Consider the following 51983-nt stretch of genomic DNA (forward strand, 5'->3'; position numbering starts at 1 on the left):
GCGTTCGCCGGGTTCTTCCGCCGGGTCAAGTCCGGCGAGACGCCCGGCTACCCGCGCTTTCGGGGGGTGAACTGGTTCGACACGGTGGACTTCCCCAAGGACGGGGACGGCTGCCGCTGGGATTCCACCCCGCACGATCCGGTGACCCGCGTCCGGTTCCAGGGCGTCGGGCACGTCAAGGTCAACCAGCACCGCCCGGTGGCCGGCAAGGTCAAGACCGTGTCCGTCAAGCGCGAGGGCAAGCGCTGGTACGTGATCCTGACCGCCCAACAGGGCGAGCCCGAGCCGCTGCCCGCGACCGGCTCCGTGGTCGGCATCGACATGGGCATAGCCAACTTCCTCGCCGACTCGGGCGGCGAGTTCGTTCCCAACCCGCGCCACGGGCGGAAGGCCGCCGCGAAGCTCGAAGCCGCTCAGCAGGCCCTCAGCCGGTTCAAGTGGCGCAGCAACCGCCGCCGCAAGGCCGTCGCCAAGGTCGTCGACCTGCACCGCAAGGTGCGCCGCCAGCGACTCGACCACGACCACAAGACCGCCCTCGGTCTGGTCCGCGCGCACGATTTCATCGCGCACGAAGACCTCAGGATCCGCAGCATGGTCAAGGCTCCCGTGCCGAAGCCCGACCCCGGCCGGCCGGGTGTGTTCCTGCCGAACGGTGCGGCGGCCAAGGCCGGGCTGAACAAGTCGATCAACGATGCCGGTTGGGGGGTGTTCCTCACGATCCTCGCCGGCAAGGCTGAAAGCGCCGGCCGGGAAGTGATCGCCGTGGACCCCCGCAACACCTCCCGCACCTGCCCCGAATGCGGGCACATCGCGGCGGAGAACCGGCCCACACAGGACACCTTCCACTGTGTGGCCTGCGGCCACCGCGCCCACGCCGACACGGTGGGAGCCACCAACGTTCTACGGGCAGGGCTTGTCCGTCGCAACGCCCGGAAGGGTTAGCGAGAAGCCCCCGGCTTCAGCCGGGGGAGGAGTCACCTCTTCCTCCTCCATCTGCGTCTGCGCCGCGCCCCTCACGGCGCGGCACGCCTCCTCGGCCGGCAGGGCGAACACCAGGACCTCGGCCCGCAGACCCCGCTGCCCCACGAACCGGCTCGCCCGGCCCGTCTCCCGGAACCCCGCCCGCCGCAGCATCCGCGCCGACGCGGTGTTGCGCACGTCGCACTCGGCCGTCACCCGCCGCACGCCCCGCGCCCGCAGGTGCGCGGCGACGGCGCCCATCGCCTCGCCGGCGTAGCCGCGGCGCTGGTGCTCGGGCGCCACCGTGATCCCCAGCAGCGCCCACAGGCCGCCGCCGCGGGCCGCCACCGTCCCCACCGCCAGGTCGCCGATCAGCCCCGGGCGCTCCCGCAGCTCGATCGCCCACTGGAAGAACCCGGGCCCCTGCGGCGACTCCGTCCGGTAGCCCGCCACGATCGCCGCCGCCTGCGCCGGGTCGATCGGTGAGCGCCAGCTCTGGAAGCGGGCCACCTCGGGGTCGCTGCGGTAGCGCGCCAGCGCGGGCGCGTCGTCGAGGCGAAAGCGCCTCAGCCGCAGCCGGTCGGTCAGGATCACGGCACCTCCCCGTTCCGGTGGACGCCCGGCCGCTCCGGCCGACACCCGCAGTCCACCAGCCGCCCGTCAACGAGGAGTCAATGCCCGGTCGACGGGCCCCGGCCGCGGGTGCACGGCCCGGGCAGGCGCACCCGGCGCGAGTACACCGGCACGGCGCCGGCGGCCGCACCGGGCTGCGCGAAGCACTCGAGGAGCAAGTCGCCGCGCACGTCGTCGAGTTCGCCGGGCGCCTGCGCCAGCAGCGCATCCGCCCACCCGTCGAGGGACGCCTCCCTCAGCGCGGCGTCCGGAACCCGGGCGAACTCCCCGGGACCCACCGCCGCCCACCCGGGCCCGCCGTCCGCCCGGAACCGCAGCCGCCACCAGTACGCCTGCCAGTACGGCCGCCTCACCGGGACCCGTCCGCCTCCTGCGCCAGGACGCCCTGGGCCAGCACGCCCTGGCCCAGGACACCCTGGGCCAGCACGCCCTGCGCCAGCGGCGCGAACACCAGGCCCCAGTTGCCCGGCAGATGACGTATCGCCGCCGTCAGATGGAAACGCACCACCGCCCACTCGTCGGGCCGCGCCTGCGCGCCGAACTCCCGCACCGCCTCCAGGCAGTCGTCGACGAGCTCCGCCAACTCGTCGTCGTCCCCGTCGTCGTCCCCGCCGGCGAACCCGAGCCCGTCCAGCGCCTCCTGCACCTCCGGCGGCGCCGCCCCGAACCAGTCGTCCCACCCGGTCACCGCGCCCAGCAGGTACAGCAGGTAGCCCCCGGCCTCCGGCAGAGCGCCGCCCAACCGCGCCGAGACGACGTCCCGCTGGGCGTCGTCGCAGCCCAGCTCCGTGTGCCCGGCCGCAGCGGCCACCAGGCCCGCCCAGTGGGCCTCGTCGTGCCGGCCGCTGGTCTGGCGCATGTGCGCGCTCGCGAAGGCGGCCATCGCCCCGGCGTCGTCGAACAGCGGGGAGAGCACCAGGTCGCTGCGGTAGTCGAAGCCGAAGTAGTAGCGGCGCCCGTCCAGCGTGAGCGACTCGATGCCGCCCACGTGACCGACCCGGCCGTCCAGCGGAGCACACTGCGCGAAGAGTTCCCGTTCCATGGCGGGGACCATAGCGCCCGCCGCCGACACCGCTTCTAGACTGGCCAGATGACGGGGAACGAGGGCTTCGGCGGCACGGCGGGACGGCTTGCGGAGCACGCGCACGACCTCCACGCCGCCGACCGCTTCGCGATCGCCGGCATCCCCGTCCCCGAGGACCTCGCCCCGGCGGACCCCGCCGCCGGCACCTGGGTGCCCCACCTCGCCCAGCACGCCCTCGCCCTGCCACCGGCCGCGAGGGGCGAACTGCGCCGCCACCTCGCCGCGCTCCCGCAGCAGGAGCCGGTGCGCCCGCTGCCCGAACCGCGCGCCTACGAGCAGTACCCGCCCGGCCCCGGCGCCGTCCTCATGCGCCGGGCCCGCAACCGCAACCTCAACTGGCTCAACCTGGCCAAGACCCTGTACGTCGTCACCGGCCGCTGCTGGTCCGCCGTCACCTACGGCGGCGTCGGGCGCGGCACCGTGGCGCTCACCCCCGACCTGCTGGCCGACTTCGCCGCCGTGATCGACATCCCCGCCGACCGCCTGGCGGCGCTCACCGGCCTCGAACCGCCCGCCCCCGCGCCGCGAACGGCCACCGCCGGCATCGCCGAACTCCTGTGGGACGCCCGCCGCCTCACCGCAACCCAGCTGCGCCGGGCCACCGACCACGCGCGCGCCCTGCACCGCCCGTAGCCGCCGTAGCCGCCGGGGGCGTCAGGGCCGCGCCGCCCAGTGCTCCTGGGCCTGTGCCCGCACCGCCGCCAGCGCGCGCTCCCGGTCCACCGGCGGCGGCGCGAACCGCCCGCCGCAGGCCCGGACGTGCTCCTCGAAGCGGTCGCGCCAGAACTCCACCGTCCAGCCCGGCCACCGCCCCGCCATCTCGTACGCCTGCGCGCACGCACCCAGCGTCCACCACCCGACCCGGCGCCGCGCCGGATCGACGTGGATCCCGGCCTCGGCCCGTACCCGGCACACCCCGTGGTCCGGGCCGAGCGCCACGCGCTCCAGCAGCGCCGGGCCCTCCCGCACGGGATGGTCGCCGCCGCCCGCCACCAGGTGGCAGCGCTGCGAACCGACCGTCACCACCGCCACCATCGGCTCCGGCTCAGCCAATTCCGCGTCGTCCGCGTCGACCAGGAAACCCGGCGACACCCGCCGCTCCCGGTCCCGGACGGCCTCCGGGTCCAGCCCCAGGTACGTCCGCAGGTCCGCCGGACCGTCGAAGGCCCACCGCACCTCCCACCCCGCCCACGCCTCGCGCAGCAGCTCTAGGGCCGCCGCCCGGTGGAGCATCGTGGTGCTCGGCCCCTCCCACGCGAACACCAGCAGCACCCGCCGCCGGTGGTCGACGAGCGCCGCGCCCTGGCACAGCACGTCGTCCGGCCACCAGTCACCGGGCTGGAGGCCGGGCAGCAGCGCGAGCGCCCGCCCGGGCCCGGCGAGCAGCGCGAGGTCGAGCCCCACCGCCCCGAACCGGGACAGGTAGAGCTCGTGCTCGCCGCTCTCACGGACGACGACGATGGTGCAACGGTCGGCCATCCGCCCAGCCTGGCGCGACGGAGCAGCGCGGCGCCACCGGATTCGCGGTCGCGAGGAGCGGGAAACCGGCCCGCCCGACCGCCTGCTCCGGCGGGTGCACACCCCGATCCGCCAGGACGTGCGGCAGAGTGAGGGAGCGTCCGCACGACACCCGCACCGGAGGACACCGCCGTGCTCTCGACCGACTTTGCCCTCGGCGCACCGAACTGGGTCGACCTCGGCACCCCCGACGTCGAGGCCGCCGCCGCCTTCTACCGCGCCCTGTTCGGCTGGGAGTTCGAGCCGGCCGGGCCGCAGGCCGGCGGGTACGGATTCTTCGTCCTCGACGGCAGGACCGTCGCCGCCGCCGGCCCGCCGACCGAGGAAGGCGCCACCCCCGCCTGGACGCTCTACTTCGGCACATCCGACGCCGACGCCGCCGCCAAGGCCGTCGAAACCGCCGCAGGCACCGTCCGCGTCCCCCCGACGGACGTCTTCGACGCCGGGCGCATGGCCCACTTCACCGACCCCACCGGTGCGGACTTCGCCGTCTGGCAGCCGCGCGCCACCCGGGGCCTGGACACCGTCGCCGCACCCGGCGCCCTGTGCTGGACCGAGCTGTACACCACCGACGCCACCGCCGCCCGCGACTTCTACCGCACCGTGTTCGCCTGGACCTTCCGGGACGTGCCCATGGGCCCCGGCCTGTCCTACGCGACGTTCTCCCCGGCGGGCGACGGACCGCACGGAGAGCAGGGCGGCATCTTCCAGCTGCTGCAGGACAACCTCGACGCCGGCTCGGCCTCCGAGTGGCATCCCTACTTCGCCGTCACCGACTGCGACATCGCCTTCGCCACCGCCACCGGACACGGCGCCACCACCCTCATCCCGCCGATGGACGCCCCGGGCGTGGGCCGCCTGGCCATGCTCACCGACCCGGCCGGCGCCGTTTTCGCCCTGCTCACCCCCCGCGCCGGGGCCGACGGCCTGAGCCCGGGCCCGCCCGCCCCCGCGGCGTTCTCCCGCACCTGCTGCGCCTGTTCGAAGAGGGCGTCGGTGCAGTCGGCCAGTACACCGCCCAGGAGCAGTTCGGGGGCGTAGAAGGTGTCCGCCCGGGCCGTCACCTCGCGGACGGACAGGTCGATCTGGGGGATGCCGGAGCTGCGGATGGCGTCGACGGAGCTCGCCCAGACGATGCGGCGCAGCCCGGCCCAGATCATCGCGCCGGTGCACATCGGGCAGGGCTCGCCGGTGGTGTAGAGGGTGGCGGCGGCCCAGCCGTCGTTGCCGTGCCGGGCGACGTAGTCGGCGATGGCGGCGGTCTCGCCGTGCAGGAGCGGGCTGGAGGCCTTGGCGTTGACGCCGCGCGCCAGGACCTCGCCGGTGTCGGTGGCGACGATGACCGCGCCGAAGGGGTACGCGGGGTTGGTGCGGGCGAGGTCGACGGCCAGCCACATGAACCGCTCGTGCTCGCCGTCGCCGCCCGCGGCACGCGGCGGGGCGGCGGCCGGGAGCGCGGTGCCGGCCAGCGCCTGCAGGATCCGGCGTCGGGCGACGTCCATACGGCCCCTCCTCGTTGGCGGCGTCCCACGCTAGCGGGAACCGGTGCGGGGCGTGGGAAGTCGGCCGATCCGACGTCCCACGCCGTGTGGCCGATGCCTTCAACTTCCGTGGCGGCGAAGTGCGGTGATGGTGTGTCCGGCGATCGCCTCGGGGGTGCCGGTGGCGTCGACCGTGACGAGGAGGCCCTGGGCGGCGTAGTGCCGGGTGAGGGGCTGCGCCCTCTCCTCGTGCTGGGTGAAGCGGGCGCGGACCTTCGTCTCCTCGTCGTCGTCGCGCTGGTAGAGCTCGCTGCCGCAGGCGGGGCAGATGCCGTCGCCGGGCGGGGGGTTGTTCGGCGGCTCGTACGTGTGGGACGCATCGGTGCGGCACAGGCGGCGGTCGGTGTACGGGCGGATGTGGCGTTCCAGTTCCTCCTCGGGCAGGCGCAGGTGCACGACGGCGTCGAGGGGCGTGCCGCGCCGGTGGAGCAGTTCGTCCAGGGCCCGTGCCTGGGTGGTGTTGAGCGGGTGGTTGGTGAGGACGAAGCCTGAAGGGGAGGCCTGGTGCAGGTGGTCCGCGACGATCGCGCTGCTGATCTCGTCCGGGATCCGCTCGCCGGATTTCATGAACTCGTAGGCCCGGCGGCCCAGTTCGGTGCGCTCGCGGAGGTGGGCGCGGATGAGGTCGCCGAAGCCGATGCGGGGCACCGCGAGGGCGCCGGCCAGTGATGCGCCCGGGGATTCCCGCGGCCACGCCGGTGGTTCCAGGAGGACGATTCGCATCGGTCGATCTTGTCAGGCTGCCGCCGTGGAGCGGGAGGGCGGAGTGGGAAGTCGGCCGGGCCGACTTCCCACTCGGGTGCGTTATGCCGTGCCGAGGTGGCGGCTCAGGAAGAGGGCCGGGTCCTCGAAGGCGGGGACGTCGCCGTGGCCGCCGGGGTTGGCGTGCAGGGTCTTCTCCTTGGAGGCGAAGGCGTCGAACAGGCCCAGGGCCAGCTCGCGCGGGACCTCGGCGTCGTCCCACTGGAGCAGGAACTCCACCGGGACGGTGACCTGCCGGGCCGCCGCCAGCAGTCCCTCGTGCGGGATGAACCCGCCGCCGAAGATCGCGGCCCGGATCCTCGGCTCGGCGGCCGCCAGCGGGATGCCGATCGCCGTGCCGAGGGTGATGCCTCCGCCGTAGCCGATCGGTGCGTCGGGGCCGATCTCGGGCAGCCGCTGGAGGGCGTCGAGCGTGGCCCGCCATTCCGGGACGGCGAGTTCGGCGAGGTGGGTGCCGTAGGCGGCGACGATCGGGCCCAGCGGCTCGCCGTCCTGGCGGGCCCGGATCATGTCGGCCCGGGCCCGGTCGTCGACGGCCGTGCGGGGACGCTCCCCGTGACCGGGCGCGTCGATGGCCACGACCGTGTACCCGCAGGTCCGCACGAGGTGCCGGGCGCGGTCGGCCTGGGCCGGGGTCTTCTTGTGCAGTCCGCCGCCGTGGCCCATCAGGACCAGCGGCGCCTGCCGGCAGCCGGCTTCGGGCGACCACAGGACGCCGGGGACCTCACCGAGGAGGAAGTCGCGCTCGCGGACACCGGCGGAGGCGGTGTCGGAAATGAAGTGGAGAGAGGACATAGGAATCACCTTCCGGGACATGCGTCGTTCTCGGCGCTCCCGGCGAAAGACCTATGCCGTGACGGGGAGAGGGAGCACCCACGTGGTTACTGCGTTCACGGGGCCCACCTCCTGACGTGCGGTCACGGTTACGGGAGGGGATGCTAGCAGTCCCCACGGGGCTGCGCGCAACCGTTCCTATTCAGTGAGCAGGAGTGGGTCTTGGACCCACGGTTGATCACTGCGCGCATCCCGAACGGTGTTGGATGCCCGGCTGGTCGCCCGCGTTCTCGTTGTCCCCGTCCGGCTGCGTGCATCGTGTGCACGGTCCGTGGCGGGGTGGCGGGTTTCCTCACGCCTCCGGATGCCCGAGGGGGCCTGGACGGTCCGATGCCCGCGACGATCACTCCGGTCGTCGTGGGGCGGTGCCGTCCGTCGCCGGATCGGGAGTCCGAGGGCGCGTCGCCCGATCGCGATGCTCGCGGCATCGTGCCGGGTGGTTGTGCGGGTGGGCGTGGCGAGTGGCTCCTGCCAGTGCTGCGCGCCCCACCGGGAGGTGTAGGCGGGGTCCACGGCGACGATGACCAGGTCCAGCTCGGCGGCTATGGAGACGAGCCGGGCACGGAGTCTGCCGGTGGGAATGCCCGAGATGAGCTGCCGGAACCGCTTCCTGCGGCCGTGCTTCTCGCGGGTGGTCTCGGCGGTGAAGTCCAGGTTCTCCAGGCCGATCGCCGTGACACCACAGCGCTTCGCCCAGTGGAGGAGCTGCGTGATGGCATGCCGGATCTGAGTGTCGCGGTGGGTGGCCGTGCCCGTCAGGTCGTAGGGGAACCGCTGGGGCTCGCCGACCGGGTTGCCGTGGACATCGAGTCGCCAGCACGCGAAGTGGTCGGCGTTGGTGTCCACGCCGGCCATCCCGGCCGCGCGGGCCGCGGACAGCGGCATGGTCTTCACGACGGGCCGGGTCCAGGAGGCGTCCAGATACCAGCGCCCCCGGGACACGTCCAGGTGGATGCGGTACGCCACCGCCCGGTTGGCCTCGATGCGGTCGGCCCACTCCTGCCCCTGGTGCGGGAATGTCACCTTCGCGGCCAGGACGTACCGGCCGTGCTTTGCGTTCGCCAGGCCGGCGAGCGGGGCGGGCAGCTTGATCGACACCTCGCCGTCCGGGGTGACGCGGATCGTCTCGTTGCCGAACCGCTTGCCGGACTCGCCATCGGCGGCGAGGAACCACCGCGCGCTCTCCCACTTCTCCCGCCACCGGGCCTCGGTCAGATTCGCGGCAGCGAGGTTGTGCCGGGTGCCCAGCAGCTTCCGGCCGCCGCGCACCACACGCACGATGCCGTTGTCGCGGTCGGCGGCGACAGCCGCGCGTCGCTCCTCAAGAACGTACAGACGCCGGGCCTTGACGAACCACTCGTGCCTGGAACGGTATCCGCCGGGCTGCCGCCTGCCACCCTTCTCCCCGATCGGCAGGGACAGGCGGTGGGAGACCGTCCTGATCCCGGCGTCCAGGGAGTCCAGATACGCGGCCTGCCCGCGGCGCGACAGCGCCCACTGGTCGTGTGTGGCCTTGGTGATCGAGCCCGCCCAGCGGGACGACGACGCACCGGTCAGATCCCGCTTTCGGGCCGCCCACGTGGTCGCCGAGTGATCCAGGCCGTCGGCGCACCGGGCCTTGAGATCCCGGGACGCCAGCGAACCGAGGTGCCCGCCGACCAGCCGCAGCACCCTCTCGTCCTCGGGGGTCAGGCCCTTGAGACGGTCACGGACCGTCACACCCGACGGGCCAAGGGAAACGAACGGCGCGTCGATCCGCCGCAGCGGCTTCCCCGGCCCAGTCACGCCAACCCCCTCTCCGTCAGCGCCACCACCCTCACACACGCCACTGACAGTCGCCTCATCCGCCCAACAAGCCATGATCGAAAACAAACTCACGGACACCCATGCGCACGAAAACGACCTCGACCCCCAGCAGTTCACAACCCCTTTTCCTTCCCACGGGATGTCCCCGTGAGCACGCACTGCGAGCCGGTCTTCACCTGCTTCTTGGGGGACGACACCCCCGAACCGGCCCTGGACACCCTGCGCCGGCACCCGCGGCACCCGCGGCGCCGGCGGCACACGGCTGAGACGAACGGGCGGCCGCCGTCAGCCCAGGACGGCCAGCACGTCCCGCTCGCTCCAGTGCCCGGCCGCGCCCGGGCGGGTGGCGAGGTAGGCGGCGCAGCGGCGGGCGCTCCAGCCGTGGGACTGTGCGAGTCCGGCGGCCAGGGTGCGCAGGTAGGGCGCGGTGGGCGGGTTGAGGCGGGCGGCGGCGAGGCCGCCGGGGGCGGTGAAGGTGAGCAGGGGCAGGCCGTCGAGCGTGCCCGCGCGCAGCAGGGTCTCGTAGCGGCCGGGGCCCGTGCGGTCGCGGCCGTGGGTGAGGACGCGGGTGAGGTCGAGGTCGGTTCCGGGGGAGCGGTGCATCTCCTGCGCGGCGACGTCGCCGAACTGGCCGTCCGACAGCAGGTACGCGCGGCAGGGGACGCGGCCCTCGGCGTCCGGGTCGTAGAAGGAGACGCCGCCGCCCCAGGTCGGGGAGTGCCAGGCGAAGTACATCGTCCCGGGCAGGGTCACCGCGGCGTCGCGCCGCGGCGGGCGCGGGTCGCGGCATCCGGGGTAGTGGCGTGCGCCGCCCTCGGGGCGCCCGCCGGCGAGGTAGCAGGCCATGCGGGCGGCGTCCAGGTTCGACCCGTACGCCGCGTACCAGACCAGGCTCACGGACGACGACGCTAGCAAGGGCGGCCGGGAGAAGCGGGGAGGCGGGGAGGTCCGGGGGAGTGCGAGGGGCGGGGGAGGTCCGGGGACGCCCGGTGGGGAGTTCGGGGGGATGTCCGGGAGATCGTCCTGGGCCGGTCCACGGCGTCCCCGGCACCTCCTACGTCGAATGCGTGTACGTCCTGTCGCCGGCCCCCGCGCTTCCCTCACCAATCCCTCACCCGGGCCCCGGGGGCCGCCCCCGGTGCGTTCCCGAAGAGTCCGCCCAGGTCAACGCCGCCGTCACGGTGTGTCGTCCGGGTGAACGGTTCGCACACCCCCGCGGAGGCGGCGCCCCCGCCGCAGCCGGTAGCGTTCCGGTCGCATGGCGTTCATCACTCCCATCCCTCCCGTCACGGCGCCGTCCTCCCGCAGCCGCTACCCTTCACCAGCGAAAACACCCCATAAAGACCGAAATCACATTCGAATCGTTCCCCTGCCGTCCCGTGCGGCACAGATCGTGAGAATTTCCTTTGACCACGCTCCATCTGCATCCGCAGGACTCCCCACCGAGTCATGGTGAAAGAACGTGCTTCCACGGGCGTCACCCCGAGTGACGCCCGTGCGCGTTCGCACCCGCCCACCCCGCGGGTGACGCCGCACCCGAGCCAACAGACCTGACCCAGGAACCGGAGCCGAGGAAACCACCCCCCATGGACGCACGCCAGGACACGGCCGGCCCAGGCACGCTGCACCGCCCCCACCCCGGGTACGCGGCCGCCTGGCCGGTGGCCCAGCCCGCCCACCCGCGCAGCCTGCTCGACATCATCGCCGCCACCGCGGACGCCCACCCCCACGCGCCCGCCCTGGACACCGGCACCCGGGTGCTCGACTACCGCACCCTCCTGCAGGAGGTCGACGCCCTCGCCGGCACCCTGGCCGGCCACGGCATCGGATGCGGCGACCGCGTCGGCGTGCGCATCCCCTCCGGCACCGCCGACCTGTACGTCGCCGTCCTCGCCGTCCTGCGCTGCGGCGCCGCCTACGTGCCGGTGGACGCCGACGACCCCGACGAGCGCGCCGCCATGATCTGGCAGGACGCCCAGGTGTGCGCCGTCATCGGCGCCGGCCACCAGCTGAGCGCCGGCCCCCAGGCCCGCCCGTCGGGCCGCCCCGCCTGGCCCTCGCCCGCCGACGACGCCTGGATCATCTTCACCTCCGGCACCACCGGCCGCCCCAAGGGCGTCGCCGTCACCCACCGCAGCGCCGCCGCCTTCGTCGACGCCGAGGCCCGCCTGTTCCTCCAGCAGCGGCCGCTGGCCCCCGGCGACCGCGTCCTGGCCGGCCTGTCGGTGGCCTTCGACGCCTCCTGCGAGGAGATGTGGATCGCCTGGCGCCACGGCGCCTGCCTGGTGCCCGCCCCCCGCTCCCTCGTCAAGGCCGGCACCGACCTCGGCCCCTGGCTCGTCGAGCGCCGCATCACCGCCGTCTCCACCGTCCCCACCCTGCTCGCCCTGTGGCCCCAGGAGTGCCTGGACGCGGTGCGCCTGATCATCGTCGGCGGCGAGGCCTGCCCCGCCGAACTCGTCGAGCGCCTGGCCACCCCCGGACGCGAGTTCTGGAACACCTACGGCCCCACCGAGACCACCGTCGTCGCCACCGCCGCCCGCATGCTGCCCGGCCAGCCCGTGCGCATCGGCGCCCCCCTGGACGGCTGGGAGATCGCCGTCGTCGACCAGAACGGCCACCCCGTGCCCTGGTACGAGACCGGCGAACTGCTCATCACCGGCGTCGGCACCGCCCGCTACCTCGACCCCGCCAAGGACGCCGAGAAGTTCAGCCCCCACCCCGTCTTCGCCTCCCCGCGCGTCTACCGCAGCGGCGACCTCGTGCGCAACGACCCCGAAGGCCTCGTCTTCGTCGGCCGCGCCGACGACCAGGTCAAGCTCGGCGGCCGGCGCATCGAACTCGGCGAGATCGACGCCGCCCTCCAGGCCCTGCCCGACGTGCGCGCCGCGGCCGCCGCCGTCCGCAAGACCCCCGCGGGCGCCGACCTGCTGGTCGGCTACCTCGTCGCCCGCCCCGGCACCCACCCCGACCTCGCCGCCGCCCGCCAGCTGCTGCTGGAGCGCCTGCCCGCCCCGCTCGTGCCGGTCCTCGCCCTCGTCGAGTCCCTGCCCACCAAGACCTCAGGCAAGGTCGACCGCAACGCCCTGCCCTGGCCGCTGGCCACCACCGGCCGCCAGGACGCCGCGGCCGCCGGCCCCCTGGAGGGCACCGCCGGCTGGCTCGCCGGCCACTGGGAGGCCCTGCTCGGCATGGCCCCCGGCGCCGGCGACGACTTCTTCGCCCTCGGCGGCTCCAGCCTCACCGCCGCCCGCCTCGTCTCCGAACTGCGCACCCGCTACCCCGGCGTGTCCGTCGCCGACCTCTACGCCCACCCCGGCCTGAGCGCGATGGCCGCCCACCTCGACTCCCTCGCACCGCCGCACACCGGCGCCCGCACCCCCGAGGCCCCCGCGCCCCGCCGGCGCGACGTGCGCCGCACCCCCGCCAGCGCCGGCCTGTGGCAGACCATCGCCCTGTTCGGCCTCTTCACCCTCGCCGGCCTGCGCTGGGTCCTGGTCCTCACCGCCCTCGACAACCTCACCGGCGCCCACCTGCCCTGGGCCCCCCACTCCTCCTGGTGGCCCGTCCTCGCCGGCCTCCTCCTCTTCTACAGCGCCCCCGGCCGCACCCTGCTCGCCGCCGCGAGCGCCCGCGTCATCACCGCCGGCATCCGCCCCGGCAGCCACCCCCGCGGCGGCCACGTCCACCTGCGCCTGTGGCTCGCCGAACGCACCGTCGCCCTCTTCGGCGTCGGCGCCCTGCCCGGCACCCCCTGGGCCGCCCGCTACGCGCGCGCCCTGGGCTGCCGCGTCGGCAAGGACGTCCACCTGCACACCCTGCCCCCCGTCACCGGCCTCGCCCGCATCGGCACCGGCGCCGTCCTCGAATCCGAGGCCGACATCGCCGGCTGGTGGCTGGACGGCGACATCCTCCACCTCGGCCACGTCGAGATCGGCGAAGGCGCCCGCGTCGCCACCCGCTCCACCCTCATGCCCGGCGCCCGCGTCGGCGCCGGCGCCGACATCGCCCCCGGCTCCTGCGTCACCGGCACCGTCCCCGCCCGCGAACACTGGCACGGCTCCCCGGCCCGCCCCGCCCCCGAGGCACCCGCCGGCTGGCCCGCCCACCCCGCCCCGCGCGCACGCTCGCGCGCCTGGAACCTCGCCTACGGCACCGGCCTGACCCTCTTCGGCCTCCTGCCGCTGATCGCCGCCGCCCCGGCCCTCGCGATCATCTACCCGATGATCGACGCCGACCGCACCCTGGGCCAGGCCATCCTCCAGCTCCTGCCCCTCACCATCCCCCTGACCGTCCTCACCCTCTTCTGCCACGCCACGCTCATAGTCCTGGCCGTGCGCCTGTTCTCCCGCCCCCTGCGCCCCGGCCACCACCCCGCCCACGGCAAGGTCGCCTTCTGCGCCTGGGCCGTCCACCGCCTCACCGACACCGCCCGCCGCACCCTCTTCCCCCTCTACGCCAGCCTCTTCACCCCGCTGTGGCTGCGCCTGCTCGGGGCGAAGATCGGCCGGCGCGTCGAGGCCTCCACGGTCCTGTCCCTGCCCGGCCTCATGCGCGTGGACGACGGCGCCTTCCTCGCCGACGACACCCTCGTCGCCCCCTACGAGGTCCGCGCCGGCTGGCTGCACCTGGGCCCCGCCCAGGTCGGCAAGCGCTCCTTCGTCGGCAACTCCGGCATCGTCGGCCCCGGGCGCCACCTGCCCGACAACTCCCTCGTCGGCGTCCTGTCCGACACCCCCGCCCACGCCCCCGAGGGCTCCTCCTGGCTCGGGCGCCCCGCCTTCGCGCTGCCCCGCGTCGCCGACACCGGCGGCGAGGCCCGCACCTACGACCCGCCCCGGCGCCTGATGTGGGCGCGCGCCGGCGTCGAGCTGTGCCGCCTGCTGCCGATCGTCCTGGCCGTCGTCCTCGGCGACTTCGTCCTCGCCGCCTTCCAGGAGATCCGCGACGACTACGGCGTGCCCACCGCCATCGCCACCGGCGGACTGGTCCTCGCCCTGGCCGCCGTCATCGCCTGCGCGCTGACCACCGCCGCCAAGTGGCTGCTGGTGGGCCGCTTCCGCACCGACGAGCACCCCCTGTGGTCCTCCTTCGTGTGGCGCAACGAGCTCTACGACACCTTCGTCGAGGAACTCGCCATGCCCTTCGGCGGCTCCAGCATCACCGGCACCCCCTACCTCAACCTGTGGCTGCGCAGCCTGGGCGCGCGCATCGGGCGCGGCGTGTGGTGCGAGACCCACTGGCTGCCCGAGAGCGACCTCGTCACCGTCGAGGCCGGCGCCAGCGTCAACCGCGGCACCGTCCTGCAGACCCACCTCTTCCACGACCGCGTCATGCGCCTGGGCACCGTCCACCTCGGCGCGGGCTCCACCACCGGGCCGCACTCCATCGTGCTGCTCAACTCCGCCCTGGGCGAGGGCAGCACCGTCGGCCCGGCCTCCCTGGTCATGCGCGGCGAGAACGTCCCCGGCTCCACCCGCTGGCTCGGCAACCCCGTCGCCGCCTGGAACGCCGACCCCACCCCGCCCGCCGGCCGCCGCGCCGGCCGGGGAAGGCGCCGCGCCACGGTGTGACGCGAGTCACGCGCGTGAAGCGATGAGTGCGCGGTGCGATCACGGTCCTACCCCGTGAAACGCACCGCGCACCGCTATTTGTGTGCCACCCCGGAAGGACACCGCACCATGACCGCCACCCCCGTGAAGGGCCCCGCCGCCTACTTCCCGTCGATCGAGAAGAAGTACGGCCGCCCCGTCGCCGAGTGGAAGGACCTCATCCGCACCTCCCCGCTCACCAAGCACATGGAGCTCGTGGCCTGGCTCAAGACCGAGCACGGCCTGGGCCACGGCCACGCCAACGCCCTCGTCGCCCACACCCTCGCCGAGAGCGCCGGCGCCTGAGCGGGCCTGAGCGGGCCTGGGCGGGCCCTTGAACGGCGGCGGGGCCGGGGCCGCCTCCGGCACGATCGGATGGAAGGCGGCCCCGGCCCCGGCACGGGCGGGCATCGACATTGGCGCCCGTGCGGTGGTGCCGGGACCCATTCGACAACTTCAACAGCTGTTGAAGTCAACCCCGGACACTCCGTCAGGCCCGCGCGGGCGCCAGCCGTCCCGGCATCCGCCAGCCCTCCGCCAGGCGCGAGGGCGCAAGGCGCCGCCCGTCGCCGAAGAACTCGCAGAACTTCATGATCAGCGGGTCCCAGCCGACCGGGTCCACGTAGTGGTCGCTGCCGGGCACCAGCAGCCGCTCGTCCACGTGCGCGCGCACCACCTCCACCTCGAAGGCGGTGCACCGCTCGTTGCCCGCCAGCGGCGTGGCCGCCGCCAGCCGGCACTCCAGCTGCACCGGGCACTCCGCCGCGCGCGGCGCCCGCACCAGCTCCCCGGGCAGCTCGGTCAGCCCCGCCGCCTCGAACTTGCGCGGCTCGTAGCGGTAGCCCTGCTCCCGCCGGTACTCGGAGACGACCGGATTGCCGGTCAGCAGCGCCAGCCGGTCGACGGCGTCGACCATCGCGGACGAGGGCAGGTTGAGCACGCACTCGCCCTCGCGCAGCAGGTTCGCGGACGTCTGCGCGCTGTTGCCCAGCCCCAGCAGGCACGAGTGGCCCAGCCACCACGCGGACGACATCGGCGCCAGGTTCGCGCTGCCGTCCGCGTTGCGGGAGCCGATCAGCACCACCGGGGTGCCGAAGTAGAGGACCTTGAGATCGGTGACCTTGTGCATGCCCCCGACTCTGCCGCCGCCCCGCCGCCCGCGCTGGCGGGGATCGGACACGGCGCTCGGGAGCCGCTAGAGGATGTCGCCGTGGGTGGCGACCATGCGGGCCTGGCCGTCGGTCAGGCGGTAGGACAGGCCCACCACGCCCACGCTGCCCTCGGCGACCTTCGCCGCCAGCACCTGCGAGCGCTCCAACAGCAGGTCCACGCTCTGACGGATGTGCTCGTCGACGATCGCGTCCGGGTCCTCGATGCCCGCCGCCCTGGCCGACACCACGCTCGACGTCACCCGCTCCACCACGTCGCGCACGAAACCGCCCGGCAGCCGGCCCTCGTCCACCGCGTCCAGGGCCGCCGCCACCGCGCCGCACGAGTCGTGGCCCAGCACGATCACCAGCGGGCAGTCCAGCACGCTCACCCCGTACTCGATGCTGCCCAGCACCTCGGGACCCGCCACGTGCCCCGCCGTGCGCACCACGAACAGGTCGCCCAGACCCTGGTCGAAGATGATCTCGGCCGCCAGGCGCGAGTCAGAGCAGCCGAACAGCACCGCGAACGGGCGCTGCGCCGGGGCGAGCGCGGCCCGGCGCCCGGCGTCCTGGTTGGGGTGCTCGGGGGAGCCGGCGACGAACCGGGCGTTGCCCTCCAGCAGCGTCTGCAGGGCGTGGCGGGGGCCGGATATCGGGGAGGAGATCATGCCAGCACCCTAGATCGCCCCCGCCCGCACCCGCAGGGCGGGGGGCTGCGGCGCAGGCCGGCGGCCCGGGCGGCCCGCAGGTCAGCCCGCCGGCCGGCCCGTGGAGACGACCAGGCGCACCGTCGAACCCGCCGGGACCACGGCGCCGGCGAACGGCCCCGTCGACACGACCCTCCCGGCGGGCACGTTCTCGTCCGCCACCTCCTGGACCTCCCCGCGCAGGTCGGCCTCCCGCAGCACCTCCATGGCCGCCTCCCGGGTGAAGCCCGTGAGCGCGGGGACCGTCACCGGCGGGCCCTGCCTGGTGGGCATGGGCTCGGGCGGCTTGGCGAGCGGCGAGACGAGATAGGGGATGCCGTCGGACGGGGCGGCGGGGCCCGGAAGGTAGGGGGTCGGAAAGAGCTGCTTCGGGGTTGCCGGTGCTGCCGGGGTGGCCGCGGGCGGGGACGAGGGTGGCGGCGCGGACGGGGAGGCGGCCGGGGCCTGAGCCGCCGGGCGCCCCCCGGCGCCCGGCGCAGACGGGGAGGCGAACAGCAGCCCGCCCGCCACGACACCGGCCGCCACCGCGACGGCCACCGCCCCGCCCACGGCGGTGCGCCGGCGCGCGGTGCGCCGCACGATGGCGGCGGAGTCGACGGCGGGGACGGGCACGCGGTCGGCGAAATCGGTCATGGCGGCGAGCAGCTCCGTCTCGAACTCGGGATCGGGGGGCGGCAGTCGGGTCATGGGGCACCTTCACGCGAAGTCGAGGCAACGGGCGGCGAGGAGAGGGGCGGGTCCTCCTGGCGGGGCAGGACCTCGCGCAGCCGGGCCAGCCCGCGCGCGAGTTGGGAGCGCACCGAACCCGGCGAGATGTCCAGCGCCTGCGCGATCTCCCGGTCGCCCAGGTCGTGCAGGTAGTACAGGACCACCACCGTGCGCATCCCCATCGGCAGCGTGTGCAGCGCCGCGACGAGCTCCTCGCGCAGCTCCACCGACCGGTAGGCGTCGCGCGGATCGGCCGGCTCCCGGTACCCGGACGGCGCCAGCGGCGCGGTGCGCTGGCCCGGGCGGTTCAGGCGCCGGTGGCGGTCGTTGGCCAGGTTGACCAGGATCCGCCGCACGTACGCCTCCGGCGCGTCCGAGGCGGCCACCTTCCGCCAGTGCCGGCACGCCCGCTCCAGCGTCTCCTGCACCAGGTCCTCCGCCGCGTGCGCGTCTCCCGTCAGCACGTACGCCGTGCGGAACAGCGCCCCCGACCGCTGCTCCACGAAAGCGGCGAAGCCGATCCCGGGAGCGGCCCTGCGCAGCCTCACCCGTCGCCCCCGTTCTCCGTTGGCCGTCGCCCGTTGTCCTGGCATTGCGTCATGACTGCGCCGGGGCGCGTTCTGCTGCACGGCATAGGGTGAATGTGGCGCAGCTCACATTCCTTCGGCTGTGCCGGGGACGGGGGCAACCGGCGGGCCCCGCGCGGTGTCTTCGTCCCCGACGGCGGGCGGGCGGTGACGGCCCGTCGCCCGTCCCGACGATCCGGGGGATCCGATGCGCTCGCGCTTGCTGCCGATGGTGGCCGTGTCCGCACTGCTGACGTCCTGCGGCGCCGGCACGACGGCCGGCGTGTCCGCCGCCGGGACGGCGAACTGCCGTGCCGCGGACCTGACGTGGACGCTCACCCTGCTCACCGCCGAGGGCACGACCGCGCCGGACCCGGCGAACGCCGAGCTCGCCGCCGTCAACTCCGGCACCCGGCCCTGCGCCCTGGCCGGCTACCCGAAGCTGGAGCTCCACCGGGGCAAGGGACCGCAGGCCCGGGGGAGCGGCGAGGGCCGCCCGGCCGCGGTGACGCTCGGCGCGGGCCGGGCGGCGGTGTTCGCGCTGCGCTGGCCCGGGACGGACGGCAAGGGCACCAGCGGCACCTGCACCCCGCGGGTCACCACCGCCACCGCCACGGTGGCCGCCCCGGGCGAGGCCGCCGCCGTCCGCGTCCCGGTGACGGACCGCAGCGGCAGGCCGGCCGAGGCCACCGTCTGCGGCCCGGAGGTCCGCATGAGCCCGCCCGTCACCCGGTAGGTCAGGTGGCGGCGGGCAGGTGACGGCCCGCGGCGAGGGCGGCCACCGTGCGCAGCCGCCGGTAGTAGGCGGCGCAGTACTCCTCGTTGAGCCGGGGCATGATCGCGTCGAGGTCGGCGATGCACGCCCACAGCACGGCGGCGCCGTCGCCGTCGAGGCCGCCGTTCAGCTCCTGCATGACCAGCCCGGCGACGTTCGCGTCGAGGAGGACCAGGTCCACGCCGTCGACGTCCACGCCGCGGAAGCTCTCGGGGAACGGCGTCTCCAGGTGCGCCTCCCACAGCCGGTCGAGCCGCTGCACGGGCGGCGGCGGTGCGGGGCGCAGGAGCAGGCGGACGGCGTCGAAGACGGCGCGCACCAGGGCGACGGCCCGCTCCGGGCCGACGGCGCCGCTTGTCACGGCGCCCTGCGCGAGTTGCTCGCGCAGCCGTACGGCGCGGTCGAGTTCGGCGGCGAGGCCGGGGGCCAGGAGCCCTGCGGCGGCGGCCCGTTGGACCCGGACCCGCAGCGGCTCGTCGGCGTCCGCGGGTTCGGCGAGGACGTGGTCCAGGGCGAACAGGCCGTGCGTGACGGCGACGGTCGCGAACTCGTAGCGGTGGTAGGAGTGCCGGATCAGCTCGCGGGAGGTCTCCAGCGCGCTGGCGACGTGCATCGGAGTGCCGTCGGGTACCACCAGGTCGCCGATCAGGGCCTGCATGCCCGCGTAGTCCGGGGCGGCGCCCCACGAGCGCGGGTCGGGGGCGGGGGAGGGGGCGGTCATCGGGGCAGTCTCGCCCCCGGCGGCCTGAGGTGCCACCGGATTCGCCGGGCCAAGGGAGGATGGGGACATGACGACTCGTCCGCCCGTGCCCGTGGCCGCTCGTGACGCGCTGGAGGGGCTCGCCCTCGGGGACGCGTTCGGGGAGCGGTGGTTCCCGCTGTTCCGTGCGGCCCCGCAGGCCTACCGGGACATCCGGGCGCGCCGCACGCCCGAGGAGTCGCCCTGGCACTGGACGGACGACACGGCGATGGCCCTGTCCGTCCACCGGGTCCTGACCGTGCACGGCACCGTCGACCAGGACGCCCTCGCCGCCGCCTTCGGCGCCACCTACCTCGCCGACGCTTACCGCGGCTACGGCGCCGGCATGCACCGCCTGCTGCCCGCCCTCGCCGGCGACCCGTCCTCCTGGCGCACCCGCACGCGCGAACTCTTCGACGGCCAGGGCAGCTTCGGCAACGGCGCCGCGATGCGGGTCGCGCCGCTGGGCGCGTGGTTCGCCGGCGACGCCGAGGAGGCCGCCCGGCAGGCGGCGCTGTCGGCCGAGGTCACCCACGCCCACCCCGAGGGCGTGGCCGGGGCGGTCGCGGTGGCCGTCGCCGCCTGCCTGGCCGCCGCCTCGCGCGGCGGCCCGGCCCCGGACGGCGAGGAGTTCCTGAAGCAGGTCCTGCGGCACACCCCCGCGGGCGAGGTCCGCAACACCCTGGCCCTGGCCTGCGCGGTGCGCCCCGACGCCCGGCCCTGGCGCGCCGCCGACCTGCTCGGCAACGGGCAGCGCGTCAGCGCCGCCGACACCGTCCCCTTCGCGCTGTGGTCGGCCGCCGCGCACCTCGACAGCCTCACCGACGCCCTGTGGAGCACGGCCGAGGGCCTCGGCGACGTCGACACCACCTGCGCCATCACCGCCGGCACGGTCGCCGCCCGCACCGGCCTCTCCGGCGCCGACCCGCTGTGGCTCCAGCGGCGCGAGGCGCTGCCGGGGTGGGTGGGGGAGGGTTGACGCTCGTCCGGGCACAACGGGTGGACCCGTGTGCCGGGCCGTCGGCGCAGTGGGCGCCGTGACACACCCGACGCCGCCTCGTCCCCGGCCCCGTCCTCGCCCGAACACCTCGGCCCCCGGGCGGCCGGCCGGGGCGATGCGGGGCCGGTGGCCGGCGACGGGCCGCCCGTTCCCGGTCCTGCACACCGAGCGCTTTGCCCGGGCTCTGGCCGGGACGCTCACCGATCCCGGGCTGCGCGCCCTGCCGCTGACCTGCGGCATCGACCAGCGAGCGACAGCACGGACCTCCTGGGGCGGCCGGAGGCCGTCGTCGGGCCGTGAACGCCCGGGCGGGACGGTCGGGTCCCCGGCTCCCCTGTGGCCGGGGCGGGCGGCCGTCCCGCCCGGGGTCAGTTCCCGGGCCCGTCGGAGCGGCCCAGGCGTATGTAGGTGACCAGGGCCTGGACGAGCAGGGCCAGCGCCACCGCGGGGACCACCGGCCAGGGCACCACGTGGGCCATCGCCAGGATGGTCAGGAGCAGCAGCGCGGGGAACAGCACCGGCAGCACGGAGATGACGGCGGCGCGCACCCGCACGCGCCTGGGCATGGTGCTCATGCGTCACCCCGGCGGGCGAGGTCGAGGAAGTCGGCGAGGTCGCGCCACTGGTCGGCGGGGGCGTCGCTCTGGCCGGAGACGGCGGCCGGGTCCTCGCGCCAGGCGCCGCGCACGGCGCCGGACAGGGCGCGGTCGCCGCCGGAGAACAGGGCGCCCAGTTCGTCGATGCGCCGCACGACGCGCTGGACCTCCTGGCCGGCCGGGTCGGCGCCGGCCCGGCGCAGGGCCTCGGCGCGCCGGTAGAGCTGGGGCCACTCGATGTCGAGGTAGTAGTGGGCGGCGGGGCCGAGCGCGGCGGCGTGGTCGCGCAGGGCGTCGATCTGGTCGTCGTCGAGGTGGCGGCGCAGCGCGGGTTCGGTGCCGGGGGTGCCGGCGCCGCGCATGGCCTGCAGGACGCGGATGAGGGCGGCGGTGTCGGGGGTGCGTTCGGCGGCGAGTTCGCCGTGGATGTGGGCCAGGCGCTCGCGCAGCGCGGTCAGGGAGGCGAGGGCGGCGTCGATGCCGACGAGGTGTTCGCCGACCAGGCGCAGCGGGTCGATGCCGGCGTCCAGGCAGGTGGCGACGGTCTCCAGGCCGAGGCCGAGGCGGCGCAGCGCCAGGACGAGGTAGAGGCGCACCACGTCCTGTTCGGTGTACTCGCGGTGTCCGGAGGGGGTGCGGCGGGAGGGGCTGAGGAGGCCGATGTGGTCCCAGTGGTGCAGGGTGCGCACGGTCAGCCCGCTCGCTTCGGCGAGTGGGCCGACCTTCCACGTCTGTTCGGAGGTCATGGCGTAACGATGCCTCCTGACGTCGGGTGAGGTTCAAGCCCGCGGTGCCGACAGGATTGCGCGCAGGACGGTGAGCAGGTGGGTGTCGTCGGCGGGATCCGTCGGTGCCTGCCAGGCGATGTGGCCGTCGGGGCGCACGAGGACGGTGTGGTCCAGGGGTGCGGTGCGGACGGTGACGGGCAGGCCGGCGGCGGTGGCGGCCGCGGCCTGGCGCCGGCGGGCGCCGTCCGGGTGCGGGGTGAGGAGGGTGAAGCCGGGGCCGACGAGGTCGAGCGTGGAGCGGCCGTCGGGCAGGGGGCGGTGGGGCAGGCGGGCGCCGGGGCCGCCGTCGGGGTGGGTGCGCTCGGGGTCCACGGGCGGGCGCGTCCGGCTCCCGGCGACGGCGGTGGAGCGGTAGGCGGCGGTGAGCAGCAGCTCGTCGTCGATGCGGTAGCTGGTGCGGGCGCGGGAGTTGGCGAGCGACAGCTCGGTGACGGCGAGGGCGACGGGGCGGCGTTCGTCCTGGTAGGTGTCCAGCAGCGCCCGGCCGGCCGTGCCGTCCAGGACGGCGGCGAGCTTCCAGGCGAGGTTGTCCGCGTCGCCGATGCCGGTGTTCATGCCGTGCCCGCCGGTGGGCGGCATCACGTGGGCGGCGTCGCCCGCCAGCAGGACGCGCGAGCGGCGGTAGGCGGTGGCGGTGCGGGCGTCGCAGCGCCAGGTCGTGGTGTCGCGGACGGTGACCGGCAGGTCCGCCAACCCGGCCGCGTCGCGCACCAGTCGGGCCAGGCGGTGGTGGTCCGCGCGCAGGGCGGCAACGTCGTCCTCGGCGGGGTCGTACGGGTGCTGGTAGATCCACTGCCGGTCGTTGTCGACGGCCAGGAAGCCGCCGCGGCCGGGGGCGGTGAGGAAGTAGGAGGCGCTGGCCCGGTCGGCGACCACCGGCCCCAGCGGCGCCTCGAAGCGCACGCTCAGGAAGTGGCCCAGGCCCGTGAGCCCCTCCATGGCGATCCCGGCCCCGGTGCGCACCGGGCTGGAGGCGCCGTCGCAGCCGACCAGCCACTGCGCCCGCACGGTGCGGCGCTCCCCGCTGTCGCGGTCCTCCAGGAGTGCGTCCACGCCGTCGCCGTCCTGGGTGAACGACACCAGGCGGGTGGCGAAGCGGACGGAGCCGGGGGCGAGTTGGCGGGCGCGGCGGGCCAGGATCGTCTCCAGCACGTCCTGCGGGCACAGCAGCCCGGGGGAGGGGGTGCGCTCGGCGCCCTCGCCGGCAGCGGGGGCGAGGCCGGTGCGCACGAAGTCCGGGTCGACGAGGTCGCGGCCGCGGTAGAAGTACACGTGCGAGGACGGCAGCCCGGCCCGGCGCACCTCCTCCTCCAGGCCCAGACGCCGCAGGACCTCCATCGAACGGGCCGACACGCCACGGGCCTTGGGGTGCAGCGAGGTGCCCGGACGGGCCTCGACGAGCAGGTGCTCCACGCCGTACCCGGACAGCAGCAGCGACAGGGCCAGCCCGACCGGGCCCCCGCCGACCACCAGGACGGGCGTCGTCTCGGGGATGCGCATGCGGGGCCCTCCATCTTTCGTAACGCTTAACTGGTTGTTTTGACGTTACCATCGTGACGTGGAGAACGATCAAGCGAATAACCCCGAGGCCCCCGGCGACCCCCGGGACGACCGCCCCCGCGGCCTGTACTTCCTCACCGACCTCGCCAACGCCGTCCGCGACGACCCCGACCTGCCCGCAGCCGACCTCCGGGCCCTGCTCGCCCGCCACGGCGGCCCCGAGCTCATCCGCACCGACGCCGACGCCGACGCCCGCGAACTGCGCACCGCCACCGCCCACCTGACCCGCATCCTCGACCTCGACGACCAGGACGCCGCCGCCGACGCCATCAACGCCCTCCTCGACCGCCACCCGCCCCGCCCCCGCCTCGTGCGCCTGCCCGGCCGCCCCTGGGCCCTGCACACCCAGGCACCCCCCGACGCCGGTCCCACCCACTGGCTGCTGTCCACCGGCGCCCTCGCCCTCGGCCTGTGGCTCACCGAACGCGGCCGCTGCGCCTGGGGCCGCTGCGCCGCCGACGGCTGCGGCCGCTACTTCATCGACACCGGCCGCCGCACCCCCCGCCGCTACTGCAGCCCGCGCTGCGCGACCCGGGTGCGCGTGGCCGCCCACCGCACGCGGCGCTCGGACGGCTGACGGCTGACGGCGGGCGGCCTTCGGGGGCCGGGGGCGCTGGGCGGCCGGCGGACCGTGCGTCCAACCGGCCGGTTGGACCCTTCGTATGCTGGCCCCATGGGATGGGACACCGCGAAGACCAAGAGGCTGCTGCTCGACGCCGCCGTGGACGAGTTCGCCGCACACGGCCCCGAGGGCGCGCGCATCGACCGCATCGCCGCCGCGGCCGGCGTCAACAAGGAGCGCATCTACCCCTACTTCGGCGGCAAGCGGCAGCTCTTCGACGCCGTGGTCCAGCGCGAACTGGAGCAGCTCGCCGCCGCCGTGCCGATGGCGGAGGACGACGGACACCCGGTCGACCTCCCCGAGTACGCGGGCCGCGTCTTCGACTACCACCTCGCCCACCCGCACCTGCTGCGCCTGCTGCAGTGGGAGGCCCTGTGCGGCGAGCCCGGCGCGGAGGTCGCGGGGCAGGAGCGGCGGGCCGCGTACTACGCGCAGAAGGTCGCCGCGCTCGGCGGCGCCGGCCGGTCCGGGGCGCAGCCCCGCCCCGAGGACCTGCTGTACGCCGTCGTGGCGCTGGCCGGCTGGCAGTTCGCGGCGCCGCAGCTGGCCCGGATGATCCTCGGCGGGACGGCGCAGGAGGATCCGGCGGCCCGTCGCGCCGCCGTCGTCGACCTGGTGCGCAGGCTCGTGCGCTGACTTCCGGGTCTCCCTGCCCTCGGGGGTTCTCGCCCTCGGGTGCCGTCGCCCTCGGGGGCGTCGCCTTCGGGTGTTGTCGGCGGGCCGCATTTCCAACTGGCCGGTTGGAGGTGCGGCCCTTTCGCGCTAGTCTCCAACTCGTCAGTTGGAGTTTCTTCCGGCAAGGAGCCGACCGTGACCGTCATGCCCGCGCGCCCGCACGCCGCCCTCGTCCTGATCGAGTTCCAGCGCGAGTGGCTCGACCCCGAACACGGTGCTCTCCACCGCCTCGTGGCGGACCGCGACCTGCTCGACACCGCCGTGCGCGGGGCGGCCACCGCCCTGGCCGCCGCCCGTGCGCACGGTGTCCCCGTCGTGCACGTCCCGCTCGTCCTCACGCCCGGCGCGCCGGAGCTGGCGGGCTGGACCCCGGCCCGCCTGGGGCTGCGCGCGGCGATCCCGGCGGCGGGCACCTGGATCGAGGGCGGTGCGGGCACCGGGTTCGCCGAAGGTTTCCGCCCCGGGCCCGGCGAGCCGGTCGTGCGCGGCCGGGCTGGGGCCAGCGCCTTCGCCGGCTTCTCCGATCTCGACCTGATCCTGCGCCGGCTCGGCGTCACCGACCTGTACCTGGCCGGTTTCGCCACCCACGTGTGCGTCGAGTCCACCCTGCGCGAGGCCCACGACCGCGGCTACACCGCGCACGTCGTCCACGACGCCTGCGCGGCCTTCACCCGTGCCCAGCAGGACCACGTCCGCGAGCACGTGATCCACCACTTCGGCGCCGAGACCGACGCCGCCGCCTTCGCGGACGCGTGCGCGCGCACGGGCGGCTGGTGACCGCGGGGCCCTATCCTCGGGCCGTATCCTCGACCGGAGGCCGTACGACGGGGTGGGAGCGGTAGTTGGGCAGGCAGGAGATGCGCCGCACGGTCGACGCGCCGCTGCGGCGGGCGGGCCTGGAGGTGCTGGAGGGCGGGGTGCCGCAGCCGGTCCTGCCGGTGTCCGTGGTGGGTTTCGCGCTCCACCGCGACCCCGGACCGCAAGACCTGGGCCTGGTCTGCTTCGAGAGCGACGAACCGGACCTCGTCGCGCGGGCCAACCAGGGCTGGTACGAACTGGCCCTCTCCTGCGGCCTGTTCGGCGCCGACCGCGAGTTCCTGCTCGCCCTGCCCGTCCACCGCTTCAGCGCGCGGGCCGCGTCCCGGCACCGGCGCGAGCAGTGGCGCCGCGTGCGCCTGCTGGAGCGCTGGGACCTGATGGGCGCCGGCTGCTCGGTCACCGTCGGAACGCACGAACTCGGCCACCCCCAGCGCCTGCTCGGCTTCGGGCCCGGCCTGCCCGGCTTCGCGATGCTCTCCCTCGACGGCTCCGTCACCGTGCTCGGGACGACCGAGCAGAGCGGTATCGCCTTCCACGCGGTGTCCGACCCCGGGAAGACGGAGTCCGTGCGCGGCAGGCTCCAAGCGGCGGCGAACCGGGTGTGGGACCCGCGCGAGGAGTGGTTCATGGGGGCGGTTCGGGTGGAGCGCGAGGAGGCCCGGGCCTGGCTGCTTCGTCAACAGGGCTGAGCGCGCGGGCTGTTCACCGGAGCCGGAGCGCCGCCGCACCCCCGTGGCGGCGGCGCTCCGCTGCTCCCGTCCGTCCCCGGCCGGTGCGGCATCAGGCGGTGGTGGCGAGGGCGTAGTCGGGCAGGTCGATGTCGCCGGCCTTGGCGAACTGGGCGGCCAGGATGCTGCGCATCGGCCAGCGGCCCATCATCCGCATCGAGGCGGCGCGCAGGCGGATCATCGTGGCGCTGTTGGGGGCGTAGCCGTTCATGCCGCCGGGCGGCAGTTCCTGGGAGCGGGTGACGTAGGGGCGCATCAGCTCCTCGTAGCGGGCGAACGCGGCGCGGTGGCCGGTGCCGGCGGCGCGGGCGGCGGCGAGTTCGCCGGCCAGCAGGTAGGCGCCGACCAGGGCGAGGCTGGTGCCCAGGCCCGTGAGCGGGCTGGGGCAGTAGCCGGCGTCGCCGACGAGGGCGACGCGCCCGCGGGTGTAGTGGTCGAGGTGGATCTGGCCGTAGGAGTCGAAGAAGAAGTCCTCGGCGCGGGCCATGCCCGCCAGCAGCCGGTCCACCTCCCAGCCGGCTCCCGCGAAGCGCTCGGCGAGCAGGCGCTGCTGGGCGGCGGTGTCGCGCCGGTCCAGGCCCAGCGGCGCGGAACGGAAGCCGAGCGAGGCCTTGATCTCGCCGGGCAGCCGGCCGGGGCGGGCGCCGGCGACCAGGCCGCCGGGCGCGTTGTACATGAGGAACCAGCCGTCGAGGTCGATCTCGTCGCGGACGGTGAACCAGGCGTTGTAGCCGCCGAGCGGCCTGAAGTGGCCGTCGTCGCCGCCGAAGGCCAGGCGGCGCACCGTCGAGTGCAGCCCGTCGGCGCCGACGACCAGGGCGAAGCGGCGCGGCGCGGCCTTCTCGAAGGTGACGGTGACGCCGTCCGCGTCCTCCGCGAGGGCGGTGACGGTGTCGTCGAAGAGGTACTCCACCTCGTGGGCGGTGGAGCGGTACAGCAGGTCGGCGAGGTCGCCGCGCAGGATCTCGATCTCGGCGACGATGCCCTCGCCCTCGAACAGCTCGACCGGCATCCGGGCCGTCAGCCGCCCCCTGCGGTCGACGAGTCCGAGCCCGCGCTGGTCGACGTTGAGCGCGCGGGCCTGCTCCATGAGCCCCATCCGCTCGATGACGGTGCGCCCCGCGCCGCGCAGGTCCACGTTCTGCCCGCCGGGGCGCGGGGCGGGCGCGCGCTCGACGATGACCGGGTTGAAGCCGCCCCGGCGCAGCCAGTGGGCGAGGACGGGCCCGGCGATCCCGCCGCCGGAGATGAGGACGTCGTTGGTGCTGCTGCCGTCGGTGTGCGCGGGGTGCGTGGTGTGCGCGGTGGTGTTCTCCATGCCCCGAATGTACGGCGTACGCAACGCACTCAACAAGCCCTATCTGCGGGGTTTCCGGCGGCACCGCACTAGTGCACTAGGGCGGTCGGGCGGGCCCGCGAGGCGGCGGCGCAGGCCGCGCGGGGTGGGTGGTGCACTAGTGCGCTCGGCGGGCGGCGCGGAAATTTTTTTGCTACGGGTCACAGGCCCGGGTGGCCGACCAGTTCCAGGCTGCGGCGCCACAGTTCGGCGCGGGCCGCCGGGTCGTAGGCCTGTGCGTTGGCCCGGGTCTCGCGGGTGCGGTCGAAGTAGCGGCCGGTGACGCCCGCCAGCGCCGGACCGGTCACCAGGCGGTGGACGGCGGCCACGCCCTCCTCCAGGCTGTCGACCGAGTAGCCCATCTCCTCCAGCACCATTTTGGTGGGCATGAACGTCCCCGGGGTGCAGGCTGTTGACCGTCACCTCGCCGGCCGGCACGCGCGCCGCGAGCTCGAACCCGCAGGTGATCTGAACTCTTGGGTGCCAACCCCTGCTTTGGCTGGGGGCGGCCCATTTTTGGGCTCGGAGTCGCGAAGCGGCGCAGGTCTCTGCGTTGTCAGTGACGTGCGCTAGGTTGATCGCGGCTGTTGAAGGGGGGTGTTCCTCGTGTTGTCCGGGCGACGGTACCGTCTTGAACTCGATTCGGGGCAGGCTGAGTTGTGCGAGACATTCGGTGATGTCTGCCGTTCGGTGTGGAACACCGCTTTGGAGCAGCGCAGGGAGTACCGGCGGCGTGGGGCGTGGATGGACTACGTTCCGCAGGCTGCCGAGCTGGCGGAGGCGAAGCGGGAGTTCCCGTGGCTGACGGAGGCGCCTTCGCACGTGTTGCAGCAGACGTTGAGGGATCTGGACCGGGCGTGCCGGGAACACGGCACGTTCCGGGTGCGGTGGCGCTCCAAGGCCCGTTGGCGGCCGTCGTTCCGGTTCCCGGTGGGGAATCGGATCACGGTGGAGCGGACCGGCCGCAAATGGGGTCGGGCGAAGCTGCCGAAGCTCGGATGGGTCCGCTTCCGATGGTCCCGCCCGCTCGGCGGCCAGATCCGCTCGGCGACCGTTACCCGGCAAGGGCGGCACTGGTTCGTGTCGTTCCTGGTGGAGGACGGCAATCAGACCCCTGAGCGGCACGCGATGCCGAACGCCGCCGTGGGCGTGGACCGCGGCGTCAAATTCGCCGTGGCAACCAGCACAGGCGACTTCCACGACCGGCCGTATGTGACGCTGGGCGAGGCGAAGCGGCTGCGCCGCATGCAGCAACAGCTTGCCCGATGCACGCGCGGCAGCAACCGGCGCAAGGCGGTAGTGGCGAAGATCAACGCGATCACCGTCCGCGTCCGCAACCGGCGTGCGGACTTCTGTGCGCAGGCCGCCAACAAGCTGGCCACCCACAACGCGGTCGTGGTGCTGGAAGACCTCCGTGTAAAGAACATGACCGCCTCCGCCGCAGGAACAATTGAGCAGCCCGGCCGAGGCGTCCGTGCCAAGGCTGGACTGAACCGGGCCATCCTCGACAAGGGCTGGCACCTGCTCGAACTCGCGCTGCGCAATGCGGCGCGTACCACTGGCACTGCTGTGGTGCTGGTCAATCCCGCGTACACGTCGCAGACCTGCCACGCCTGCAAGCACGTGGACCCGAAGAACCGCGAGAGCCAAGCGGCCTTCGAGTGCACCGCCTGCGGACACCGGGACCACGCCGACGTGAACGCCGCGAAGAACATCCTCAACGCCGCAGGGCATGCGGTGTCAGGGCGTGGAGACCTCGGCACCAGCCGGTCCGTGAAACGCCAACCACCGGCCGCGCGCACCCGCGCGGAGGCAAAGCCCCCGCGCGGCACACGCGGCCGGAATCCCCGTGCCTTAGGGCGGGGAGGAAGTCAACTGGGCGAGTTTGCTCCGGCAGTACGCCCCCATCCCGTCGTAGTCGCACTCCAGCATCAGGTCGCGAAGTCCACCGGCTGCTTCCCGGGCGAGGCCACATGCACGACCCGCGCCGGCGCGCGGCGGCGGCAGGAGTTCGAGCTCCCTGGCGATGAGTGAGCGACCTTGCGGCCCCTGCCCCGCGACCCCCGCGATCGTGGTCGACGTCGGCTGCGCCGGCGAGGACGCCCGGTTGGAGGTCGTCCCAGGGCACGTGGACGCGGCCCGCGCCCTGGGCATGGCCGCCTTCGTCCACACGGGCACCGCGCAGACCCACGCCCGGATCGGGGAGTTCGCTGTCGGTCCCGGTTCGTAGCATGAGCCGCATGTCGGACGCCTTCACCGTGCTGTGGACCCACTACACCTGCGACGAGCTGCGCAAGGCCGGCCTTGCGGGCCGGCGGCCCCCGGCCGCCTTCAGTGGCGCCCACTCCTCCCTGCCCGCCTGGTCGGGCGCCCGCGCCGGGGACGAGGTGTACGCGGTGCACGTGCGGCAGCGGGAGGTGTTCGTGGTCAGCCGCATGCGGATCGTCGACCGTGAACGGCGCGACTGCTGCGGCCCCGCCCCGCAGGCCTGGGGCGAGCGCTCCCACCCCGGCCACCACGACTGGTGGGCGCTCGGCGCCGGCGGCTGCGGCGCCGAGGTCGTCCACGTCGACGCGACGCCCGTGCGCTTCGACCTCCCCGTCCCCGGCGACCTCCTGCCCCGCCTCACCTGGCGCAACCAGCGCGGCCGCACCCGGGGCCTGAAGTACGTCGTCGACGGCCGCCTGGAGCGCGCCGTCAGCCTCCAGGGCTTCTACCGCCTGACGCCCGAATCGGCCGCCGATCTCGCGGAGTTGGCCGACAGCGCGTGAACGCCCGCGTGCCCGGCACGGAGGTCCCTGCCGGGCACGCGCGTGGTGCGTGGGGTCAGCTGAAGGACACCTCGTAGACGCCGACGGAGCGGGGGGTGAAGTGGGCGACGCCGGTGAGGCCCTCGTACCGGAGGGTGCCGCCGGTGACGATGCCGTCGAAGTCCTTGAGGTCGGCCCCCGGCTTCGGGACGGGGATGACCGCGTCGAGGGCGATCTGGGCGCCGTCGCTGAACTTGAAGACGCTCGTGCACAGCACCTGGTCCGCGCTCGTGCCGGTCGCGTCCTTGTCGCAGTTGGCGTAGGCGGTGCCGATGTTCCTGCCATCGACGTCCTTCATCGAGGCCCTGCCGCCGAAGGCGTTGCCGAGCCCCTGGGCGGCGCCGCCGAGGTCGGCGGTTCCCGTACTGTCGAGGGTCATGTCCGGCACCTGCACCGCCCTGGTCGCGCGGTGGGCGCCGGCCTGGGGCTGGCTGTCCGCCATGGCGGGCATGCTCAGGGCGGCGGTCGTGCCGAGCGCCAGAGCGGCGGCGGCGAGGGTGAGGGAGCGCTTGACGGACATGACGCGGTGCATGGGTATTCCTCCGGTGGTCCGGGGCGGTGCTTTCGGGTTGAGCACCCGGAAGCCGGTGGAAGTCGACCACACGCGGTGATCCCCCGGCCGACCGTCGTCCCTGCGTGTCCTGCCGGGCGGCGCTTCGCCCATCCCTTGCGGGGCAAGGGATGGGGACGCCTACGAACGGTCCGGCTGTGCCGTCCGGGCGGTCACGCCCGTCACCCGTACGGGCCGTGAAGTTCACCCGCCCGGCACGCCACGGGCGGTACCGGGCACCCGGGAGGGGAAGCCGGTAGCGCCCGGGGCCTCACGTACGTCGTCCACGGCCGCCTGGAGCGCCCTCGCACAGGAAGTCGACGGAGCCGACTTCCTGCGCAAGGCCGGTCAGTGCTCGGAGAGGCCGCCGCGTGACCTACTCGACCACGGCCCGGGTGGCGGGGCCGCTCACGCGTGGCACCGCCACCCGGGTCCACTGGACGAGGCGGTCGAGCACTGCGAGCACGACGTCCTGGCGCCCGGGCGGCAGGAAGGGCCAGGTCAGCCAGGCCGGGGCGGACAACAGCACGACCGCCAGGAGCGGCAGCGCGAACAGTGCGACGAGAAAGGGGCGTGACAGCCACGCAGGCATGCGTCGACCTCCAGATGAATCCCGCGGAGGGGAACCGTGCCGGACGGCGACGCAAACTGGGCACCCCACGCGCTCAAGCGCGTGCAGCCTCCGGCCAGAGCCGACATCCGGTGATGCGGTCCGACTCTACCCGCAACTCGGCCCTGCCAAGGGACGGTTGAGTGCAAAGTTGGCGAGGAGTCCTGGGGCTGTCGATTGCGTCGACTCAGGCGGCGGCGCGGATGGCGGTGCCCCGGGACCAGAGTTCCTCGGTGTGCTCGGCGAAGCGGCCGAACATGCCGTCCTCCTCGCTGTGCCGGATGTGCATCATCGGCGAGTCGTGGCCGACGGTTCGGGCGAGGTGGGGAGTGACGAGGGCGTGCTCGTCGAAGCGGAAGACGGAGAGCCCGATGTGATTCGGCCCGTCGTCGAGGGCGCTGAAGCGGGCCTCGATGCCGTCGGCGTCGGCAAGCTTGGTGAGATTCTCCAGCGTGATCCTGATCCGGGTCGACACCGTGAGGGTCACATCCTCGATCTGCTCACGCAGGCGGGTCGTGTCAGAACTGGGGTCTCCCAACAGGAAACGGACCCGACAGCCGGCTTCGGCCTTGCGCCGGAGAGTCTGGGGGAGGTCGGGCTGCTCCAGCCAGAGGAAGTAGTTGGTGTACCCGGCCAGGAAGATCTCGGATCGGGTCTCGGCGATCAGCTGCGCCCAGACCGACTGAGGGCAGGCCGAGCGGTACGGATAGACGGCGAACACCCCTCGCTCGTGCCCGGAGTTGGACGAGATCACTCGTGGTATGGAGTGAGAAGTCGGCGGGGTCGACTTCTCACGTGAGCCGGCGGCCGTCGTGAGAGCGGATGTGGGGCGGTCCGGGGCGGAGGGCGTCGAGGATGCGGACGGCATAGACCTCGCTCATGCGGCCGGCGGCTTCGTCGGGGGTGAGCCAGGCGACGGCGGTCGTTTCGGCGGAGAGGCACTCGGCGCCGCTCTCGGGGTGGCAGCGGAAGACGAGGGCGACGATGCCGCGGGCCATGTTCTTGTAGACGCCGGTCAGTTGGCCGACGGTGACGTCGATCCCGGTCTCCTCGCGAATCTCGCGGCGCAGGCCGTCTTCGACGGTCTCGGCGAGTTCCAGAACTCCGCCCGGTGGTTCCCAAGCACCGTTGTCGGCGCGACGGATCGCCAGCACGCGCCCATCCTCGCGGACGACCGCCCCCGCGACGGAGACGGAGTGCAGCGGTGTTGACCGGGAAGTCTCGGTGTCGCTGTTCATGGACGGGAGGGTAGGGCTTTGGCGCGTGGCTACTCGGCGGGCGGCGTGCTGTACCGGGCCAGGACTTCGTCAGCTGTGGACTTGTCGACCAGGCGGAGGTCCCACGGGCCGGTGTTCACGTCGAACTCCTTGCCGAAGCCGACCCACTTGCCGGACATGCGCCAGCCGGTCGGATCGATGAGGAGCTGAACGGCCCCGTGATACCTGGCGCCCTGGTAGTAGCCGTCCTGCGCCGTCTGTTCGACCCAGGTGCCGGTGACGACGTTCCGGTCGATGGTCAGGTCGAAGGAGATCGGGGAGTCGGGATTGGACGACGCGCCGGGGAGCGATTGTCCGGTGATGCGGTTGCCGTGCTGAGCCAGGACTACGTGGTGAAGGCCGGTAAAGGTGCCGTTGCGGCTGCCGCTGTAGAACTCGTACCGGCTCAGCCATACCCCGGAGTGGTCGTCGGGCATGTCGTGCCCTCCTCGCGTCGCAGCGGCGTGGTTCGGATGCCTTGCCCGCCCCGGAGCTCGGGGCGGGCAAGGCCTGAAGGGCTGTTACCGGGCGTCGAACTCGTCAGCGCGGATAGCGGTGATGAAGGACTGCCAGGCGTCGGCGGTGAAGACGAGGGCGGGCCCGCTCGGGTCCTTGGAGTCGCGGACGGGCATGACGCCGGTGAAGCCGGGAGCCACCTCGATGCAGTTGCCGCCTTGCTGGCTGTAGGTCGACTTCACCCAGCGGGCGGTGCTCGAGTTGATGTCGGGCATGCGATCCCCTCCTGAGCTGTGGGCCCCGCCGCCCCGAGTCTGGGCGGCGGGGCCGAGAGCTGTGCTACCGGGCGTCGAACTCGTCGGCGCGGATGGCGGTGACGAAGGACTGCCAGGCATCGGCGGTGAAGACGAGGGCGGGGCCGTTGGGGTCCTTGGAGTCGCGGACGGGCATGACGCCGGTGAATCCGGGAGCCACCTCGATGCACTGGCCTCCGTCGGTGCTGCGGGAGGACTTGACCCAGCGGGCAGAGGACAGGTCGAGGCGGGAGCTCATGGTGCCAGTTCCTTCCGGATTCTTCTGATCATGGCCAGGGATTCGGCCCTTGGAGGTGCGTCTACCTGTAGCCGATCGTATCGTCTGCGCCACGAAATGACAGTGGCTCGATCCCGCTCCAGGAAGCCTCGGTGAAGCGTCTCGGTGTACCCGAGCTGGGAGTTGTCGCCGATGGTCAGCAGCGTGACGGCTGAGCGGAACGACCGGTGCACCCCCATGCTGAACGGAATGACCTGGATCATGACGTTGGGCCCGGCCGCGAGTTCTTCGAGGCGTTCGAGTTGTTCGGCCATGATGGATGGCCCTCCGAGCTGCCACCGGAGCACACTTTCGTCCAGAGCGGCGTAGACGAAAGGCAGAGGCGTGCGGGTCAGGAGCTTCTGCCTGGCCATGCGGATCGCGAGGCGTTCCTGGGCTTGCTCTGCGGTGACTTCGCCCAGATCCACGGCGCAGGTCAATTCGGCCTCGGCGTACGCCTGGGTCTGGAACAGGCCTGGGACGGCGCCGATCTCGAACAGCCTTATCTCCCGGGCCTGGGCCTCGAACTTCGTGAAGTCGGCGAACCCCTCGGCCAGGCCTGCGGAGTTGGAGGCCTGCAGCCACATCAGCGTCAGGGCGCCGTGGAGGCCGAGGGCCTTGTCGGCGGCCTCGGCGAATTTTCTGGACACCTGCTTCGTGGCAAGTTCGGCGACGCAGACCGTGGACGGGTTACACCCGATCTTCTTGGCGAGCTGAGCCTGGGTCAGGCCCGCTGCCTTGCGTGACCTGCGAAGGAGTACCCCGAATGGCGCCCACGGGCCTGACTCGGGGTCAATTTCCTTGATGTTCACCATGGGTGCTCCAAATTGGATGCCCGGGAAGACAAGTCCATCTTCGCTTCCGATGCTAGGTCTCCTCGCGCCACCATGAGCACAGAACGTGAAATATCGACTGCGGAGGGTTCTCGAAATCATGGTGCTGTCCAGACTCCACGGGTACGGGGTGCGGTGGGACCCGGAGGGGCGCTGCTACCGGGTGCGGAACGAAGTCACGGGGGAGTGGCTGCGCTGCGGCTCGACCGGTGAGCTCGCCTCTTTCCACTCCTTCTGCGCCGCGTTCTCGGCGTGGCGGGTGTTCGAGGTGCACCGTAGGACCGGTGTGTGATGGCCTCGATGCTCGACCGGGCGACTGCCGAGCAGCGGCGTGAAGCCGCGCTCGTTGCCGACGACTTGGCGGCCGTCCTCGCTCTGGGAGGGGTCAAGTTGCCCTCTCTGGAGGTGGACTGGGACTTCGGGCGCCGTACCGGCTGCTACCTGATCTCTCTCGGCGCCGCCCGTGTTCCGGAGGTGGGGCGGATCGTCGAACTGCTCCGCAAGGGGCTGCACTTCGAGCGCCTCGCCGCCGATGACGACTGAACTCGCCGCCCGCCTCCTCTGGCTGCTCGGCTTCGCCGCCCTGATCAACTGGTGTTTCTGGAACAGGAAGTAGCACCCCCCCATGCGCGACCCCCGCCTCCTCGCCAAGCCTCCCGTCTGCCGGCTCGGCTGCCTCGCCCTCGTCCGCAACCCCCGCGGCGACGTCCTCCTCGTCGACCCCGACTACATGGACGGGCTCATCCTCCCCGGCGGCGCCGCCCGCCCCAACGAGCCCCCGCACGAGGCCGCCGGCCGCCACCTCGCCGAGCAGACCGGCATCGGCGTGCGGCTCGCCGACGTGCTGGCCGTCGACTACACGCCCGCCGACCGCTACCTGGAGCGCCTCAACCTCGTTTTCGATGGCGGGATCACGGGCGCGCAGCCCGTCGCTGCGCCGCAGAGGCGCAGCGGGCTGCTGGGGGCGCGCTTCGTGCCGGTGAAGCAGCTGTCCGCCGTCATGGCGCCCGCGCAGGCGGCCCGTGTGGCCGAGGCGCTGGCGGGGCGGGCCGTGCCGTTGCTTCTGTGTGGGCAGCGTGCTTAAGCTTCGCGTCGATCATGTGTGCGAACGGCGAGGGAACTGCGAAATGGTGAGGCTCACGGAGCGCCGGCCCTGGGTACTGGGCGTCGGGGCGCTCGTCGTTGCCGGGCTCGGGACCGGCGGTGCCCTGCTGGCGTTCGGCGCCGGGGAGTCCGACCTCACGCAGACCCTGTGCGGGCAGCCGCGCGCCAAGGGCACTCCGCTCGGCGCGCTGCTGCCCAAGGGGCGTCCGGGCGTCGACGAGCGCAAGGCGCAGGCGGCGGGCAACGGGCAGGGCGCGCAGACGTCCTGTACGGTCTCCGTCGACGGGCAGGAGGCGCTGAGCATCGTCCTGTTCCGCCTCGGGCCCGACCAGCCGTCCGGCACCGACGGGCACGACCTGCGGGCCCTCGTGGGGCGCGGGCCGATCACCGGGGGCGGCGGGTCCGGCGTCACCGAGTACTGCGCGGGCAGCAGCACGGACATCGTCAGCGCCACCGTCCTCGCCCAGGGCGCGATCCGGTCCAAGCCGCACGCCGATTCCACCTCCTTCGACCATGCCCTGGGGCAGCTCGCGCAGGCCGTCGTCGCGGGGCAGCAGCAGGACGTGTGCCGTTAGGCGGCCTGGACTCGCCGTGTCGTAGGTGCCGGGAGGTGTCGGCCGGTGGCGCCGGGGGCGGGTGGGGCTCGCCCTGTCCCAACCTTCCTGCCGGCAGCGCGAGTTCAACCCGAGGGGTCGATCAGGTGCCGGTTGTCCCGGCTCCAGGCGAGGAGGGCCCGGAGGTTGTCGAGGTGTCCTTCGGCGACCCAGGTGGCCTGGGGTTCGTGGCCCTGTTCGGCCAGGCGCCGGTTGACGTCGATGTTCTGCTCCTGGACGGTGAGCACGGCGTCGACCAGGCCCGTCGTGTCGGTGAGGCCGTAGGCGGTGGCGAACAGCTCCAGGCGGTGACGGCGGTCGGGCGGCTTCGGGTAGCGCAGCCACCGGGTGCACGTGTCGTCATCGCGGAACGGCGCCGCGTATTCGAGGGCGTAGGCCACGTCGTGCAGCCGTGGGGCCGGACGTGCGTGGTCCCAGTCGATGATTCCCGCCGGCCGGGTGCCGTGCCAGACGGTGTTCCAGGGGCCGAAGTCGCCGTGGCAGACGACTTCGTCGCCGACCGGGCCGGCCGTCCTGGTGGACCAGCACGTCGTGTCCGGGGGCCGGTATCCGGCCACGGCGTCGTGGTAGTCGCGCAGGAGGCGGGCGAAGGTGATCAGGCCACGGTCGTCGACGACCTTGGCCCAGCCGTCCGGGCCGGATTCGCCGCCGATCCAGGTCAGCACCTCGCGGCCCTGCCCGTCGAAGCCGAGGACGCGGGGCGCGAGTTCGTAGCCGACGGCCTCCAGGTGGCGGAGCAGGCCGTGAACCGCCGGGGTCCACGGTCCGGCCGGCCGGTGGACCGTGTCGCCGATGCGCTCGACCCGGCCGAGATCTGGTGTGCTCACCTGGAAACCGTCGCGAGGAAACGGCCGTGGCGCAACCGGTTATCGTGCCGTCGCACCGGCCTCGGCCGGCCCTGGCCGGATCGGCAGGGTCGTGACGGCGAGACGCCGGGACAACCGGGGCCGAATGTGCCGAACGGCACTGATGGAGCGTCAGGGGCGGTTGTTACGGTTCCGCAGGAAGGTGGAACGAAAGCCGGGAAACCGGGGGAACGGGGGACAACATGACGGCCGACGGGTTCGAACTGCTCGCCCGGGCGCACGACCACCTGCTCGCCGCCGTCCGCGCGGTGCCCGCGGGCGGGTGGGACGCGCCCACGCTGTGCACCGAGTGGACGGTGTACCACCACGCCCGGCCGGACCAGCGGGCGCTGACGATGCGGATCACCGGCGCCGCGCCGGCCGGTGACCCATTCGCCTCCGATCGGGCGGTCGAGGGCGACGCCGTGGCCGAGGTGGCCGAGGTGGCCGAGTTGGAGCGGGTCTGCGCGCAGGCGCGGCCCGCGGGGGAGTCGGGGCGCGGGGCGGAGAGCGTCGGCACGCCCATGGGGCCGATGCCCGCCGCCCGGGGCGCCGCGGTGGCCGCGCTCGACGTGGCCGGGCACGCGTGGGACATCGCCGTCGCCACCGGCCGGCCGCTGCCGTTCGACGACGCGCCGGCGAGGGGCTGGAGGGCGTCGGGGCGTTCCTCATACCCGTCGTGCGCGACGGCTTCGGCACGTTGGCCGCCGTGCCGGTCGCGGGCGGCGCGGGTGCGGCGGACCGGCTGCCGGCCTTCTCCGGCCACGATCCGCGCTGGACCCCGGCCGCCGGCTGAGCCGGAGCCTTCCCGTCACGGCGCGGTCATCAGCGTCTTCAGCAGGTCGTCGCCCAGGCCCAGGCCCGTGGCGGAGACGTCGGGCAGGTGGTAGCTGCGGTACCAGTCGGCGGGCGCCTCCGGGTGGGGGCCGCTGACGGCGACGCGGCCGGTGCCGTAGGAGGCGACGGCGGCGGCGATGCGGTCGTTGGTGTAGCGGGCCAGGACGTCGGCGCCGGGGCCGTCGACGTCGAAGTAGGGGCCGTCCTGGAAGTACATCGGCTGCCGCTGCCCGCGCCAGGCGACGTCGACGAGGCCGTCCTTGTCGTCGGTGACGGTCGCGCCGGGGGTCTTGATGTACTCGCCGGAGTCGCCCGGCAGGAGGTCGTAGCCCGGGTCGCCGGCGAGGTAGCCGCCCATGCAGATGCCCAGGTAGCGGCCGCCGCCGCGCACGTAGTCGCGGATCAGCTCGGGGCGGAAGCCCGGGGTGCGGCGCAGCAGGCCCCACGCGGTGGTGACCTCCTGGCCGTTGGTGCCGCCCGGCTGGACGTACAGGGCGGCGCCGGCCAGCGCGGCGGGGCCGAAGCGCAGGTCCTCGTCGGGGCCGATGAAGCGGACGGTGAAGCCGTTGCGCTCCAGCAGGTCCTGCGCGGCCTCGGAGCAGCCGTCGCATGCGGCGGGGCCCCGGTAGACGACGGCGAGGGGGTGGGCCGGGTCCGCGCTCGCGGGGGCGGCGGCCGGCGCGGTGGGCGCGGGTGCGGCGTCCTCGGAACGGTCCTTGGCCTGCGGCGCGGCGCAGCCGGCGCTCGCGGCCAGCAGTGCGGCGGCCAGGCCCAGTGCCGCCGTGGCCCGGGCGGGACGGCGCCCACGCGTCATCGGCTGTTCCCCCAACGGTCGTGCCCCCAACGGTCTTGCCTCCAAAGGTCGTTCCCCCGGTGATCGTCCGCCGGGCCCGGTGGGCGCACGGCGTGCAGCGACGACGCTAAGGGGTGATCGTCGTCAGTGCACAATCGGCCCGGTGGGGGGGTGCGCGGCCGGGGAGGGAAAGCCGGTTGCGGTGCCGGGCCCGGTGGGCGCTAGGGTCCTCGCGTTCGGATAGCAAGATCGAAAGGGGCGGGCGATGGGCCTGGAGAGCATGCCGGGTGTCGAATGGAAGATCATGGACGCCAAGGGACGCAACTACTCCTACGACTCCAAGGAGGAGGCGCTGGAGGAACTGCACGAGTACGGGCCGGGCGCTTCGGTCTGGCGGCGCGAGGTCTACCGGGTGACGATCTTCTTCACCCGTTCGGTGAACGGATGGCAGCAGGTCCACCCCGCGCCTTCGGCCTGACGGCCGGCGGTCGGGCGACAGTCAGGCGACGGGCAGCAGGGCCGGGCGCGGGCCGGTGCCGCGGTGCAGGCGGCGCAGGAACGTGAGCACGCCCGGCGTTCCGGTGGCCCACGCGGGGGACTCGGTCAGCAGGGCCGTGCCGGGGAAGACCGGACGGTGGGGCGGGCCGCCGGCGCGCGACAGGACCAGGGCCGCGATCTGCCCGGCGGCCTCCCGGTGGCGCTCCTCGCCGGTGGCCGACGCCAGGTCGACGAGCAGCTCGCCGACCCCGGCCAGGCCGCAGCACTGCACCACCTGGCCCATCCGCGGCGCCAGTGCCCGGCACGCCCCGGCCGCCTCGGCGGCCAGGTCCACGTAGGCGTCCTCGCCCAGGCGCAGGCCCGCCTGGAGCAGCACCGTGCCGATCCCGGCCAGGCCGCGGCACCACGAGCCCCAGCGGCGGGTGGCGCCCGGCCGGGCGGCCTCCGCCGCCAGGCGCGGCAGCTCGGCGGCCAGGTCCTCGACGATGGCGCGCCCGGCCGCCTGCGTCGCCGCGTCGGGGGAGGGCAGGGCGAGGAGCAGGTGGGCCAGGCCGGCGCGGCCGTGGGCGAAGCCCTCGGCGAGGGCGGCGGTGCCCGGGTTCGGCTCCTCCTTCAGGTCCTGCGGCGCACCGTCGGTCAGGCGGCGGGCGCACGCGGCGGCCACGGCGAGGTGGCGCTGCGCACGGGCGCCGTCGCGGAGGCGGGCCATGAGCAGGTGCGCGGTGCCGATACCGGCCGCGCCCGAGATCTGGTCGGTGGGCACCAGGGCGCCCGGGTCCGAGGCGTCGGCGAGGGCGGGCTCCGGGGTGCCCAGCCGGGCATCGGCGTCGGCGTCGGCGGAGACGGGCTCCGGGGTGCCCAGGCGGGCGGCGGCGTGGGCGAGGAAGAGCTCGACGCCCGCCCGCCCGTCGTACAGGCCGGGCCCGAGCAGCCCGAGCGCCGGGTGCGCGGCCGTCCAGCGGGCGAGGGCGGCGGCGGCCTCGCGGGCGTCGGGGTGCTCGTCGGAGTGCTGGAGCAGTTCCAGGCCGAGGCCGGCGGCGCCGTCGTAGAGCGAGAGCAGCGTGCGCGGCCGGCTCGCGGCGGAAGGGGAGCCGAGCAGCTCGCGGGCCATCCGCACGCAGGTGCCGACGGTGTGGGCGACGACCTCCCCGAGGCCGTCCGCGCCGGGGCGGGCGACCTTGCGGCCGGCCGGGCGGCGGCCCTCCCGCAGGGCCGCCGCGGCCGCCGTGCGCTCCCCGGCGTCGAAGCTCAGCAGGCCCGCCACCACCGCGAGGGCCGGATGGTCCGGGGCGGGCAGGGCGGCGGCCAGACAGGCCAGGGTGCGGTCGCGGCAGGCGGCCGGGTCCGGGCCGATCGCCACCGGGTCCAGGCCGGTCAGCGCGAAGTGCAGGGTCGTGCCCAACGCGTAGTAGTCATCCGCGGGCCGGGCAGGCACCGAGGCGACGGGCAGACCGTAGCCCGGGGTCGCGCCGGCCGGGCGCTCACCGTCCAGGGCGCTGACCCCGAAGTCCACCAGCGACCACGAACCCGCCTCGCCCCGCACGACGTTCGCGGGCTTCAGATCGCACACCACCACGCCCCGCGCGTGCACCGCGTCCAGCACCCGCAGCAGCGCCCGGGCCGCCTCCCGCCAGCCGCGCCCGCCCGAATCCCCTTCCGCGTAAGGGCCGTGGGCGAGGACGTCGCGGCGCAGGTCGCGCGGCCCGCAGGCGCTCGTCACCAGGTACTCGTCCGCGCCGTGCCGGACGTAGTCGACCAGCCGCGGCACCCCCGCCACGCCCGCCAGCGCCGCCAGCACCCGCCGCTCGTGCCGCAGCCGCCCGCGCGCGTCGACGCCCTCGGTGTCCTCCCCGACGAACGCCCGCGCCTGCTTGACCACCACCCCCAGCCCGCTCGCCAGTTCGACACCCCGGTAGACGTGACCGCCGGGCGCGCGGCTGATCCCCGCGGTGATCCGGTAACGGCCCTCGCCTACGCACGTGCCCTTCGGCGGCGCGGCGGCGGTGACGGCGGCGGTGACGGCGGTGGTGACGGATGCGGCGGTGAACGGGTCCACGGCCCAAGGCGGTTGGGCGTACGAGGGCTGCGCGAGCCCCGGGAACGTCCGCCCGTCCGGACCGCTCATCAGCGCGACGTCCTGGTCCTGCGGGGCACGGAACGGGCCGTAGCGGTAGTAGACCGGCGAACCCGCGCGCACCTGCCGGTCGCTCACCACCCGCGGACCGTCCCACCCCGCCAGCAGCTGCGCCAACTCCTCACCCAGAGCCACGACTTCACCCTCACGCGGATACACCGTGACGGCCTTGCCGACGGCCGCCGCCCCGTGCACCCCGGAGTTCGTCGCGCCCAGCACGTCCGCGCCCGCCGCGAACTTCGCGTCGCACGTGCGGCGCAGCAGTACCGGCACCACCAGGTCCAGCAGGAGCGGCAGTTGGGCGGCGCGGGCCGAGACGTGCAGCTTCCAGCCGTGGGCGAGCGCGGGCATCGCACGGTCGTGCAGGTACAGCCACTGCCCGTCCGCGTGCAGACGCCGCCGTCCCCCGCCCTCCGGTGCCCGCGCGACCAGGCGGGCGAGCTGCGCGAGGTGCTCCGCCGGGTGCTCCCGCACCGAACCCCCTTGGAATGCCGGGCGGGTGAGCGCCCCCGTACCCGGAGTACCGCGCTCACCCGCCGGTCGGAATGGACCGCCCCGGTCCGGTCGGACGGGCTGCCCCCGTCCGGTCAGACGGACCGCTTCGGTCCCGTCGAACGGGCCGTTCGGGTCAGGAGTCGCCGCCGCACGGGAATCGCGTCGGAACCCAGGTCACGAACGGGTCGGCGAGACAGGCCGCCGGGGCGAGATCGGCGTCGAACTCGTCTTCGAACACGATCCCCGCCTCGTCGATCTCCAGCAGGCCCGCGTCGTGGATCTCCAACATGCTTGCAGTCACGGGTAGTTCCTCCCATCTACCGGGTTGGTGCCTTGCGGTCCGCACATCGTACTAACCCCCGTGCATCCGTCCTAGTGGTGTGACGCCACCTGCTTCGCGCTCGGAGCGGTACCGTTGGCCACCGACGTGCCGTTGGTCTATGTGGGTGAGGGATAAAACGGATGCAGAAGCGTGAGGTCGTGCGCTACGGAAGCGCACCCAGCCACTTCGTCGAGCTGTGGGACGCGGACCCGCAGGGCCCGCCCGCCCGGGGCCTGGCGGTGACCGTGCACGGCGGCTGGTGGCGCGACCGGCACGACCTCCACCTCATGGACGCCCTCGCCGCCGACCTCGCCGGCCGCGGCTGGTGCGTGGCCAACATCGAGTACCGCCGCACCGGCGGCGACGGCGGAGGCTGGCCGGACACCCTCACCGACGCCCTCGACGCGGTCGCCGCCGCCCACGCCGTGCGCCCCGCCCTCGCCGACCTCCCGTCGATCGCCGTCGGCCACTCCGCCGGCGGACAGCTCGCCCTGCTGACGGCCGCCGCCGGCCTCGTCAACGCCGCGGTCGCACTCGCACCGATCACCGACCTGCCGCGCTGCGCCGCCGAGGGCCTGGGCGAGGACGCCACCCCGCTGTTCGTCGGCACCCCCTACGACGACGACCCGGCCCCCTACCGCGAAGCCTCCCCGCTCCACCGCCTGCCCCTGGGCCGCCCCCACCTGATCGTCCACGGCGACCAGGACCAGCGCGTGCCCGTCACCCACAGCCGCGCCTACGTCGAGGCCGCGAAGGCGGCGGGGGACCCGGTGACGTACGTGGAGCACGCGGGCACCGACCACTTCCAGGTCGTGGACCCGCAGCACGCGAGCTGGGCGGCGGCCGTGGGCTGGCTGGAGAACCGCGCGGGATAGCCCCCCGACCAGGAGGCGCCTCAGCCCCGGCGGATCGCCTCCACCGCCCGCGACAGGTCCTCGTCCGCGATGTCCGGGTGCGACAGCAGCACCTCGTGCGCCGCCGTCAGCACCCGGCCACCGCCCGCCAGCGCCAGGTCCTTGGCGGCCAGGCGCACCGGGAAGTCAGACTCCCGGCTGCGGGCGCGGGCCACCACCCCCGCGAGCGGCCCGCCCCCCAGCACCTCCAGCGCCAGCTCCTGCGGCAGCCCGAACCCGTCCGCCACCGCCAGCGCCTCGCCGAGCGCCGTCACCCCGGCCACCACCGCGCCCATCACCACGACCTTCAGCGCCGCGCCCGAACCCGGCCCGCCGCAGCGCAGCACGCGCCCGAAGTGCTCCAGCACCGGCTGCGCCCGGTCGAGGTCGGCGCTCTCGCCGCCCGCGTAGATCGTCAGCGTGCCGTTCGCGGCCGGCCCGACGCTGCCCAGCACCGGCGCGTCCACCAGGGACGTCCCGGCGGGCAGCCGTTCGCGCAGGGCGGCCACCGCCTGCGGACCGACCGAGGACATGTCGATCCACAGCGCCCCCGGCGCCAGGTGCCCGAGGAAGTGCCCGGCCACCTCCTGGACCGCCGCCGGGTCGGTGAGCATCGTGATGACGACGTCCGCGCCCTCGACCGCCTCCGCCGGGCTCGCGGCGCGGGGCAGGTCGCCGGCGCGCTCGGGGCTGCGGTTCCAGACGGTCAACGGCAGTGCGGCGGCGGCCAGTCGACGGGCCATCGGCAGACCCATCCGGCCCAGGCCGAGGAAGGCGATCTTTCGGAGAGGAGCGTGCTCGGTGTTCATGGCCACCACGCTAGGCAGCCCCGAGCCAGGCGACAAACGAATGTCTCGCATGGTACCCATGCCTCATGGACATGGCTTGGCTCGACGTCTTCCGCACCGCCGCCCGCCTCGGTTCCTTCACCGCCGCCGGCGAGCACCTCGGCTTCACCCAGTCGGCGATCTCCCGTCAGATCTCCACCCTCGAAGCCGAACTCGGCGCCCCGCTGTTCGACCGCCTCGCCCGCGGCGTGCGCCTGACCGAACACGGCCGCGCCCTCCTCCCGCACGCCGAGGCCCTGCTGGAACGCCTCGACTCCACCCGCCGCGAACTCACCGCCCTGACCGAACTCGGCACCGGCCGCCTGCGCCTGGGCGCCTTTGACAGCGCCAACGCCGCCCTGGTGCCCACCGCCCTCGCCGCCTTCCGCGCCGCCCACCCCGAAGTGGCCGTCTCGCTCACCGAAGGACTCTCCGCCACCCTCCTCACCCGCCTCGCGGACGCCGACATCGACCTCGCCGTCGTCGCCTCTTACCCCGAACACCCCTACGACCACGAGCAGTTCGACCTCCAGCCGCTCGTCGAGGACCCGGTCCTGGTCGCCCTGCCCCGCGGCCACCGCCTCGCCCGGCGCCGGCGCCTGCGCCTGGCCGAACTCGCCGACGAGCCCTGGATCGCCGCCCGCCGCACCATCGAGACGACCCTGCTGGCCGCCTTCGTGCGCCAGGGCCTGCGCCCGCGCGTCGAGTACGCCGTCGCCGGCTGGACCGCCAAGCTCGGCCTCGTCGCCGCCGGACTCGGCCCCGCCCTCATCCCCTCCCTGGCCGCCCGCGCCGCCCGCCCCGACATCGCGCTGGTCGCCCTGCACCCCGACGACACCCCGGTGCGGCAGGTCTTCACCGCCGTGCGCCGCGGCCACCACCCGCCCCCGGCCACCGCCGCCTTCCTCGTCCACCTGCGCGAGGCGGCGGCACGCCCCTGACATCGACGTGATGCCCGTGTGACGCAGGTCACGGCGGGCGGCCGGCCGGGGATGTCACATCCGCGGCGCGGGCGGGGTCGAGGTAGTGAGAGCAACCGCGAACGGCGCACGCGAACAGCGAGCGCACCGACCAGAGGAGCCCGTCATGGAAGCCCGTTTCAACTACTACGCCACCGCCACCGGCGCGAAGTTCGTCAAGCTCATCAACTCGGCCGGCGCGGCCCTCAAGGACGCGGGCGTGCCCTACGCCACCACCCAGCTGGTGCTGCTGCGGGCCAGCCAGATCAACGGCTGCGGCATGTGCACCGACATGCACTACAAGGACGCCGTGCACGCCGGCGACCGGCCCGAGCGCCTCAACCTGGTGGCCGCCTGGCGCGAGGCGACGGTGTTCACCGACGCCGAGCGCGCCGCCCTGGAGCTGACCGAGGAGGCCACCCGCATCGCCGACGCCGCCGGCGGGGTCGGCGACGCGGTGTGGGAGAACGCCGTCAAGCACTACGACGAGGAGCAGCTCGCCTCGCTGGTGTCGACGATCGCCCTGATCAACGCCTACAACCGGCTGAACGTGATCTGCCGCGTCCCGGCGGGCGACTACCAGCCCGGCCAGTGGTGAGCCGCCCCCGCCTCCCCGCCCGCCCGTTTTCGCGAACGGGCGGGCGGGAGGCGGGGCGGGTCCCGGGCTCGTCCGGGTGAACCGCGCGGACGAAGCCGCAGCCGGGCGCGGCGTGGCCGGACGGCGACGCGGACACCCGGCCTGCCGCCTTCCGGTGTCCGCCGCCTTCCAGTGCCCGCCGCCTTCCGGTGTCCGCCGTCTCCGTCGCCCTCCCCGGGCGCTCGACAGGCCCGTTCCGGGCCGGTGTGGAACGGTGGGACGCAGGGGGCGGTCCTGGAGAGAGGAACGGTGTCATGTCATCGAAGAGGCGGCGCAAGAAGAAGGCGCGGGCCAGGCGCGGAGCCAACCACGGCCGTCGGCCGCAGTGCTGAGAACCGGCGACCACCGTCCCGCCGCGGCCGAGGAGGCCGCGGCGGGACTTCGCGCGCTCCCGGGGCGGTAGGCCCCGCCCGTCGCCCGTCGCCCGTCGCCCGTCGCCCGTCGCCCGTCGCCCGATCGGCCCCCCGGCGCCCACTCACGCCGCCCCGAAGCGCCACACCGCGTGCTCCAGGGCGCCCGGGTCGTGCCCGAGCAGGGCGGCGGCCTCCTCGTAGGCCGTGCGCAGCGGCCCGTAGCGCAGGTCGGTGAGGCCGGCGCCGGCGGCGAAGGTGCGCAGGTGGACGTCCACGGCGACGCCGGGGCGGCCGACGAGGCCCCCGAGGTAGTCCGCGGTCTTGGGGCCGACGCCGCGCACGGTGCGCAGGGCGGCCCGGTGGGCGGGCTCGCCGAGCCAGGCGTGCAGGTCCGCGCGGGTGTCGACGCCGTGGGCGGCCAGCAGACGGGCGAGGGCATGGGCGACGGCGACGCGGGCGGGACTGGCGAAGTCCATCGCCGCGGCGAGGTCCTCGCGCTCCAGCCGGGCCAGGAACCCGGTCACGGTGGCGGCGTCCGGCCACCTCTCCTGCAGCCGTACGATCCTCGGCCGGACCACCGCCTCGTAGCGCCGCCGCGCCTGGAAGGCGGCGTCGCAGATCACCGCCCCCATGTGGGACCAGCCGCCGGGTGCGGCGAACGGACCGTCACCGAGCACCTCCCGTATCCGGTCGGCGAGTTGACGGGCGGGCGCGGCGTACTCGGATTCGTCCACGGCCACGATGATCCCCGATCCCCAACGTCCCTGCTGCGGTGCGGCGTTCGTCCGTACCGGCATCGATCGGGAGCGGGCTCCCGCTCTTGAGCGGGTGCGGCGGCGGTGCTTGACTTTGCGGATGATCGGCGAGGCGGAGATGACGGACCTGTTCGGCGAGATGCTCAGCCGGCACCGGGTGGACACCCGGGCGCGGTGGCACAACGCCGTGTGGGCGCTGCTGGTGGCCGTGCCCACCGGCTGGCTCGGGCTGTGGGCGCTGCTCACCGTGGACGACGGCCGCTCGCGCGGCGGCCGGGTGATCGGCCTGGTGATCGGCCTGTCCCTGGGCGCGCTGTACGTCGCCGTGACGCAGGCCTGGCGCGCGCTGCGGGGCGGAGCGGGGGAGTACTTCGAGGTCCGCGAGCGCGGCCTCGTCCACGGCTCGCGGCGCGGCGCGGTGGGCTGGGAGTGGGACCAGGTCGTGTCGATCACGATCCCCGGCGCCCCGAGGGTCCACGGCCTCGCCCGCCGGCTGGGCAACGACTACCGCTGCCGCCTCGCCCTCGACGGCGGCGCGCGCCTGCACATCGACGGGCACGCCGCCGGGGCCTCCGGCCTGGGCCGGGCCGTGCTGCAGCACAGCCCGGACGCGCGGCGGTTGGCCGGGGACGAGTGGCAGGAGAAGGCGGGCGGCTGGTTCCTGGGCGGGGCGCTGGCGTTCCTGGCGGTGGGCGTCGCGATGGTCACCTACCTCGCGAGCCACGCGGACACCACCCGCAGGGTCACCGACGCGAACGGGATGGTCAGCGAGAAGACCGTGCAGGGCGTCAGTGACGGCGTGATCATGGCGGTCGGGCTGAGCCTGCCGGTGTGCGCGGTCGGCGCGATCACGTGCATCGTGCTGTACGTCCGGTACCGGAGGTACCGCCCGCGCTGACCCCCCCCACCCGGGCTTCCCCCGGCCGCCTGCCGGACCACGGACAACGGACCGCGGACAACGCACAGAGACCGCTCGCCCCTGTCGGGGCCGGGCGGTCTCTGCTGCTCGGGCGGGCCCATGCGCCAACACGGCCCGCTGCCGGTGTTCCCGAAATGTGTTGGAGTGAACAGCGCCCCCGGGCTCCGGACCCGCGGGTCCGGACGACGCCGCTGCAAATCGTCACATCCGGCCAGGGTGGCCTACAAGGGGATGTTGCACGAAAGCGCATCAATTATCGGTTTCAACACTTCGGCCTGCGCGTTCGTGACCGAGATCGTCCGGGACTGCGGGCAGGGGGCGGGACGCGGTCGCATCAATCTGCGCGACGTTCACCGAACCGATTGGGAATCACCCATACGCCTGACAGAGTGTTACCTCGCACGGGCCCTTCCGGTGACGCCAACCACGGGAAGACGTCCGGCTGTTGGAGTGACAGTGCTATAGGAGGTCTCGTCGATGACGAGGAAACGGAAGAAGCGCACCCCGGCCCGATGCGTCGCCGACGCCGCCACCCCGCCGCGCCCGCGGCAGACCGTGCGGCGGTCCGTGCGGCAGTCCGTACGGCAGTCCGTACGGCGCCCCTGGCGGCCCCGGTGGCCGTGGGGGCCCGGACCCGTCGAGACGGTCGTGATCGTGGTGGTCGTGACCGTGGTCGTCGCCGTGGCGGCCGTCCTGGTGGAGGCCGGCCTGTCGGCCCAGGCCGCGCTCGAACTGGCCACCGGCGGGCTGCTGCTGGGACTCAGGCTCCGGCGGGAGCGGGCCTAGAGAAACGCCCGCGAGAAACGTCTGCGAGAGACCCCCGCGATGGGACGCAGAGAGAAACCGGTCGCGGCGAGTGACCCGGCACTGGGCCGGCTGGCCGCGTGGCTGCGCGAGCAGCGCGAACGGGCCGGGCTGACGTACCGACAGCTCGCCGCCCGCACCAACTACCACCCCACCACCCTGCAACGGGCCGCCGGCGGGCGGACCGTGCCCAACTGGACGGTCGTCGAGGCCTTCACCCGCGAATGCGGCGGGGACCCCAAGGCCGCCCGCCGCAAATGGGCGCAGGCCAACTACTGGGCGCACGTGCCGCGCCCGTCGGGCCCCCAGCGCCGCAGGGCGCCCAGACCCCTGCACCCCGAACAGGTCGACTCCTTCGCCGACCTGCGCCGCGCGATGCACGAGATGCGGCGCAAGGCCGACTGGCCGCCCCTGGAGGAACTGGACCGCCGGGCCCGGGCCAGGGGCGCGCGCCTGCCCTCCAGCACCCTGGCCCTGGTCCTCAAGGGCGAGGCGCCGCTGCACAAGGCGGTGTTCCGCACCTACATGGAGGTCTGCGGGGTCCGCGAGACCCGCCGGGAACTGTGGGCGACGGCCTGGGACCGGGCGGCCATCGCCCGCACCCCGGTCTCCGTCAACCCCCGCACCTACCAGCGGGAGTTCACCCGCGCCATGCGCAACTCCAGCGGAGGCATCTCCACCGAGAACCTGCTCAAGCTGTGGGTCACGCTGCGCAACAGCCACGCCGCGGACCGGGCCGAGGACACCGGGGACAGCCCGCCGGTGCTCGTGTGACCGGGGCCCGCGGCCGGGACACCCACCAGGAAACCCCCGGCCGCGGGCCCGACCCGCCCGCGCCACCACGGGAACACTCATGCCAATACGACGCACTCCCGCCGCCGTCACCGCCCCCGCGCCCGCCCTGGGCCTGTGGGCGCTGCACGACCTCCACCGCCGGCACTACCTCGCCTACGCCGCCCTGCTGCTCTCCCCGGCCGAGGCCCAACTCGCCGTCCAGGGCGCCTTCGAGGACCTCGCCGGGCGCTGGCTGGAGGCCCTCGCCACCGCGAGCCCGGCCGCCTGCGCCTGGCAGGCGGTCCGCGACCGCGTCTGCACCCTGGCCGGCCCCCGCACGCTCGGCCCCGTCGCCCACCTCACCGCACCCCAGCAGGACGTCCTGCTGCTCCACCTCGCCCTCGACCTGCCCGCCGACCGGATCGCCGCCCTCACGGGCACCGAACCGGCCGCCGTGCACGTCCGGTTGCGTTCGCTGGCGTCGGCGCGGAGGCCGGGGTGAGGTGGGTGGGGTCGGGGCCGGGGGTACCGAACTGGCCGCCGTCCATGTCCGGTTGCGTTCGCTGGCGTCGGCGCGGAGGCCGGGGTGAGGGGCGGGTTATCGACAACTCAGCCGCAGGCACGGCGCGTTGGTCCGGTCCGTGGCGGTCCGTTCCGGTGGCGACGGCGAAACAGGTGCCACAGCCCCCGGCCGCCGCCGTGATCGGCGCGACGGCTACGGCAGCGGGGCGTTCGGCCGCGCCGTGCGGGCGTACGTGCGCACGGCCGCGACGGCCGGGGAGGTGGTGTAGACGCGGGCGAGGTCGACGAGGCGGTCGGCCTCCGACTCCAGGGCGGCGCACGGCGGTTCGGCGGGCGGGACGGCCTGCGGGGCGACCGGGGTGGGCAGGGTGCCGGCGGCCGCCCGTTCCAGGGCGGCGGCCAGCGCGGCCGCCTCCGCGGTCGCCGCGACGAGGGCGGCGGGCGGAGGGAAGCGGCGGGCGGCGGCGGTGAGCCACTGCGGGGTGCGCGGGTCGAGGTGGTGGCGCAGGATCAGGCGCGCGTCGTGGATCTCGATGATCCGCCGGTACAGGGCGAACTGGGGGTCGCGTGGCGGCAGCAGCCGCTGGGGAAGCAGCCGGTGGGCGGGCGCGAGCGCGATCTGCGGCAGCACGGTGTGCAGTTCGGTCCACAGCGGGGTCAGCGCCCGGTAGCGCCGGTGGGCCCGCAGCCACCCGCGGACGGGCGTCAGCACGGCCGGCCACAGCGTGGTCGACAGGCCCGCGGCCAGCAGCGCCGCGCACAGCAGCCCGAGAACGGCGGAGGCGCTGTCCTCGCCCGCGCTCTGGGCGCCGCTGGTGGCCGCGTCCACGACGTCGTCGATGCCCCAGGCGTCCCAGACCAGGCCCACGGCCAGCCCGAGGGTGAGCAGGTGCAGCCCGGTGCGCCGGTGCCCGCGGGCGGTGGCGCGCGCCCGGCGGGCGACCTGGCGCAGCAGCGCGGTGAGGCAGTACGCGATGTACAGGGTGCGCAGCCCGTTGTACGCGGCCAGGTAGGGCCGTCCGGCGGGGGCGACGGTGAGGTCGCCGGTGGTCACGTCCGGGCCGGCGGCCGTGATGAGCACCGCGCACAGCGCCAGGACCGTTCCCAGGACGCCGAGTTGGCGCCGCACAGCGGTCTGGGCGGGCTCGCCGGAGGCCAGCGCGACAGTGAGCAGGGCGATCGCGCCGGTCGCGCACAGGTGCAGGGCGTCGCCGAGCAGGACGGGCAGCAGCGCGGGGGAGGCGAGCAGGCCCGCCAGGCTCAGCAGCCGCGCCGCGCCGGTGACGGTGGGCGGCGCGAGCAGCAGCAGGGCCGCGCCGAGGAAGGCGGTGCAGTAGCAGGCGTAGCGGGTGGAGGCGCCCAGCCCGGCCCACCCGCCACGGGCGCCGTCGCGCGGGCTGCGCGCGTTGCGGGTGGCGCGGGTGCTGCGCGCCAGGTGGTAGGCGTTGAGGGCGAAGAACGCGGCGACGGGGTAGAGCGCCAGCTCGCTCACGGCCGCCCGCCCCCGCCCCTGCCCGTGCCCCCGCCCTCGGAACCGCCCTCGGAACCGGTGTCGAAGCCAGTACGGAAGCCAGCGCGTAAGCCGGGGCCGGCGCCGGAGGGCGGCGGCGCCGACAGCAGCGTGTCCAGCCCCGGCGTCGAGCCCGGGCGGGCCGCCGCCGCGTCGGCCTTCGCCGCCCGGCTGAGGATCAGCGACGCCAGCAGCTCCGCCTCGCGCTCCTGCGGCTCGTCGTACCCGGTGCGCCCCAGCACCCGCTGGACCAGCGCGGGGGACAGGTGCGGCAGCAGCGCCTGCGAGGACACCGGCGTGATCGGCGCCGAACCGGCGTGGTCGAACAGCAGGTGCGCGATCTCGTGCACCAGGATGTGCCGGCGGTGCAGCGGGCTGGTGTCCGCCGCGTACAGGATGTAGTCCGCCTCCGCGGTGGACACCAGCAGCCCGCACGGCAGGTTCGGGCGCGCGGCGACCGGCACCAGCTCGATGGGCCGCCCGCGCTGGCCGGCGAGCCGGTCCAGGAGCACGGCGGGGTCGAACGGCGTCGGCAGGTCCAGCTCCTGCGCCATCCGCCGGCACCGCCGCAGTACCGACCGGTAACCCCACGCACCCCGCACGGTGTGTCCTCCTCGCCCTCCGGCTCCCGGCCGGTCGTTGCCCGCGGCCCGCCGTCGGCGGCCGCGCCCCGCGCCCCCGGGTGCGGCCCCGGTCCGTCGCCGTGACTCGTCCCCGCATGAGTCGAGTCGCCCGGACGTCTCCCGGGGTTCCGCGGACTTCGTCACGGACTCGTCCCGAAGACGCCCGCCGCCCGACGCCCGC

Annotated in this window: 60 protein-coding genes and 3 pseudogenes; 28 read left to right on the forward strand and 35 right to left on the reverse strand. The window is 74.5% G+C overall.

The window, feature by feature from the left end:
• A partial coding sequence (locus ACFXDE_RS29930; protein WP_380497813.1) for an RNA-guided endonuclease InsQ/TnpB family protein occupies positions 1-942 on the forward strand: 942 nt, incomplete at its 5' end.
• Here the strand turns inward: ACFXDE_RS29930 and ACFXDE_RS29935 are convergent.
• From ACFXDE_RS29935 to ACFXDE_RS29945, 3 genes are all read right to left on the reverse strand, one after another.
• On the reverse strand, positions 901-1554 hold the full coding sequence (locus tag ACFXDE_RS29935; protein WP_380497814.1) for a GNAT family N-acetyltransferase: 654 nt from the start codon (positions 1552-1554) through the stop codon (positions 901-903). The two genes, ACFXDE_RS29930 and ACFXDE_RS29935, sit on opposite strands and share 42 nt — an antisense overlap.
• 77 nt (positions 1555-1631) lie before the next feature.
• Positions 1632-1946 (reverse strand): hypothetical protein, encoded by a 315-nt coding sequence (locus ACFXDE_RS29940; protein ID WP_380497815.1) that lies wholly within the window; start codon positions 1944-1946, stop codon positions 1632-1634.
• Positions 1943-2635 carry a hypothetical protein gene (locus ACFXDE_RS29945; protein ID WP_380497816.1) on the reverse strand — a complete coding sequence of 231 codons (693 nt, stop codon included), beginning with the start codon at positions 2633-2635 and terminating at the stop codon, positions 1943-1945. The genes ACFXDE_RS29940 and ACFXDE_RS29945 overlap by 4 nt, the downstream gene beginning before the upstream one ends.
• A 48-nt stretch (positions 2636-2683) precedes the next feature.
• On the opposite strand from ACFXDE_RS29945, the gene ACFXDE_RS29950 reads away from it, so the two are divergent.
• Positions 2684-3310 (forward strand): hypothetical protein, encoded by a 627-nt coding sequence (locus tag ACFXDE_RS29950; RefSeq protein ID WP_380497817.1) that lies wholly within the window; start codon positions 2684-2686, stop codon positions 3308-3310.
• Between the two features lie 21 nt (positions 3311-3331).
• Here ACFXDE_RS29950 and ACFXDE_RS29955 read toward each other — a convergent pair whose 3' ends face one another.
• Positions 3332-4156, reverse strand: coding sequence for a hypothetical protein (locus ACFXDE_RS29955; RefSeq protein WP_380497818.1), 825 nt, complete (start codon positions 4154-4156; stop codon positions 3332-3334).
• 171 nt (positions 4157-4327) lie between these two features.
• Between ACFXDE_RS29955 and ACFXDE_RS29960 the strand changes: the two genes are divergently transcribed.
• Positions 4328-5236: a VOC family protein gene (locus ACFXDE_RS29960; RefSeq protein ID WP_380497819.1), complete on the forward strand. Its 909-nt coding sequence runs from the start codon at positions 4328-4330 to the stop codon at positions 5234-5236.
• A gap of 89 nt (positions 5237-5325) precedes the next feature.
• Here the strand turns inward: ACFXDE_RS29960 and ACFXDE_RS29965 are convergent.
• From ACFXDE_RS29965 to ACFXDE_RS29985, 5 genes and pseudogenes are all read right to left on the reverse strand, one after another.
• Positions 5326-5697: pseudogene (locus ACFXDE_RS29965) on the reverse strand (nucleoside deaminase); the annotation flags it as partial.
• A gap of 99 nt (positions 5698-5796) precedes the next feature.
• Complete coding sequence (locus tag ACFXDE_RS29970) at positions 5797-6459, reverse strand: adenylate kinase family protein (protein WP_380497820.1); 663 nt, start codon at positions 6457-6459, stop codon at positions 5797-5799.
• Positions 6460-6540: 81 nt separating this feature from the next.
• Positions 6541-7293, reverse strand: a complete 753-nt coding sequence (locus tag ACFXDE_RS29975; RefSeq protein ID WP_380441181.1) for a dienelactone hydrolase family protein — start codon at positions 7291-7293, stop codon at positions 6541-6543.
• Between the two features lie 177 nt (positions 7294-7470).
• On the reverse strand, positions 7471-9216 hold the full coding sequence (locus ACFXDE_RS29980; protein ID WP_380497821.1) for an IS200/IS605 family accessory protein TnpB-related protein: 1746 nt from the start codon (positions 9214-9216) through the stop codon (positions 7471-7473).
• 207 nt (positions 9217-9423) lie between these two features.
• A complete protein-coding gene (locus ACFXDE_RS29985) occupies positions 9424-10035 on the reverse strand; it encodes a histone deacetylase (RefSeq protein ID WP_380497822.1) in 612 nt (203 codons plus the stop codon).
• Positions 10036-10724: 689 nt separating this feature from the next.
• Between ACFXDE_RS29985 and ACFXDE_RS29990 the strand changes: the two genes are divergently transcribed.
• Together ACFXDE_RS29990 and ACFXDE_RS29995 are read left to right on the forward strand one after the other, a co-directional pair.
• Complete coding sequence (locus ACFXDE_RS29990; protein WP_380497823.1) at positions 10725-14711, forward strand: Pls/PosA family non-ribosomal peptide synthetase; 3987 nt, start codon at positions 10725-10727, stop codon at positions 14709-14711.
• 108 nt (positions 14712-14819) lie between these two features.
• A complete protein-coding gene (locus ACFXDE_RS29995) occupies positions 14820-15035 on the forward strand; it encodes a DUF4287 domain-containing protein (protein ID WP_380497824.1) in 216 nt (71 codons plus the stop codon).
• A gap of 184 nt (positions 15036-15219) precedes the next feature.
• Here ACFXDE_RS29995 and ACFXDE_RS30000 read toward each other — a convergent pair whose 3' ends face one another.
• The 4 genes from ACFXDE_RS30000 to ACFXDE_RS30015 form a co-directional block, all read right to left on the reverse strand.
• Positions 15220-15858 carry a flavin reductase family protein gene (locus ACFXDE_RS30000; protein WP_380441193.1) on the reverse strand — a complete coding sequence of 213 codons (639 nt, stop codon included), beginning with the start codon at positions 15856-15858 and terminating at the stop codon, positions 15220-15222.
• Positions 15859-15924: 66 nt separating this feature from the next.
• A complete protein-coding gene (locus ACFXDE_RS30005) occupies positions 15925-16548 on the reverse strand; it encodes a carbonic anhydrase (RefSeq protein WP_380441195.1) in 624 nt (207 codons plus the stop codon).
• Between the two features lie 81 nt (positions 16549-16629).
• Entirely contained in the window at positions 16630-17274 is a 645-nt protein-coding gene (locus ACFXDE_RS30010; RefSeq protein ID WP_380497825.1) for a PASTA domain-containing protein, read from the reverse strand.
• Positions 17271-17843: an RNA polymerase sigma factor gene (locus tag ACFXDE_RS30015; RefSeq protein WP_380497826.1), complete on the reverse strand. Its 573-nt coding sequence runs from the start codon at positions 17841-17843 to the stop codon at positions 17271-17273. Before ACFXDE_RS30015 ends, ACFXDE_RS30010 begins: the two co-directional genes overlap by 4 nt.
• A gap of 226 nt (positions 17844-18069) precedes the next feature.
• Here ACFXDE_RS30015 and ACFXDE_RS30020 point away from each other — a divergent pair, with 226 nt between their 5' ends.
• On the forward strand, positions 18070-18597 hold the full coding sequence (locus ACFXDE_RS30020; RefSeq protein WP_380497827.1) for a DUF4232 domain-containing protein: 528 nt from the start codon (positions 18070-18072) through the stop codon (positions 18595-18597).
• Position 18598: 1 nt separating this feature from the next.
• Here the strand turns inward: ACFXDE_RS30020 and ACFXDE_RS30025 are convergent, their stop codons facing one another.
• A complete protein-coding gene (locus tag ACFXDE_RS30025) occupies positions 18599-19357 on the reverse strand; it encodes a hypothetical protein (RefSeq protein WP_380497828.1) in 759 nt (252 codons plus the stop codon).
• A 67-nt stretch (positions 19358-19424) separates the two neighbouring features.
• Between ACFXDE_RS30025 and ACFXDE_RS30030 the strand changes: the two genes are divergently transcribed.
• Positions 19425-20354 carry an ADP-ribosylglycohydrolase family protein gene (locus ACFXDE_RS30030; protein WP_380497829.1) on the forward strand — a complete coding sequence of 310 codons (930 nt, stop codon included), beginning with the start codon at positions 19425-19427 and terminating at the stop codon, positions 20352-20354.
• 389 nt (positions 20355-20743) lie between these two features.
• On the opposite strand, the gene ACFXDE_RS30035 is transcribed toward ACFXDE_RS30030, so the two are convergent.
• From ACFXDE_RS30035 to ACFXDE_RS30045, 3 genes are read right to left on the reverse strand one after another with little or no spacing between them, the layout of a single operon-like run.
• Positions 20744-20950 (reverse strand): hypothetical protein, encoded by a 207-nt coding sequence (locus ACFXDE_RS30035; RefSeq protein ID WP_380497830.1) that lies wholly within the window; start codon positions 20948-20950, stop codon positions 20744-20746.
• Positions 20947-21717, reverse strand: coding sequence for a MerR family transcriptional regulator (locus tag ACFXDE_RS30040; RefSeq protein ID WP_380497831.1), 771 nt, complete (start codon positions 21715-21717; stop codon positions 20947-20949). The genes ACFXDE_RS30035 and ACFXDE_RS30040 overlap by 4 nt, the downstream gene beginning before the upstream one ends.
• A 33-nt stretch (positions 21718-21750) precedes the next feature.
• Complete coding sequence (locus tag ACFXDE_RS30045) at positions 21751-23259, reverse strand: FAD-dependent monooxygenase (protein ID WP_380497832.1); 1509 nt, start codon at positions 23257-23259, stop codon at positions 21751-21753.
• Between the two features lie 58 nt (positions 23260-23317).
• On the opposite strand from ACFXDE_RS30045, the gene ACFXDE_RS30050 reads away from it, so the two are divergent.
• The 4 genes from ACFXDE_RS30050 (at position 23318) to ACFXDE_RS30065 (ending at position 26124) form a co-directional block, all read left to right on the forward strand.
• Entirely contained in the window at positions 23318-23896 is a 579-nt protein-coding gene (locus ACFXDE_RS30050; protein ID WP_380497833.1) for a CGNR zinc finger domain-containing protein, read from the forward strand.
• A 96-nt stretch (positions 23897-23992) separates the two neighbouring features.
• Entirely contained in the window at positions 23993-24577 is a 585-nt protein-coding gene (locus tag ACFXDE_RS30055; protein WP_380497834.1) for a TetR family transcriptional regulator, read from the forward strand.
• Positions 24578-24760: 183 nt separating this feature from the next.
• Entirely contained in the window at positions 24761-25393 is a 633-nt protein-coding gene (locus ACFXDE_RS30060; protein ID WP_380497875.1) for a cysteine hydrolase, read from the forward strand.
• Positions 25394-25458: 65 nt separating this feature from the next.
• A complete protein-coding gene (locus ACFXDE_RS30065) occupies positions 25459-26124 on the forward strand; it encodes a hypothetical protein (protein WP_380497835.1) in 666 nt (221 codons plus the stop codon).
• A 91-nt stretch (positions 26125-26215) separates the two neighbouring features.
• On the opposite strand, the gene ACFXDE_RS30070 is transcribed toward ACFXDE_RS30065, so the two are convergent.
• Together ACFXDE_RS30070 and ACFXDE_RS30075 are read right to left on the reverse strand one after the other, a co-directional pair.
• The gene (locus tag ACFXDE_RS30070) at positions 26216-27481 is read right to left on the reverse strand and encodes an FAD-dependent monooxygenase (RefSeq protein ID WP_380497836.1); all 1266 of its coding nucleotides are present in this window, start codon (positions 27479-27481) and stop codon (positions 26216-26218) included.
• Positions 27482-27660: 179 nt separating this feature from the next.
• Positions 27661-27888 (reverse strand): hypothetical protein, encoded by a 228-nt coding sequence (locus tag ACFXDE_RS30075; RefSeq protein WP_380497837.1) that lies wholly within the window; start codon positions 27886-27888, stop codon positions 27661-27663.
• A 208-nt stretch (positions 27889-28096) separates the two neighbouring features.
• On the opposite strand from ACFXDE_RS30075, the gene ACFXDE_RS30080 reads away from it, so the two are divergent.
• The 3 genes from ACFXDE_RS30080 to ACFXDE_RS30090 are packed head-to-tail and all read left to right on the forward strand — an operon-like array spanning position 28097 to position 30270.
• Positions 28097-29533 carry an RNA-guided endonuclease InsQ/TnpB family protein gene (locus tag ACFXDE_RS30080; protein WP_380497838.1) on the forward strand — a complete coding sequence of 479 codons (1437 nt, stop codon included), beginning with the start codon at positions 28097-28099 and terminating at the stop codon, positions 29531-29533.
• Positions 29526-29729 (forward strand): hypothetical protein, encoded by a 204-nt coding sequence (locus ACFXDE_RS30085; RefSeq protein ID WP_380497839.1) that lies wholly within the window; start codon positions 29526-29528, stop codon positions 29727-29729. Before ACFXDE_RS30080 ends, ACFXDE_RS30085 begins: the two co-directional genes overlap by 8 nt.
• Before the next feature lie 10 nt (positions 29730-29739).
• Positions 29740-30270: a hypothetical protein gene (locus ACFXDE_RS30090; RefSeq protein WP_380497840.1), complete on the forward strand. Its 531-nt coding sequence runs from the start codon at positions 29740-29742 to the stop codon at positions 30268-30270.
• Between the two features lie 55 nt (positions 30271-30325).
• Here the strand turns inward: ACFXDE_RS30090 and ACFXDE_RS30095 are convergent, their stop codons facing one another.
• From ACFXDE_RS30095 to ACFXDE_RS30130, 8 genes and pseudogenes are all read right to left on the reverse strand, one after another.
• Positions 30326-30841: a hypothetical protein gene (locus ACFXDE_RS30095; protein ID WP_380497841.1), complete on the reverse strand. Its 516-nt coding sequence runs from the start codon at positions 30839-30841 to the stop codon at positions 30326-30328.
• Between the two features lie 394 nt (positions 30842-31235).
• Positions 31236-31451 carry a hypothetical protein gene (locus ACFXDE_RS30100; RefSeq protein WP_380497842.1) on the reverse strand — a complete coding sequence of 72 codons (216 nt, stop codon included), beginning with the start codon at positions 31449-31451 and terminating at the stop codon, positions 31236-31238.
• A gap of 205 nt (positions 31452-31656) precedes the next feature.
• Positions 31657-32223 (reverse strand): DUF5919 domain-containing protein, encoded by a 567-nt coding sequence (locus ACFXDE_RS30105; RefSeq protein WP_380497843.1) that lies wholly within the window; start codon positions 32221-32223, stop codon positions 31657-31659.
• A gap of 37 nt (positions 32224-32260) precedes the next feature.
• Entirely contained in the window at positions 32261-32707 is a 447-nt protein-coding gene (locus ACFXDE_RS30110; protein WP_380497844.1) for an NUDIX hydrolase, read from the reverse strand.
• A 29-nt stretch (positions 32708-32736) separates the two neighbouring features.
• Positions 32737-33156 (reverse strand): annotated as a pseudogene (locus ACFXDE_RS30115) (DNA-binding protein); the annotation flags it as partial.
• A 90-nt stretch (positions 33157-33246) separates the two neighbouring features.
• Positions 33247-33456 carry a DUF397 domain-containing protein gene (locus ACFXDE_RS30120; protein ID WP_380497845.1) on the reverse strand — a complete coding sequence of 70 codons (210 nt, stop codon included), beginning with the start codon at positions 33454-33456 and terminating at the stop codon, positions 33247-33249.
• Between the two features lie 64 nt (positions 33457-33520).
• A complete protein-coding gene (locus tag ACFXDE_RS30125) occupies positions 33521-33733 on the reverse strand; it encodes a DUF397 domain-containing protein (RefSeq protein ID WP_380497846.1) in 213 nt (70 codons plus the stop codon).
• Positions 33730-34566 (reverse strand): Scr1 family TA system antitoxin-like transcriptional regulator, encoded by an 837-nt coding sequence (locus tag ACFXDE_RS30130; protein ID WP_380497847.1) that lies wholly within the window; start codon positions 34564-34566, stop codon positions 33730-33732. The genes ACFXDE_RS30125 and ACFXDE_RS30130 overlap by 4 nt, the downstream gene beginning before the upstream one ends.
• A 118-nt stretch (positions 34567-34684) precedes the next feature.
• On the opposite strand from ACFXDE_RS30130, the gene ACFXDE_RS30135 reads away from it, so the two are divergent.
• From ACFXDE_RS30135 to ACFXDE_RS30150, 4 genes are all read left to right on the forward strand, one after another.
• Entirely contained in the window at positions 34685-34876 is a 192-nt protein-coding gene (locus ACFXDE_RS30135) for a hypothetical protein (protein ID WP_380497848.1), read from the forward strand.
• Positions 34876-35127 carry a hypothetical protein gene (locus ACFXDE_RS30140; protein WP_380497849.1) on the forward strand — a complete coding sequence of 84 codons (252 nt, stop codon included), beginning with the start codon at positions 34876-34878 and terminating at the stop codon, positions 35125-35127. The genes ACFXDE_RS30135 and ACFXDE_RS30140 overlap by 1 nt, the downstream gene beginning before the upstream one ends.
• An 82-nt stretch (positions 35128-35209) precedes the next feature.
• Positions 35210-35668: an NUDIX domain-containing protein gene (locus tag ACFXDE_RS30145; RefSeq protein ID WP_380497850.1), complete on the forward strand. Its 459-nt coding sequence runs from the start codon at positions 35210-35212 to the stop codon at positions 35666-35668.
• A 43-nt stretch (positions 35669-35711) separates the two neighbouring features.
• On the forward strand, positions 35712-36263 hold the full coding sequence (locus ACFXDE_RS30150; RefSeq protein WP_380497851.1) for a hypothetical protein: 552 nt from the start codon (positions 35712-35714) through the stop codon (positions 36261-36263).
• Positions 36264-36367: 104 nt separating this feature from the next.
• Here ACFXDE_RS30150 and ACFXDE_RS30155 read toward each other — a convergent pair whose 3' ends face one another.
• Entirely contained in the window at positions 36368-37129 is a 762-nt protein-coding gene (locus ACFXDE_RS30155) for an aminoglycoside phosphotransferase family protein (RefSeq protein WP_380497852.1), read from the reverse strand.
• Between the two features lie 221 nt (positions 37130-37350).
• On the opposite strand from ACFXDE_RS30155, the pseudogene ACFXDE_RS30160 reads away from it, so the two are divergent.
• Together ACFXDE_RS30160 and ACFXDE_RS30165 are read left to right on the forward strand one after the other, a co-directional pair.
• Positions 37351-37686 (forward strand): annotated as a pseudogene (locus ACFXDE_RS30160) (maleylpyruvate isomerase N-terminal domain-containing protein); the annotation flags it as partial.
• A gap of 47 nt (positions 37687-37733) precedes the next feature.
• The gene (locus ACFXDE_RS30165) at positions 37734-37943 is read left to right on the forward strand and encodes a hypothetical protein (protein WP_380497876.1); all 210 of its coding nucleotides are present in this window, start codon (positions 37734-37736) and stop codon (positions 37941-37943) included.
• Between the two features lie 15 nt (positions 37944-37958).
• On the opposite strand, the gene ACFXDE_RS30170 is transcribed toward ACFXDE_RS30165, so the two are convergent.
• Positions 37959-38798 carry a BPL-N domain-containing protein gene (locus ACFXDE_RS30170; protein WP_380497853.1) on the reverse strand — a complete coding sequence of 280 codons (840 nt, stop codon included), beginning with the start codon at positions 38796-38798 and terminating at the stop codon, positions 37959-37961.
• Positions 38799-39042: 244 nt separating this feature from the next.
• Here ACFXDE_RS30170 and ACFXDE_RS30175 point away from each other — a divergent pair, with 244 nt between their 5' ends.
• Complete coding sequence (locus ACFXDE_RS30175) at positions 39043-39255, forward strand: hypothetical protein (protein ID WP_380497854.1); 213 nt, start codon at positions 39043-39045, stop codon at positions 39253-39255.
• 21 nt (positions 39256-39276) lie between these two features.
• Here ACFXDE_RS30175 and lanL read toward each other — a convergent pair whose 3' ends face one another.
• Both lanL and ACFXDE_RS30185 read right to left on the reverse strand, forming a co-directional pair.
• On the reverse strand, positions 39277-41883 hold the full coding sequence (gene lanL / locus ACFXDE_RS30180; protein ID WP_380497855.1) for a class IV lanthionine synthetase LanL: 2607 nt from the start codon (positions 41881-41883) through the stop codon (positions 39277-39279).
• Positions 41884-42037: 154 nt separating this feature from the next.
• Positions 42038-42205, reverse strand: coding sequence for an SflA family class IV lanthipeptide (locus ACFXDE_RS30185; protein WP_380441257.1), 168 nt, complete (start codon positions 42203-42205; stop codon positions 42038-42040).
• A gap of 161 nt (positions 42206-42366) precedes the next feature.
• Here ACFXDE_RS30185 and ACFXDE_RS30190 point away from each other — a divergent pair, with 161 nt between their 5' ends.
• On the forward strand, positions 42367-43101 hold the full coding sequence (locus tag ACFXDE_RS30190) for an alpha/beta hydrolase family protein (protein WP_380497856.1): 735 nt from the start codon (positions 42367-42369) through the stop codon (positions 43099-43101).
• A 20-nt stretch (positions 43102-43121) separates the two neighbouring features.
• Here the strand turns inward: ACFXDE_RS30190 and ACFXDE_RS30195 are convergent, their stop codons facing one another.
• A complete protein-coding gene (locus ACFXDE_RS30195) occupies positions 43122-43928 on the reverse strand; it encodes an NAD(P)-dependent oxidoreductase (RefSeq protein WP_380441261.1) in 807 nt (268 codons plus the stop codon).
• A gap of 65 nt (positions 43929-43993) precedes the next feature.
• Between ACFXDE_RS30195 and ACFXDE_RS30200 the strand changes: the two genes are divergently transcribed.
• On the forward strand, positions 43994-44887 hold the full coding sequence (locus tag ACFXDE_RS30200; RefSeq protein ID WP_380441262.1) for a LysR family transcriptional regulator: 894 nt from the start codon (positions 43994-43996) through the stop codon (positions 44885-44887).
• A 145-nt stretch (positions 44888-45032) separates the two neighbouring features.
• On the forward strand, positions 45033-45503 hold the full coding sequence (locus ACFXDE_RS30205) for a carboxymuconolactone decarboxylase family protein (RefSeq protein ID WP_380497857.1): 471 nt from the start codon (positions 45033-45035) through the stop codon (positions 45501-45503).
• 514 nt (positions 45504-46017) lie between these two features.
• On the opposite strand, the gene ACFXDE_RS30210 is transcribed toward ACFXDE_RS30205, so the two are convergent.
• Positions 46018-46629, reverse strand: a complete 612-nt coding sequence (locus ACFXDE_RS30210) for a hypothetical protein (RefSeq protein WP_380497858.1) — start codon at positions 46627-46629, stop codon at positions 46018-46020.
• 121 nt (positions 46630-46750) lie between these two features.
• Here ACFXDE_RS30210 and ACFXDE_RS30215 point away from each other — a divergent pair, with 121 nt between their 5' ends.
• From ACFXDE_RS30215 to ACFXDE_RS30230, 4 genes are all read left to right on the forward strand, one after another.
• The gene (locus ACFXDE_RS30215) at positions 46751-47548 is read left to right on the forward strand and encodes a hypothetical protein (protein ID WP_380497859.1); all 798 of its coding nucleotides are present in this window, start codon (positions 46751-46753) and stop codon (positions 47546-47548) included.
• Positions 47549-48046: 498 nt separating this feature from the next.
• Positions 48047-48355 carry a hypothetical protein gene (locus tag ACFXDE_RS30220; protein WP_380497860.1) on the forward strand — a complete coding sequence of 103 codons (309 nt, stop codon included), beginning with the start codon at positions 48047-48049 and terminating at the stop codon, positions 48353-48355.
• Positions 48356-48394: 39 nt separating this feature from the next.
• On the forward strand, positions 48395-49147 hold the full coding sequence (locus tag ACFXDE_RS30225; RefSeq protein ID WP_380497861.1) for a helix-turn-helix domain-containing protein: 753 nt from the start codon (positions 48395-48397) through the stop codon (positions 49145-49147).
• Between the two features lie 79 nt (positions 49148-49226).
• Positions 49227-49649: a hypothetical protein gene (locus ACFXDE_RS30230; protein ID WP_380497862.1), complete on the forward strand. Its 423-nt coding sequence runs from the start codon at positions 49227-49229 to the stop codon at positions 49647-49649.
• A gap of 213 nt (positions 49650-49862) precedes the next feature.
• Here ACFXDE_RS30230 and ACFXDE_RS30235 read toward each other — a convergent pair whose 3' ends face one another.
• Positions 49863-51161, reverse strand: a complete 1299-nt coding sequence (locus tag ACFXDE_RS30235; RefSeq protein WP_380497863.1) for an MAB_1171c family putative transporter — start codon at positions 51159-51161, stop codon at positions 49863-49865.
• Entirely contained in the window at positions 51158-51733 is a 576-nt protein-coding gene (locus tag ACFXDE_RS30240; protein WP_380497864.1) for a ParH-like protein, read from the reverse strand. Before ACFXDE_RS30240 ends, ACFXDE_RS30235 begins: the two co-directional genes overlap by 4 nt.
• Positions 51734-51983: the final 250 nt, after the last annotated feature.

This window comes from Kitasatospora sp. NPDC059408, from assembly GCF_042751525.1.
Lineage (GTDB): Bacteria > Actinomycetota > Actinomycetes > Streptomycetales > Streptomycetaceae > Kitasatospora.

Excerpts from the sequence above, each read along its gene's own strand:
- ACFXDE_RS30215 (WP_380497859.1), top strand. The coding sequence starts at position 46,751 with ATGATCGGCGAGGCGGAGATGACGGACCTGTTCGGCGAGATGCTCAGC.
- ACFXDE_RS30005 (WP_380441195.1), bottom strand. The coding sequence starts at position 16,548 with ATGATCTCCTCCCCGATATCCGGCCCCCGCCACGCCCTGCAGACGCTG.
- ACFXDE_RS30240 (WP_380497864.1), bottom strand. The coding sequence starts at position 51,733 with ATGGCGCAGGAGCTGGACCTGCCGACGCCGTTCGACCCCGCCGTGCTC.
- ACFXDE_RS30045 (WP_380497832.1), bottom strand. The coding sequence starts at position 23,259 with ATGCGCATCCCCGAGACGACGCCCGTCCTGGTGGTCGGCGGGGGCCCG.
- ACFXDE_RS30110 (WP_380497844.1), bottom strand. The coding sequence starts at position 32,707 with ATGAACAGCGACACCGAGACTTCCCGGTCAACACCGCTGCACTCCGTC.
- ACFXDE_RS30095 (WP_380497841.1), bottom strand. The coding sequence starts at position 30,841 with ATGCACCGCGTCATGTCCGTCAAGCGCTCCCTCACCCTCGCCGCCGCC.
- ACFXDE_RS30130 (WP_380497847.1), bottom strand. The coding sequence starts at position 34,566 with ATGGTGAACATCAAGGAAATTGACCCCGAGTCAGGCCCGTGGGCGCCA.
- ACFXDE_RS30120 (WP_380497845.1), bottom strand. The coding sequence starts at position 33,456 with ATGCCCGACATCAACTCGAGCACCGCCCGCTGGGTGAAGTCGACCTAC.
- ACFXDE_RS30190 (WP_380497856.1), top strand. The coding sequence starts at position 42,367 with ATGCAGAAGCGTGAGGTCGTGCGCTACGGAAGCGCACCCAGCCACTTC.
- ACFXDE_RS30175 (WP_380497854.1), top strand. The coding sequence starts at position 39,043 with ATGGGCCTGGAGAGCATGCCGGGTGTCGAATGGAAGATCATGGACGCC.
- ACFXDE_RS30220 (WP_380497860.1), top strand. The coding sequence starts at position 48,047 with ATGACGAGGAAACGGAAGAAGCGCACCCCGGCCCGATGCGTCGCCGAC.
- ACFXDE_RS30075 (WP_380497837.1), bottom strand. The coding sequence starts at position 27,888 with ATGCCCACCAAAATGGTGCTGGAGGAGATGGGCTACTCGGTCGACAGC.
- ACFXDE_RS30030 (WP_380497829.1), top strand. The coding sequence starts at position 19,425 with ATGACGACTCGTCCGCCCGTGCCCGTGGCCGCTCGTGACGCGCTGGAG.
- ACFXDE_RS30070 (WP_380497836.1), bottom strand. The coding sequence starts at position 27,481 with ATGGAGAACACCACCGCGCACACCACGCACCCCGCGCACACCGACGGC.
- ACFXDE_RS30225 (WP_380497861.1), top strand. The coding sequence starts at position 48,395 with ATGGGACGCAGAGAGAAACCGGTCGCGGCGAGTGACCCGGCACTGGGC.
- ACFXDE_RS30135 (WP_380497848.1), top strand. The coding sequence starts at position 34,685 with ATGGTGCTGTCCAGACTCCACGGGTACGGGGTGCGGTGGGACCCGGAG.
- ACFXDE_RS29990 (WP_380497823.1), top strand. The coding sequence starts at position 10,725 with ATGGACGCACGCCAGGACACGGCCGGCCCAGGCACGCTGCACCGCCCC.
- ACFXDE_RS30170 (WP_380497853.1), bottom strand. The coding sequence starts at position 38,798 with ATGACGCGTGGGCGCCGTCCCGCCCGGGCCACGGCGGCACTGGGCCTG.
- ACFXDE_RS30100 (WP_380497842.1), bottom strand. The coding sequence starts at position 31,451 with ATGCCTGCGTGGCTGTCACGCCCCTTTCTCGTCGCACTGTTCGCGCTG.
- ACFXDE_RS30205 (WP_380497857.1), top strand. The coding sequence starts at position 45,033 with ATGGAAGCCCGTTTCAACTACTACGCCACCGCCACCGGCGCGAAGTTC.
- ACFXDE_RS30200 (WP_380441262.1), top strand. The coding sequence starts at position 43,994 with ATGGACATGGCTTGGCTCGACGTCTTCCGCACCGCCGCCCGCCTCGGT.
- ACFXDE_RS30025 (WP_380497828.1), bottom strand. The coding sequence starts at position 19,357 with ATGACCGCCCCCTCCCCCGCCCCCGACCCGCGCTCGTGGGGCGCCGCC.
- ACFXDE_RS30055 (WP_380497834.1), top strand. The coding sequence starts at position 23,993 with ATGGGATGGGACACCGCGAAGACCAAGAGGCTGCTGCTCGACGCCGCC.
- ACFXDE_RS30060 (WP_380497875.1), top strand. The coding sequence starts at position 24,761 with ATGCCCGCGCGCCCGCACGCCGCCCTCGTCCTGATCGAGTTCCAGCGC.
- ACFXDE_RS29950 (WP_380497817.1), top strand. The coding sequence starts at position 2,684 with ATGACGGGGAACGAGGGCTTCGGCGGCACGGCGGGACGGCTTGCGGAG.
- ACFXDE_RS29975 (WP_380441181.1), bottom strand. The coding sequence starts at position 7,293 with ATGTCCTCTCTCCACTTCATTTCCGACACCGCCTCCGCCGGTGTCCGC.
- ACFXDE_RS30145 (WP_380497850.1), top strand. The coding sequence starts at position 35,210 with ATGCGCGACCCCCGCCTCCTCGCCAAGCCTCCCGTCTGCCGGCTCGGC.
- ACFXDE_RS29955 (WP_380497818.1), bottom strand. The coding sequence starts at position 4,156 with ATGGCCGACCGTTGCACCATCGTCGTCGTCCGTGAGAGCGGCGAGCAC.
- ACFXDE_RS30090 (WP_380497840.1), top strand. The coding sequence starts at position 29,740 with ATGTCGGACGCCTTCACCGTGCTGTGGACCCACTACACCTGCGACGAG.
- ACFXDE_RS30140 (WP_380497849.1), top strand. The coding sequence starts at position 34,876 with ATGGCCTCGATGCTCGACCGGGCGACTGCCGAGCAGCGGCGTGAAGCC.
- ACFXDE_RS30085 (WP_380497839.1), top strand. The coding sequence starts at position 29,526 with ATGAGTGAGCGACCTTGCGGCCCCTGCCCCGCGACCCCCGCGATCGTG.
- ACFXDE_RS30040 (WP_380497831.1), bottom strand. The coding sequence starts at position 21,717 with ATGACCTCCGAACAGACGTGGAAGGTCGGCCCACTCGCCGAAGCGAGC.
- ACFXDE_RS29970 (WP_380497820.1), bottom strand. The coding sequence starts at position 6,459 with ATGCGAATCGTCCTCCTGGAACCACCGGCGTGGCCGCGGGAATCCCCG.
- ACFXDE_RS30195 (WP_380441261.1), bottom strand. The coding sequence starts at position 43,928 with ATGAACACCGAGCACGCTCCTCTCCGAAAGATCGCCTTCCTCGGCCTG.
- ACFXDE_RS30125 (WP_380497846.1), bottom strand. The coding sequence starts at position 33,733 with ATGAGCTCCCGCCTCGACCTGTCCTCTGCCCGCTGGGTCAAGTCCTCC.
- ACFXDE_RS30000 (WP_380441193.1), bottom strand. The coding sequence starts at position 15,858 with ATGCACAAGGTCACCGATCTCAAGGTCCTCTACTTCGGCACCCCGGTG.
- ACFXDE_RS30035 (WP_380497830.1), bottom strand. The coding sequence starts at position 20,950 with ATGAGCACCATGCCCAGGCGCGTGCGGGTGCGCGCCGCCGTCATCTCC.
- ACFXDE_RS29995 (WP_380497824.1), top strand. The coding sequence starts at position 14,820 with ATGACCGCCACCCCCGTGAAGGGCCCCGCCGCCTACTTCCCGTCGATC.
- ACFXDE_RS30010 (WP_380497825.1), bottom strand. The coding sequence starts at position 17,274 with ATGACCCGACTGCCGCCCCCCGATCCCGAGTTCGAGACGGAGCTGCTC.
- ACFXDE_RS29945 (WP_380497816.1), bottom strand. The coding sequence starts at position 2,635 with ATGGAACGGGAACTCTTCGCGCAGTGTGCTCCGCTGGACGGCCGGGTC.
- ACFXDE_RS30020 (WP_380497827.1), top strand. The coding sequence starts at position 18,070 with ATGCGCTCGCGCTTGCTGCCGATGGTGGCCGTGTCCGCACTGCTGACG.
- ACFXDE_RS30150 (WP_380497851.1), top strand. The coding sequence starts at position 35,712 with ATGGTGAGGCTCACGGAGCGCCGGCCCTGGGTACTGGGCGTCGGGGCG.
- ACFXDE_RS30230 (WP_380497862.1), top strand. The coding sequence starts at position 49,227 with ATGCCAATACGACGCACTCCCGCCGCCGTCACCGCCCCCGCGCCCGCC.